Source organism: Streptomyces sp. B1I3, from assembly GCF_030816615.1.
Lineage (GTDB): Bacteria > Actinomycetota > Actinomycetes > Streptomycetales > Streptomycetaceae > Streptomyces.
Window position 1 is genome coordinate 615,728 of sequence record NZ_JAUSYD010000001.1, and the last position, 56,775, is coordinate 672,502.

Below are 56,775 nucleotides of genomic sequence, written 5' to 3' on the forward strand. Positions count from 1 at the left end.
CGGGGCCGCGGGAGCGGCCGGGACCGCACGGACCAGGACCGGCAAGGCGACGACGGCCGGCACCACCGCCGGCACGGGCCGGCACCGCGACACGGAGGCCTCCTCCACGTCGCGTCCGCTCGCCGGTGCCGGAGCGGAACGGTCCGCCGCGGGGAGCCGGGACGAGATGGTCCGTTCCGAGGAACAACTCCTCATCGGCACCGAGGAGTACGAGAGCGGAAAGGCACACCTGCACAAGTACGTCGTGACGGAGAACGTCACCCGCACCGTACCCGTGTCCCATGAGGAAGTGCGCGTGGTCCGTGAGCCCCTGCAGCCCGGCGAGAAGTCGGCGGGGCGGGCGGACATCGGCGAACAGGATGTCGAAGTCACCCTGCACGCGGAACGCGCCACCGTCCGTAAGGACACGGTCCCCGTGGAACGGGTCCGTCTCGAAACCAACAGGGTCACCGAACAGAAGGAAGTCTCCGCCGAACTCCGCAAGGAGAAGATCGACTACGGGGACGGCAAGGACACGGGCAGCGGCAAGGACATGGGCGGCGAGTTCGGCCAGGGCCGGCGCCGCTGACCCCTCACACAGCGGTGACAGGCCGCGCCACGGAAGCGAGGGGCGGACCCGGACGACTTTGCGGGCCCGCCCCTTCGCCACTCCTCACGGTTCGCGCACGCACGGAGGTGAACCGCCCGGGCACGCACGCGGGTCGCGGGCACGGCGGGGCGCCCGGGTCGCGGGCACGGGCACGGACACCCACGCCGAAGTAGGGCACACCGCTGCACGGGACGCCGGCAGGGACCCCGCGCAGACGTTCACGCCGGTCGCGGGACATGGGCGGCGGGCCCCGGCAGGAAGCGCACCGACGGCCGCCCGCCGGGCCCGTCCGCCGTCACCACCGCCCGCACGCGGTAGACCTCACGGATGAGCTCCTCGGTGATCACTTCCGAGGGAGTGCCCGCGGCCACCACGCGGCCCTCGGCCAGGACGGTGATCCGGTCACAGAACATCGCGGCCAGGTTGAGGTCGTGCAGCGCTATCACGGCGGTGACGGGAAGCGCGGCGACCAGGGCGAGCAGCTCCAGCTGGTGCTGGATGTCCAGGTGGTTCGTCGGTTCGTCCAGCAGGAGTTCGCGCGGCTGCTGGGCGAGGGCGCGGGCGATCTGCACGCGTTGGCGCTCACCGCCCGACAGGGTGTGCCAGGACTGTCCGGCCCGGTCGGTGAGTCCGGTGCGCGCCAGCGCGTCGCGTACGGCCTCCTCGTCCTCCCGGCCCGGCGGGGACCAGGCACTGCGGTGCGGGATGCGGCCGAGGCGTACGACGTCCAGCACGCTGAGCTCGACCTGGGTGACCGCGTGCTGGTCGACGACGGCCACGCGCCGGGCGACCGTGCGGCGGCCGGTGTCGGCGAGGGTCCGGCCGTCGAGCGTGACCACGCCGGCGCCCGGGGAGAGGACGCCGGCCAACACGCGCAGCAGCGTCGACTTGCCCGAGCCGTTGGGGCCCAGGAGCCCGACCGTGGCACCGGGCGCCGGAGCCATGCTCACGCCGTCCAGGACGATCCGGCCGCCCGCCTCCCGGCTCACCCGTGCCGCGCGCAGACCCTGGCCGGCGGTGGCCGTCATGTGCTCTTCCGGGTGCGGTGGAGGACGAGGACGAAGGCCGGCACCCCGATGAGGGCGGTGACCACGCCGACCGGTACCTCCTGCGGGTCCAGGACGGTCCGGGCCAGCGTGTCGACCCAGACGAGGAAGACTGCCCCGGCGAGCGCGGTGACGGGCAGCAGCCGCCGGTGACCCGAACCGGTCAGTGCCCGGGCGGCGTGCGGCAGGACCAGGCCCACGAACCCGACGGCCCCCGCGGAGCTGACGAGCGCGGCGGTGAGCAGCGCGGTCGTGCACAGCAGCACGATCCGGGTGCGGGCGACATGGACCCCCAGGGCCGCCGCCGCGTCCTGGCCGAACGCGAAGGCGTCGAGCGTACGGGCGTGCCCGAGGCAGATCAGAAGTGTCACGGCCAGGACCGCGGAACAGAGCCACACATCTGTCCACCCCACCCCGCTGAGGGAGCCGAGCAGCCAGAACAGCACGCCCCGGGTCTGCTCGGCGTCGGCGGCGGTCATGACGACGAAGGAGGTGAGGGCGGAGAAGAGCTGCATGGCCGCCACACCGGAGAGGACGACCCGGTCGGTCGTCCCGCCGAGTGTGTGGCTGAGCAACAGCACGAGGGCGAACGAGCACAGTGCTCCGGCGAAGGCTCCCGCCGAGATCGGCACCGCGCCGCCGCCGACGCCGAGGACCACCACCGCGACGGCGCCGGTGGACGCCCCGGAGGAGACGCCGAGGACGAAGGGGTCGGCGAGCGGGTTGCGCAGCAGGGACTGCATCACGGTGCCGCAGACGGCGAGGCCCCCTCCGCACACCGCTGCGAGCAGGGTGCGGGGCATGCGCAGGTTCCAGATGATGCCGTCCCGGATCGGGGAGAGCCGTGAGTCGCCGGGACCGAGGTGGGCGGCCACCGCGGACCAGACGTCCGGGACGGAGATACGGGCGGGCCCGATCGTGACGGCGACCGCGACCGACAGGAGCAGCAGGGCTGCCCCGCCGCTCCACAGGAGGCCGCCCCGCAGGACTCGGGCACCCGTCGCACGAAGGGCCGGAACAGCACGGAGGGCCGGAACCACAGGGCGGTCCGGAACAGCACGGCGGGCGGGGCCGGTCACGGTGTCCGCGGGGCGGCGCCCGGCCTCGGTCGCGCGGTGGCCGGGGGCCGGTTCCCCGCGCGGTCCCGTGCCCGGGACGCGTTCGGTGTCCGTCACCCCGCGAGCCCGAAGGAGCGCAGTCCGGCGGCGACGCGCTCCACGCCCTCGACGGTCCGGACGGTCGGGTTCATGGCCTGGCCGCTGAGCAGCACGTACCGCTTGTGCCGGACGGCGTCCATGTTCTTCGTGGCGGGGTTGGACTCCAGGAACTCGATCTTCTTCTCGGCGCTTTCGGCGGTCTGCGACTGCCGGGTGAGGTCACCGATGACCAGGACGTCGGGGTTGCGGTCCGCGACGGTCTCCCAGTTGATCTGGGGCCACTCCTCGTGGGTGTCGTCGAAGACGTTCTTCGCCCCGAGTTCTCCGGTGATGATGCCGGGGGCTCCGCAGCATCCCGCCATGTACGGCGCCTCGGAGTTGGCGAACCAGTAGAGCAGCGTGGCGTGGGAGGCGTCGATGCCCGCGGTCGCCCTGCCGACACGGTCCCGGAGGCCGGCGACGAGCTCGTCGCCCTTCTCCTTCACTCCGAACACCCGGGCGAGGTCGTGCACTTCGGCGTAGACGCTGTCCATGGTCAGGGGTCTCGTACGGGAGCCGTCACCGCTGCCCGTGTTGTCCTTCGCCGCACAGTCGGCGGGCGACACGTAGGTCGGCACTCCGAGCCCCTCGAACTGCTCGCGGGGCGCGACGCCGCCTTTGCCGAGCGTCGATTCGAACGAGGCACTGACAAAATCGGGTTCCTTGTCGAGGACCTTCTCGAAGGAGGGGCGGTTCTCCGCGATGCGGGGGACCTTCGCGCCGGCCTTCTCCAGACCCTTCATCACCGGGTCGGTCCAGGTGGCGGTGCCGGCCAACCGGTCGCCGAGGCCCAGGGAGAGCAGGATCTCCGTCGATCCCTGGTCCAGGGAGACCGCGCGGTCCGGGGCCCTCTCGACCGTCACCGTCCGGCCGCAGTTCTCCAGCTCCACCGGGTAGCCGGCGCCGCCGTCCCGGCCGGCTCCGGCCGACGGTCCGCCGCTGCCCGGCCCGCACGCGGTCAGCAGGGCGAGCCCGGCGGTGAACAGGGCGGTTCGGCGTACGGTGCTGGCTATGGGCGGCACGGAGTCCCTTTGCGTCTCAGGGCTCATGCGCGGAGCCCGGTACGGAGTCCGCCCCCCGGCGGGGGAACGGGTGCCAGCAGGTCTTCGGACTCGGGTTCGTCCGGACGGAGCGCCTTCCCGGGGCACCCGAGGGTGTCCCAGTGGCCGTGGCCCCGCCCGTCCCCCTCACCGCTGCGCGTCAGCTCCGGATTCTCACCGGATTCCCTGACTCCACGTGGAGTGTGACTGGCGTCTGCAAGCTATCACGCAGTCCGGCGAGGGCTTGCGGGCCTGAGGCCGGTACGGCGGGGAGGGCATCCCCCGCCGCACCGGCCGTCCGGCCGGTCAGCGCTTGCGGTGAACCGATTCGCCGACCTCGGCCTGCGGTGTGCGGCGCCGGCGGGCGAGCAAGGAGACCGTGCCCCAGTACACCGTCAGGACCGCCCGCAGTGCGAGGACTTCGAGGGCCTCGCGTACACCGGCACGGCACGTTCCGCGTCTCTCGGTGCCCGGAACGGGATTCCTGGTGCCCTGTACGCGGCCCCCGGTGCCCGGGACGGGTTTCTCGGCGCCCGGTACGGGTCCCTCTGTGCCCGGGTCCGCTCGGTTCGGGCCTCCGCCTGTACGCGCGTACCGTCCGCCGTTCACCGCGCGTCCTGCGGGGAGCCTGCGGGGCGGCCGTGCCAGGGGGCGTCGGGGTCGTCGTAGGCGTCGGCGTAGCCGGGCCCCGCGATCGGCCAGTCGGCGAGCAGTTCATGGGGCAGGGCGAAGGAGTCGGCCAGTTCGCGGGCGTGCGCGGCGACCGCCGCGATCAGCTCCTCGGTGGCCTCGGGCAGGGCGTCGACCTGATCGCGGGTCAGCAGGCCGGCGGCCAGCAGATCGCCACTGTTGCGGGCCACCCACTCGACGGCGAACAGCCGCTCCAGCTCCGCCAGCCGTTCGCGCGCGGCCCCTTCGGGCAGCGCGGCGCGGGCCTGGGCGTACGCCTCGGCCGCTTCCCGGTAGGCGTGCGCCTCGACCGCGCGCAGGGCGGGCCCGGCGGCCGCGTTCCACCGCCCGAGTGTGTCCTTGTCAGCGGCCCGCAGCATGCGCTGCCGGGCCCGCTCGAACCAGATGCCCTGCACGGCGGTGAGCAGTGCGCCGAGGAAGCCCGGGTCGGCCAGGTCCCCCGTGGCGGCGGGTGCAGCATCCGGCCCCGGCCCGGGCCGGGCACCCCGCGGACCGGCCGCGGTGGCGTCGATCCCGGCGAGGAGCATGTCGGCCGCGGCCTTGGCGTGCAGGGCGAGGTTGTCGCCCTCCGCCGTGATGGCGCCTTCCACCCCGGTGACCAGTTCCGTCATGCCGTTGTTCTCCAGCAACGCCTGGGCTCCGCAGCGTTCGCGGCACTGGACGATGACGGCGCGGGCCTGCCAGGTGATCCACCCCTTGGCGACCGCGACCAGCCGCTCCGCCTCTGCCCTGCTCTCCTCGCCACAGCCCTCCCACCGGTCGAGTACCCGGCGGTGGAGCAGGCTCATGGCGAAGACCGTCGCCATGGCCGAGGCGAGTGGCCCGTGGTGCGTGCGGTGGGCGTTGACCGGGACGGGACGCGTGCCCCGGGGCCCGGAGACCATCCGGTGACCGCCGTAGCGGACCGCGACCGCCAGTGTCGCGCGGGCCGTGCCCGCCGCGCATGCGCTCATGGAGATCCTGCCGGAGGTGACCCGGCCGATGGAGGTCAGGAAGCGGCGCCGGCGCCCGCCTGGAGTACTGGTGAACATCCCCGTGCCGGCGTCCTCCTCACGCGCTCCCAGCAGCGCGTCCCGCGCCACGAACAGCTGGTCGAACGACGTGAGGCAATGGTCCACCGGGCTGCCCATCCGGGCCGGCAGCCGGCGGACCCGGACACCGGGCAGGGCCTGTACGTCGTCGGTGAGCGGCACGAGGAAGAGCCGGATCCCGTGGTCCGTGCCGTCGGCCATCAGCCGCGCCGCGACCAGCCCGGACTTGGCCCCGCCCGCCGGGCTGGTGTTGGGCATGAACTTCTGCGCCCCCGCGTGCGGGGTGTGCAGGACGAAGCCGTCCCGTGCGGGGTGGTACGTCGCGGTGGTCTCCATGGCCGCCGCGTCGTTGCCGTGCGCCACCTCCGTACAGAGGAAGGTCCCGATCCGGCGCATCGCCAGGTAGTCCGACAGATCGCGGTGACCGACCACATCGTGGTCGAGGATGCTGCCGAGGAACAGGTTGTAGTGGATGCCCGCGACGGTGGTGAGCGCGGGGTCGACCGGCCCGAGCCATTCGTGCAGCGCGGCGAGGGCGCGCGGGTCGGCGGCGAGACGTGCTCCGTTGTCGAGCGAGCGGTTGAGGATCCGCAGTCGTTCATAGGCGAGATCCAGCCTCTCCTCGGGCGTTCCGCCGGCGGGGCGGCGGAACGGTTCTGTGCTGATCAGCCGCTGCCAGAACCCGTGCTCACGGGGGTGTGCCGGGCCGAGGAGGACGCCGGTCAGCAGATCGGCGGTGGACGCTGGGACAGCGTCGGTAAGGGTCACGGTCATAAAGAAGTGAACGACCGGGACACGGGCGAGGACACCTCACCATTTCGGGGCAGGTGCGCTGGTCAGCGCCACGGCGAGCTCCTCCTCGTCGGGAGGCAGGGCGCCGGCCCGTGCGACGGTCACCGCGGCCGACGCCACGGCGTGGCGCAGCACGTCCCCCAGGGTTTCGGCGTCGAGGGAGTGCAGACGTGCGCGGCCCTGCTCGCCGAGCAGTCCGTGCGAGTCCAGGGCGTGCAGCGCACCGGACATGAAGGCGTCACCCGCCCCCACGGTGTCCGCCACCGGGACCTGGGCCGCACCGACGGTCACGGCCGCGCCGGGAAGGAGGGCCGTCGCTCCGCCGGCTCCGCGCGTGACGAACACGGCCGCCGGACCCGAGCGCAGCCATCGCCCGGCGGCCACCTCCGGGGCCTCGTCCGGGTACAGCCACCGCAGGTCCTCGTCGCTGGCCTTGACGACGTCGCTGAGGGCGACGCAGCGCTCCGCCCTGCGTACGGCAAGGGCGTGGTCCCCCATCAGGTCGGGGCGGACGTTGGGGTCGTAGCTGACGGTCGCGGCCCGGCGGAGTTGCCCGACGGTCTCCAGTACGGTGCCGGCCCCCGGCTCCATGGCGGTGGCGATGGAACCCGTGTGGAGGTGCTGGTACGGCCCCCCGGTCGCCGTCGGGGCCAGCGTCCAGGTGATGTCGAAGGTGTACGTGGCCCCGCCGGCGTCGTCGAGGGCGACCGCGGCGGCCGGGGTGGGCGCGCCGGAGCCGTCGGTGCGCACCCGGACCCCGGCCGAGGCGAGGTGGTCCCTGATCAGCCGTCCGTTGGCGTCCGGGCCGAGCTGGGTGAGCAGGGTGGTGTCGCGGCCCAGCCGGGCCAGGCCGTAGGCGACGTTCGCGGGGCTCCCGCCGGGATGGGTCCGGTCGGCCGCGCCCGGCAGCCGGACGATGTCGGCGACGCATTCGCCGATGACCAGCAAGGGGTGTCTGTCGAGCATGGGGTGGGTCTCCTGGGAACGCCGGCGAAAGTGTCCGGCGGCACACGGCCGCCACGGAACACACTGCCGCCGATTCTGCCCCGTGCACAGGGAGTGCGGGTGAGAGTGCCGGGGTCACCTCGGATCCCGCCCCGGCGTCAGGGGGCGTCCTTGCGCCCTTCCTCCCCGTACCGCCGCTCGAACTTGGCGACCTGCCCCTCGGTGTCGACCACCCGTGCCTCGCCGGTGAAGAACGGGTGGCTCTCCGCGGAGATCTCCACGTCGACGACGGGGTAGGTGTTGCCGTCGTCCCAGTCGATCGTCCGCTCGCTCGACGCGGTGGACCGGGTCAGGAAGGCGTAGCCGGCGGAACGGTCGCGGAAGACCACGGGACGGTACGACGGGTGCTTGTCCTTCTGCATGGCTGCTCCTGGGGATACGGGGATCTCACGTCCCGGCTTCGGGCCAGCCTCGCGAACGCCGGGAGCCGACGCGATCCGGCACGTCCGTACGGAGCAGTGGGCGGCCGTGCCGTACCGCCGGTGGCCCGGCCGTGCCGGACTCGTCGTCGACGCGTGCACCGCGCTCCCCGGGCGCCCCGCCGGACGCCTCTTCGGTCCCGCCGCCGGGAGGCACGGCCCGAGACGCGTAGCCGGACCTCGTGGCGGGCCGGGGCGTCCCCTGGCGGAGTTTCCGTCAGCGGACGACGTCGAAGACGTTCTTCTGCAGGCCGTTGGCGTAGGCCTCGTGCTCGACGAGCTTCAGCTTCTGCGTGTCCTTGTCCGTGGCGCTGAAGAGCCGCTTGCCCGCGCCGAGCAGCAGCGGGAAGACGATGAGGTGGTAACGGTCGATCAGGCCGGCGTCGGACAGTGCCTGGTTCAGCGAGGCGCTGCCGTGGACGATGATCGGCCCGCCCTCCGTCTCCTTCAGTGCGGCGACCTCGTCGAGGGACCGCAGAATCGTCGTCTCGCCCCAGTTCGGCACCAGGCCGTCCTCGGTGAGCGTGGTGGAGACGACGTACTTCGGCATCGCCTTGTAGCCGGCGAAGTCCTCCATGTCGGGCCAGACGGGGCTGAACGCCTCGTAGCTGGTGCGGCCCATCAGCATCGCGGTGGCTTCCTCCTGCTCCCGGCCCTTGAGTTCGAAGGCCTCGGGGAGGAACTCGACGTCCTTGAAGGTCCACCCCGAGTTCCGGTAACCGGGCTCGCCGCCCGGGGCCTCAACGACACCGTCGAGCGACATGAAGGCGGTGCTGATCAGGGTACGCATTTCAGGTTCCTCGGTATCTCGTGTCCGGATCTCAGCGGGTTCGGCCGGTGCGCCCTCCGCCACCTCGCGGCCGCGGTGCACCAACTCATGATCTATGACTGCGGAGCACACAGGAACTCATCGGCTGTCGTCCGCCCGTTCACTCAAGAGCCGAGCAGGGTCAGGGACCGGCGGCTGTGCGGGCCCGGGCGTCGGGACACCCCGGGGCGGCACGCACCACCGCACGCACGCCGGCCGCCCTACGCCACGGGGGCAGGGACAGGCGGGGTGCGGCGGGTCCACAGAGCCGCTCCCGCCAGCAGGGCCGCCGCGCCGAGCAGCCACGGCAGGGGGCCCGCGGGCAGCGCGCCGATGACGAGTCCGCCGGTCGCCGCGACGAGTTGCAGGGCGAGGGACTGCACGGACAGCGCGGTCGCGCGTCCCGCCGAGCCGACACGGCGGTGCAGCAGGTCGCTCTCGCTGGGCCCGGCGGCCCCGAGACCCAGGTGCACCAGGGCGTACCCGGTGGCCGCCAACGTGAGCGCGAGTGCCCCGGTGGAGAGCACGGTGCCGGCGATGAGCAGGAGGCCGGTACCGCCGGCCGCGAGGCTCACGAGGACGGCGCGCTCGCTGCCTCCCGCCAGTCGGGCGACGAGCGGCGCCGCGTGGCTGCCGAGTGCCGAACAGACGAACCCGGCGGTGGCCAGACCGGCGAACAGCACCGCACCGGCCTCGGCCGTTCCGGCGAGCTCCGCGGCGCGTCCGGGGGTGAGCAGTTCGAGGGCCGCCAGCGCCGTGCCCGCGGCACTCGCGGTCATCAGGATGCGGCGGACGGTTGCGTCCCTGGCACCGAGCCGCATCCCCCCGGCAACGGCCGCAGGGACGCCCCGCAGTACACCCCGCAGGGTGGCGGGAGGGCGGGGAGGTTCGCGCAGGGCCACCAGCACGTGGGCCACGAAGGCGATCTCGACGAGCACTCCCAGGAGGGCGGGAACGGAGAGGGGCAGGACGAGGCCCGAGGTGTACGCGCGCAGCCGGGATGCCAGGTCCGGGCCCAGGCCCAGCAGCCACGGCAGCGCGCCGCCGGCCAGCGTGCCGAGTGCGAGGGCCGCCGACGAGGCGGTGCTGCCGCGTGCCAGTCCTGTCCGGAGATCGGCGTCCGGGCCGGAGTGCGCGTGCACGGTGTCGACGTACCAGGCCTCGGCCGGTCCGCTGGAGAGCGCGCGGGCCGCGCCCATGAACGCCATGCCGAGGGCGATGGCCCATCCGGTCGTGCCGAGGCCTATGAGGAGGAGGGCGCCCACGTCGAGTACGCCGGCGCCGGCCAGGACGGGGCGGCGGCCGATGACGTCGCACAGGCCGCCGGTGGGGAGTTCCAGGGCGGCGGCCGTGAGCGAATGCGCGGCCATGACCGCGGCGACCGCGGTGAGGCCGAGGCCTCGTTCGGTGAAGAGCAGCACCATGGGCGCCAGGGCCAGGCCCATGGGAAGCCAGAAGAGGAAGGATGCGGCGACGAACCGGCGGCGCGCGGTGCGTTCGTCGAGCCGGCCGGGGAATGCGACGGCCTGCGGCGGCGTGGTCACCGGCCGCCTGCGTCCGGGTCCGTGGGGGCGTGGGCCGCGGAGTCCGGGACTGCGGAGGCCGGGGCGGGGCCCTCGGGTACGGCGGAATCGGGTGGGGCGGCGTCGAGTGCGTCGGGTGCAGGGGTCCGGCCCGCGGCCAGGGGGAGGCCACGGCGAGCACGGCCGCGACGAGCGCCCACACCGCGTAGACGGTCCACGCTCCGCCGGTGGTCCACGGGAAGACGGTCGGGGCGTGGCCGACCGCTGTGAGTCGGAGCCACGCCTGGAAGGGCATGGCGTGGTCGGCGACCGCCGACCAGTGGCGGCCGTCGGTGAAGACCAGCGGCAACACAAGGATGACCGCGACCGAGACGATCATGGTGGCCGCGGTCTGCCGGACGAGGGCGCCGAGTGCGAGGCCGGCGAGTACGCACACCGGCGCGAGGAGCGCGGACGCCAGGACGACGCGCAGGGCGCCCGGGTCGCTGATCGAGACGCCCACCTCCCGGCGGTCGAGGATCGCCTGGGTCGGAGCAAGCCGACGAGAGTGTGATCGCGGGCGAGGTCATCGAGCACAAGACCGAAGTTGCCGTGGATACCGCCTCCGGCGCCGTGGGCGAGCAGCAGCGCGGGGCCGCTGCCCTTCACGACGACATCGAGGCGGGGAACGGGAAGTGCTTGTTCGGTGGTCATGCCGACGACGCTGAACTCTGACGTCAGTGTCAGAGTCAAGCCGCACACATCGGAGACGAACCACGTGCGCATGCAGGAGATGGTCCGGCGCACCGGAGTCAATGAGCGGCTGCTGCGCTATTACGAACAGCAGGGATTGCTGGCACCGGACCGACTGTCGAGCGGCTATCGGATCCACAGCGATACGGATGTGGAAACGGTGCGCCCTATCCGGTGCTTGCTGGCGGCGGGGCTCCCGACGTCCCTGATCGCCCAGGTCCTGCCCTGCATCACGGTTGACGACGATCGCATCATGCCCACCTGCCCGGACCTGGTCGCCCAGTTGCAGCAGGAACACGAGAGGATCAGCCGCGCCATCGAGGAGTTGCAGGCATCCCGCGCGATGCTCGGCACCATCATCACCGAGGCACCGCCCCAGAACGGCGAGGAGGCACCGCGAAAGCTCCGGGCCAGGCAGCGCCGATCTCCGACAGCCACGGCCACAGTGAATACCGCGTGGCCTGAGGCGATCAGGGGAGGGCACCACTCTCCTTGTGCCCGGGTACAGCAGGCGCCGACATCTGTCGAACCGGTGCGGAAGCGGTGACGGATCACTGGGGGTGGCGCACGATCAGCAGAGCCTCGACGTCTCCGGACGGTGCTTCGTAGACATGCGGAACGTCGGCGGCCCAACTGCCGTGCATGCCCGGACCGATCAGGGCGGGAGCGGAGAGTCCACCGACGCGTGCGGTGCCGTCGAGGACGATGATGTGCTCTGTCGTGCCGGGGGCGTGGCCGGCGGACTCCTGCGTCGTTCCGGCGCGGATGCGCACCCGGTAGGTCTCCGTGACCGCAGCGGCAGCCTCGAAGCGCTCGGTGAGAACAGCGTCCACGGCATGACCGGAGACTTCGGCGGGAAACGCAAGGTTGTGCAGCGCCGTGCTGAGGGGCACTTTGAGGGCCGTCGTCAGGGCGTAGAGCGTTTCCAGAGTGGGATTGCGCCGACCGCTCTCCAACTCGGACAGCGTCCCCTTGCCGATCTTGGACCTACGGGCAAGCTCGGACAGCGACATGCCCTGCGCCTCGCGCAAGTCCCGCAGGCGCAACCCGACGCGGGCGGCCAGGTCCATGGTGCCCACCTTTTTTGCCGAGGCCGGTTGATTCATTGCCACAGGAACCCCTATCGTTCCACATACAGAACGTTCTGTATGTGGAACACGTCATGATGCGACCTCTATCAAGGAGTTCCCATGGTGCCTCGGCAAAGCACGTCACTGCCTGTTCGCAGCATCCAGGTGGCCCGCGTCCTCGCTGCGGCCGGCGTCGCTGGTCAGGTACGCGAACTTGCGGATGCGACGCGCACGGCCGCCGAGGCCGCCTCGGCTCTGGGATGCGACGTGGGCGCTATCGCCAACAGCCTCGTATTCATCTCCGACGATGAAGCCGTTATGGTTCTGACCAGCGGTCGGCACAAAGTGGACACCACTGCCCTCGCCGCCCGGTGGGGCCGTGGCGAACTCCGCCGCGCCTCCCCGGAACAGGTACGTCAGGCAACCGGACAGGCGATCGGCGGCGTGGCTCCCGTCGGTCACCCGCGCGCCCTTCCCACCGTGGTCGACACAGCACTGGCCGACTACGCGCAGGTCTGGGCTGCGGCCGGCACTCCCCGCACAGTCTTCCCTACCACCACCAGCGAGCTTGTCCGGCTCACAGGTGGACTCCTGCTCCCTGTCAGCTCGTGACGGGGTCCCCGGGCGCGGCGTCGGATCTGTCCGGGCGGGTGGCGCTGGTCACCGGAGGCTCGAGCGGGCTCGGCCGAGCCATCGCGCTGGGCCTGGCGTCCGCAGGATGCACGACGGTGGTGGCCGGCCGGCGGCTGGAGGCATGCCGTCAGACGGCGGCCGAGATCACCGCTCGGACGGGCGGTGCCTCCCTGGGACTCGCCTGCGATGTCACCGAGGAGAACGAGGTCCGCCATCTCGTGGACAAGGTCCTCACAAAGTATGGCCGTGTGGACGTGCTCGTGACCAGCGCCGGAGTTCAGGCCCGAGGCGAGCTCGGCGCGCTCGATGCCGCCACGTTGCGTCGCTGCCTGGATGTCAATGTCGTCGGAACCTACCTCGCCTGCCAGGCGGTCGTGCCTGCGATGCGGAGGGCCGGGTACGGCCGCATCGTCACCATGGCCAGCGCACTCGGGCTCGTCGGCGCCGCAGGCCGGGCAGGCTACGCAGCCAGCAAAGGCGCGGTCGTCCAACTCACCCGTAGCCTCGGCGTCGAACTCGCCGGCACCGGCATCTGTGTCAACGCGCTGGCCCCGGGCCCCTTTCGCACCCCACTGAACGACAGCGTCGATGACGACCTGCGGGTACGGGACTTCCTCGATCACCAGGTCCCCATGGGGCGTTGGGCCGACCCGGAAGAACTCGTCGGCGCGGCAGTCCTTCTGGCCGGCCCAGCGGCTTCATACCTCACGGGCACCATACTTCCGGTCGACGGCGGCTGGACAGCCCACTGACACGCACGGCGCCGTCACAGCGATACAGGTGGGCCCAACGGAAGACTGCCCTGCCCTGTCCCTTTCATGCGGCGTCGTACACCCTTCGTGCATGTGTGGCTCTTGGGTCACTGCTCATTCCGACTGCCCAGCCCCGTGATCCCACGCGCTGAGCGAAACGAACCACCCGCGAAACCTCTCTCAACCGCTGCACGGCCGCACAAGCCGGCCGAGCAGCCCTCGCCTCGCTGCCCGGCCCCCGCGCCGGCGGCGCCCCCCGCCCCGTCGGCCTCACAGCAGCCGCCCCCGAACGCCTGGCCGTCTACGACCGACGAGCCGGCTGCCCTCGGGACCGGCCAGATCACGCCACGGGCGATGTGCGGCATCGGGATGCCCGACCGGCGCAGCGCGTGGGCGTGAAGAATCGCGGAGGAACCGACTGCCACGACAGCCAAGTGGTCGAACCTATGTGGTCAGAGCACTGGTACGACAACGGGGCCAGGGCCCTCACCGTCATGAGCTTCCTGTCTCATCGATGATGCCGGCGGCGGGTTCCAGGGGTGCTCGTTCGGCCTCACGGCGTGGCGTGCACAATGTTGCGTCAGCTGATCACGCTTCACTGCTCATGGTCTGCCGGAGTTTGAGGCCCCCTCACGATTGCGAAGCCGTTCTTGTCTGCACATCCGTTCAACCTGGTCGCCCCGCCGTCTGGCGCGGCCCCTTCCTCCCCCCACCCGTCTCCCGCGCGAGCCCCAGTTCTTTTCCGTCTGCCGTCGGACGGTGACTGGAGATGATGCCGATACCGCCCACGAGCCGGGAGGTCTCCTTGGTGCGCTCCAGCCTGACGGTGGTCGCACCGCAGGCCACGGAGCTGACGGTGTACTTCTACGCCATCCTCTTCGCCCGTTATCCCGAGGTCCGCAGCCTGTTTCCCGACAACATGGACGTCCAGCGTGATCGACTGCTGCGTGGGCTGCTGCGCATCATCGACCTGGTCGACGACGTTGACAACCTTGTCAAATTCTGTTCCCGGCTGGGGCGCGACCACCGCAAGTTCGGGACCATGGACGCCCACTACCCCGCGGTGGGGGAATGTCTGCTGGCCGCCGTGGCCCGCTATGCGGGGCCGGCCTGGAACGACGAGGTCGCCGCCGCCTGGACCCGCTCGTACTCCCTCGCTGCCCACGTGATGATTGCGGCCGCGGCCGATGACATGCGCCTGCGCCCGGCCACCTGGGAGGCGCAGATCATCCACCATGCGTACCGCGGGCACGGGATCGCCGAGATCACCGTGCGCCCCGATCTGCCTTACCCCTTCGTGGCCGGGCAGTACGTGAGCATGGAAACCCCGTGGCATCCTCGTGCCTGGCGGCACTACTCCCCCTGCCACCCGCCGCGTTCGGATGGCACCCTCACCTTCCATGTGCGGGCTGTACCCGATGGGCTGGTGAGCAGTGCGTTGGTGTATCACGGAACGCCCGGTCATGTCGTGCGACTGGGGCCGCCGCAGGGCGACATGACGCTCGCTTCGGCAGGCGACCGTGATCTGGTGTGTGTGGCGGGCGGTACCGGCCTCGCACCGATTCGCGCCTTGCTGGAGGAAGCAGCCACTCACGAAATGCGCCGATACGTCGACCTCTTCGTCGGGGCCCGCACCGCCGAGGAGCTCTACGGCCTCGATGACATGCTGCGCATGGCCCAGCGCCACTACTGGTTGACTGTCCGCGCCTGCGTTTCCCACCAGGAGATTCCCGGCCAGCAGGGCACGCTCCCGCAGGTCCTGCGCGAGTTCGGGCCCTGGGACCGGCACGAGGCCTTTCTCTGCGGCCCGCCCGTCATGGTCACCACAGCCGTTGACACCCTCCTGCGCCAGGGCACACCACGGGCTCACATCCATCACGACCCGCTCGACACCCCTGTGCTCACCGCCCCCCTCACTCCCCCACGACCCGGTCTGGAGAACGACCCCCTGTGACGCATCACGATGCCACCCCCTCGCACGGAGAGCGCCAGCTGCAGGCCCACCTGGGTAGCCGGGAGCGGGCCGACGCCTTCTACGACCGGCAGGTTCACGCGCACCTCACTGCGGCCATGCGCGACTTCATCCACCGCCAGTCCATGGTTTTCCTCTCCACCGCGGACGCCCGCGGGCAGTGCGATGCCACCTTCCGCGCCGGTCCGCCCGGCTTCGTCGTCGTTCTGGACGACCGGACCCTTGCCTACCCCGAGTACCGTGGCAACGGCGTCCTCGCCAGCGCGGGCAACATCACCGAGAATCCGCACATCGGACTGCTGTTCATGGATTTCACCCAGGATCACATCGGACTGCACGTCAACGGCTCCGCGGGGCTCGTCGGTGATCACGACCTGCGTGGCGCCCACCCCTGGATACCGGCCGACACCGCCCCTGGCCGCAGGCCCGTGCTGTGGACCCTGATCAGCGTCCACGAGGCTTATGTGCACTGCTCCAAACACATCCCGCACCTCGAACCCGCGCCCCGCGCGTTGTCCGCGCGCACACGCCCCAAGGACGCCGACTACTTCACCGAGAGCACCGCCCCCACCGTCGTCTCCGAGCCCGACCACGGCAGGCCTCTCGAGCACCCTCACGCCGGGAAGGCCGATTACTGAGCAGGAGCCGACCGCTGCGGCCGAAGTCGGCCGGTTTCCCGCGCCTGCTGGGTGGTCCACGCGTTCGGGCAGGGCGCCGCGTGCATGGCTGCGCGCACCAAAGTTCCCGGTCGTTACGCGCATTGCGCTCCGGGCCGTCTCCACCGGACCGGCGACAGCCCCTGACGGGCCGCCCACACGGTACGGAAGCCGGCCCACGCCGTGCTGCGTAACAGGTCCGGGGCCGGTCCAGTGACAACGCCTACCGGCAGGTCGCGCGGCACCGCCCGGACTCCGGCCCGGCACGGCAAGGTGGACAGCGGTTGCGCGCTCGGCCCTGCCCGGCCGCTGGACAGCGCCAACCCTCCTGTGGCTTCCGGGACGGCACCCCCACACCTCCCGGAAGCCACAGCACCACAACCCGCCCAGCCCGAGGTGCTGTACGCGATGTCTCCTGGCGCGCCCGTGCAGCGTGGGAGAAGGCGAGTCAGCTGCTCGACCGCTGATCGGCGTCAGCGTTTCGCACGTACGGGACGGCGCTGCGACACCGTCTCCCGGGTGCCGCAGCCCCACACGCTTCCCAGCGTGGAGTGCCTCAGCGGTGGTTGATGGTCTTGCGCAGGCCGTGGACGGCGGCGCCGAGGGCGAGGACCACCGCGCCGGAGGCGGCTGCTGTCGGTGGCAGGGCGAAGGCCAGAGCAGTGCAGCCGATGAGGCCGACGACGGGTACCGCACGCGGCGGGCGGCCCTCGGCGGGGGTGAGGGTGAAAGCTGCGGCATTGGCGATGGCGTAGTACGCCAGTACGCCGAAGGAGGAGAAGCCGATCGTTCCGCGCACGTCCACGGTCGCGGCGAGCACGGCAACGATGGCCCCGACGGCGAGTACGGCACGGTAGGGGACGTGGAAGCGGGGGTGAACGGCGGCCAGGGTGTGCGGCAGGTGCCGGTCGCGGGCCATGGCCAGGGTGGTGCGCGAGACGCCGAGGATCAACGCCAGCAGGGAGCCCAGCGCGGCGACGGCGGCCCCGACGCGTACCACCGGCGCCAGGGAGGGGACACCGGCGGCGCGGACGGCGTCGACGAGCGGAGCGGTGGCATGCCCCAGTCTTTCCGGCCCGAGCACGGCCAAGACGGTGACGGCAACGGCGGCGTACACCATGAGGGTGATGCCCAGGGCGATCGGGATGGCGCGCGGGATGGTGCGGGCGGGGTCGCGGACTTCCTCGCCGAGGGTCGCGATGCGTGCGTACCCGGCGAAGGCGAAGAACAGCAGCCCGGCGGCCTGGAGTACCCCACCCACGGTCACGTCCGAACCGATGTCGAGTCGCGCGGTGTCGGCCGTCCCGCCGGCCAGGCAGGCGGTCACCACCGCGGCGAGCACCGCCAGCACGATCGCGACGATGCCCCGGGTCAGGAGCGCGGACTTCTGCGTCCCCCGGTAACTGACCGCCGTCAGCGCCACCACCGTGGCGACCGCCACCGCGTGCGCCTGGCCCGGCCACACGTAGGAGCCCACCGTCAGAGCCATCGCCGCACAGGATGCGGTCTTGCCCACCACGAACGCCCATCCGGCCAGGTAGCCCCAGAAGTCGCCGAGGCGCTCACGGCCGTAGACGTAGGTACCGCCCGAGGCCGGGTAGCGGGCGGCGAGCCGGGCGGAGGACGTCGCGTTGCAGTACGCCACCACCGCCGCCAGCGCCAGGCCGAGCAGCAGCCCGGGCCCCGCCGCGCCGGCGGCCGGGGCGAGCACGGCGAAGACGCCCGCCCCGATCATGGAACCGAGGCCGATCACCACAGCGTCGAGGACTCCCAGCCGACGCTTCAGCTCGGGGCCTTCCGCCGGGGGCGCTGGCGTGTTCACCGTTCACTCCTTGAGCGGGGGCCTGTCTCGCTTCTCCCGCGTCTGTCCGGCTTCTTGATACCGGCGCACGGTATCGAGCCAAGGTGTCGTGCAGGGGGCGCTGAAGGGCTAGCCGGCGCGTACACCTGATCGCTGCTGACGGTGGGGCGCCGGCCAGGACCACATCGGTCGTTCTCGCAGGGGAGGTGTCAATGGAGTGGGAGGTCGGCGAGCAGGCTGCGGACGCGCTGTTCGACCTCGTCCCGAATCGGGCGGACGGCTTCGACGCCGTGGCCGGCGGGGTCGTCGAGTGTCCAGTCGAGGTAGGTCTTGCCGGGGAAGACGGGGCACGTGTCGCCACAGCCCATGGTGACAACCACGTCGGACGCCTGCACGGCTTCGGTGGTCAGGAACTTCGGCGTTCGGGTGGACAGGTCGATACCGACCTCCGCCATCGCCTGTACGGCGGCGGGGTTGACTGTGTCGGTCGGTGCGGACCCGGCGGAGCGGACCTCGACCTGACCCTTGGAGAGGTGGGTGAGGAAGGCGGCGGCCATCTGCGAGCGGCCGGCGTTGTGGACGCACACGAACAGCACGGACGGCTTGGTCTCAGACACGGGCGGAACCTTCCGGGGCGACGGCCTCTCCGGCCGCCGGGGTGGGCTGGGGGAAGAAGCGGCGGGCGGCGAGGGCGACGTAGACCAGGCCGATCAGGACCGGTACCTCGATGAGGGGCCCGACGACTCCGGCGAGGGCCTGGCCGGAGGTGGCGCCGAAGGTAGCGATGGCGACCGCGATGGCCAGCTCGAAGTTGTTGCCCGCGGCGGTGAACGCCAGGGTGGCCGCCTTGGGGTAGTCCAGTCCGACCGCGCGGCCGGCGGCCATGGAGCCGGCCCACATCACGGCGAAGTACACCAGGAGCGGCAGTGCGATCCGTACGACGTCGAGCGGCTGGGAGGTGATGGCGTCACCCTGGAGGGCGAAGAGCACCACGATGGTGAAGAGCAGTCCGTACAGGGCGAACGGCCCGATGCGCGGGATCAGCTTCGTCTCGTACCAGGTGCGTCCCCTGGCCTTCTCACCCAGGCGGCGGGTCAGGAACCCGGCCAGGAGCGGGATGCCCAGAAAAACCAGTACGGAGCGGGCGATCTCCCATACGGACACGTCGAGGACAGTCTGTTCCAGGCCCAGCCAACCCGGCAGCACGGAGAGGTAGAACCAGCCGAGCAGGCTGAACGCGACGACCTGGAAGACGGAGTTGACGGCGACGAGGACAGCGGCGGCCTCGCGGTCGCCACAGGCCAGGTCGTTCCAGATGATGACCATGGCGATGCAGCGGGCCAGGCCGACGATGATCAGCCCGGTGCGGTACTCGGGCAGGTCGGGCAGGAAGATCCAGGCGAGGGTGAACATCAAGGCCGGGCCGACAAGCCAGTTCAGGATCAGGGACGGGATGAGCAGGCGCCGGTCGCGGGTGACGGTGTCCAGCCGGTCGTAGCGGACCTTGGCGAGCACCGGGTACATCATCACGAGCAGACCGAGCGCGATCGGCAAGGACACCCCGGTGACGGTGACCTTCGCAAGCGTGTCCCCGAGGCCGGGGACGAGGCGGCCCAGGCCGAGGCCGACGGCCATCGCGATCAGGATCCACACGGCGAGGAAGCGGTCGAGGAACGACAGCCGCCCGGCGACCGGCCCCGCGGGCGTCGCGGTGGTGGTGGCTTCTGCGCTCATGAGGTGGCTCCGGCAGGGGCGGGTTCGGCCGGCGGCCGGCCGGCGGGCCGGGTGAGGAGCGCGGCGAGGCGGTCGGTCATCTGCGGCAGCAGCCGGTAGTACACCCACGTTCCGCGCCGTTCGGAGTCGATGAGTCCGGCCTGTTTGAGCAGCTTGAGATGGTGGGAGATCGTCGGCTGGGACAGGTCGAAGGCCGGGGTGAGATCGCAGACGCAGACCTCACCGCCGGCACGCGAGGCGATCATCGACAGCAGCCGCAGCCGGACCGGGTCGCCCAGGGCCTTGAACACCTTCGCCAGCGTTTCGGCCTGGTCCTCGTCCAGCGGAGCGGTCAGCAACCCCGGGCAACACCCGTCGGCGCCGTCCTGGCCGAGTATCACAAGCTCTTGATTCGACATGCTTCTATGTTGACGTTTTTCGATCCACGGCGCAAGCTTGAATCGACAGACATCAATACAACCCGATCGGGGAGACCGTCATGTCACGTGCCCAGCTCGCGCTCAACGTCGCCGACCTCGAAGCGTCGGTCGACTTCTACTCCAAGCTGTTCGGTGTCGAGCCCGCCAAGCGTCGCCCCGGCTATGCGAACTTCGCGATCACCACGCCGCCGCTCAAGCTCGTCCTCATCGAGGGCGAACCGGGACAGGAGACCCGCCTGGACCACCTCGGCGTCGAGGTCGACACCACCGACGAGGTCACCGCCGCCACGACCCGGCTCAAGGACGCGGGGCTCGCAACGTTCGAGGAGAACGACACGTCCTGCTGCTACGCCCTCCAGGACAAGGTGTGGGTGCACGGCCCCGGCAAGGAGCCGTGGGAGGTCTACGTCGTCAAGGCTGATGCCGACCAGCTGGGCAAGAACGCCGCGCTCGGCGGCGACGCCTGCTGCGCCGGTGAGCAGGAAGCGGCCGAGGCCGCGCCGGTGACTGCCGGCTGCGCCTGCGGCAGCAGGTGAGCCACTCCGCATTCAGCGCCGGACCGGCGAGCCTGACCGCCAGTTCGGCGCGGGGATCATCGATGCCCCTGTAGGAGTAGGGCGGGCGCGGCGCGGGAGGCCCCGGCTCGGAGCCCCTGAGGTCGGAGGTGTGGTTGTGCCGCGTTCCGGCGGACACGCCCAGGAGCTCGGCGATCGTCTCGAGGCTGTCCTCCGGAACGGGGGACGGCACGACGCCGGGCCGGTCACTGTCATCGACGACCAACGCGTCGAGCGCGTCCTCGAGGCGAAAGCCCTGGAGTTCGGCGTCGGCGCTACTGCTGTTCTCCGACCCGGGCAACGCACACTCGTCGCTCCGAAGGAGTTCCAGACCACAGATCTGCCCCGCCTCGCAGCCCAGCACGACGAGATCACCGCACTACGGAAGGAGCTGAGGCCCACCCCACACGCCAAGGTCCGCACGCTCCCCTCGTCTCTGAGAAGTTGACCCTGCCGCTGGCGGCAGGGTTGCACGATGACCGGCATGAACAGCACCGCAGCGCAGGACACCAGGATCGTCGTTGTCACCGGAGCAGGTACCGGCATCGGCCGGGCTACCGCCCGCGCCTTTGCCGCCGAGGGCGCCCATGTGGTCGCGATCGGACGGCGAGGCGAACCCCTCAAGGAGACCGCGGCCGGGCACGACCGGATCACACCGCTGCCCGCCGACATCACCGCCGAGGATGAGCCCGAGCGGATCGTCCAGGCCGTGTCGGAAACGCACGGTCGATTGGACGTGCTGGTCAACAATGCCGGCATCGTGCGCAGCGGCGCCCTTGGCACACTGACGCCGGAGATGATCACGGTTCAGCTTGCCACCAATCTCGTCGCCCCCATCCTGCTGGCGCAGGCGGCGCTGCCGCTTCTGGAGGCGTCGGGCGGAGTGATCGTCAATGTCAGCACGTCGGTGGGGCAGCGGGCTTGGCCCGGCAGCTCGGTCTACGCGGCGACCAAGACCGCACTGGAACTGCTGACCCGTAGTTGGGCGGTCGAGCTGGCACCCCACGGGGTCCGGGTGGTGGCGGTCGCCCCCGGGGCGATCGACACCCCCATAGGCGAGCACCAGGGGCTGACGCCGGAGAGAATGGCCGCAGTGCGGAAGTGGCAGCTGGCGCACACCCCGCTGGCTCGAATCGGCCGCCCCGAGGAGGTGGCCTGGGCGATCACCCAGCTTGCCGCACCGGTCGCATCGTTCGTCACCGGAGTGGTGCTCCCGGTCGACGGCGGAGCGGTCGTGGCGTGATAGGAGTGGTCTGGGAGGTGGGGCGGGTGCGGATCGGTGAGCTGGCCAGGGCGACCGGGACGACTGCTCGTGCACTGCGGCACTACGAACAGGCCGGGTTGATCTCATCCGAGCGGGCGTCCAACGGCTACCGCGTCTACGAAGAGCAGGCCACGGTGCGGGTCCGCAACATCCGCTACCTGCTGGCCGCCGGACTCACCCTGGACGACGTGAGCGTGTTCCTGCCATGCCTGGACGGCGATGTGGCTGCCTCACCGCCCTCGGGCAAGGGCCTGCGTGTCGCGCTGGAACGGCTGGAGGTCCTGAACGAACGGATCGCCGCCCAGACCGAGGCCCGCGATCGGCTGGAAGCAGCGCTCCGGGAGAAGACCGGCGATCGGATCCGTCCGGTGGCCTGACCCGAGGTCTCCGGCAGAGCCCGGAATGGCCCGGTCCCGGTCAATGGCCGGGGCCGGGTGATATGGGACTGGTGCAGTCGGCCGCCGCCCGCACCCAGGCTTGAGATCACATCACTTGGTGGCCGGCCGCATCGTCGCCCGGGCCGTCGGCAAGAACGACGGCCGCCCTGATGCGTTTGCCGCCCGGTTCGCGATGCGCCTCGAAGCTGCGGCACACCGCCTTGACGATCTCCAGCCCGTGCTGGCCGATCCGGGCCGGATCCGGCGCCGGAATCGACGGCAGTGTCATGTCGCTGTCCCACACCGTCACCTCCACCGCGCCCCCGCGCACCTCCAACGTCAGCTGACACGCGCCTGGGGCGTACTTGCGGGCGTTGGTCACCAGCTCGCTCACCACCAGCTGGACCGTGTCCATCGCCCGCTGTGACACCGACAGCCCGTGTTCAGCCTGCAGAGACATCAAAAACTCACAGGCCATGTCCCGAGCCACAGCAATCTTCTCGCTGCCCTCGAACGTGGCGGAGACCGACAGCGTACGTCCCTCCAGCGGCTGCCGGCCCTCGTCCTGCCCAGCCAGATCCATACACCTACTTCCCTGAAACGCCGTTGCGGGATCGTCCTCCGTACCCCTGAAACATCCGCACACTCCCGCACAGCGGAGACACGCACACACTCGGTGCCCGACCTTCACAAACAGCTGTAGGGACACCGGCCGCCCTCGTCTCGCTGCGGCCACCCTGGCCCCCGCAGCCCTCTCCGGGCCGGCGCAGCGCCGCCCGACGCCGAGCGGATGCGGGACGGTGAGGCCCGCCGCGGATCGTCCGGGCAGGGCCCTGACCTGCCGTGGCGAGGGGAGGCATGGTCGCGAAGGCAGGCTGTGCGGCCCGTCGAGCAGGCCGATCCCGTTGGACACCATCACTGCGGTCGGGACGGCTCCGACGACCCACATCAGCGGATGGTGCCCTGTGCGCCGACGAGCGGTGGGACGGGCGGTGGCGGTGACACGCTCCAGCAGCGCCTGCCAGCCGTCCGCGGTCGGGACCCCGGAACGTCGGTTTCATCCCGGGCCGTCCCTGTTCCCGGGGGCCGGAGCAGGGCGATGCCGCCCCAGAGCTCCTATTCCGTCAATTGTTTCCGGTCACGCCTCTGCCATCTGGCTGATTCCGGTGCCATGCTGAATCCCGCGTGGAACCCCGGACCACCCCCGAGATCGGGTTCCTGCGACGGCCCCGCCTGCCCGTCCTGGGAGAGGCGGGGTCTGCAGCCCCTCCCGGCCTCCCCACGGGAGGGTCGCTGCATGATGTCTCCCGCGAGCCATGCTCCCGCAGGCAGTCGAAGGATGCTCCATCCGCACCGGCCGGTGACGCAGAACCTGCGCCTGGACGCACCGTGGATGAACCCGCCAGTCTCCGTCCACCACCTCGGCCAGGGCGGTGGTCGCCGCGTGTCCGTACGTAGCCCCGCCGACACGCACATCCTTGGCATCACCTACGACGACCACGACGTCACCGCGTTCCTGCGCCACGCCGGACTCGGAAGCCCCGACCTCTTGCCCGATGACCCGGCCTGGGTCTGGTGGCACGAGGGCAGGCCGCACGAGTGGGCCGCAACATGGAGGACACCGCCGATCTCGAGGTGCACCGCCAGGGAGAATTCTCGGGCGGTGAATGCAGGTCCGCGGTGGCCGAACGCACGGACATCCTCGTGCCTGAGCGCGGCACTTGGCCCGGATGGACGAATCAGATGCTCGAACTCGACCCGTCGGCCGACCCCGAGCGAGGCTGCCGGAGCTGTGCGACGACGTCACCGGCCTGGTGGTCGGACAAGTCGGCGATGCCCTCGATGCTCACGGACATGTGGCATCGGGCGCGTGGGTGGCGAGCAGCGCGAGTGAGCGAGCGGCGTATCCGCGGAGGTTGCCGTCGTTGAAGTCGACGCCCGGTGCGGACATCGGCGCCGCGGCGGCTCGCGTCAGCTCCGCGACCACCTGGGACACCAGGCCGTCCTCGCCGAGGGTCGTGGCTGGGCCGGCCGTCACCAGGCGGGCCGGTGCGGTGGCGGCGCCCCATCGCACCAGCGGAGCCGAGGCGGTGAGCCAGGGCCGCAGGCGGTCCACGAGGGCGTGATCGCCGACGAGCCCGGCCGCCACCAAGGCAGTGGCGGCGGCCCGGGGATCGGTTTCGCGGTCCAGCTGGACGAGGAGCTCGGGGATGCTGCGGACGCCTTCCTCAGGGAACCAGGCCAGCAGGTAAGCGGCCCGGCTACGGATTTCGGGGCCCAGGTCATGGAGGAGACAGAACAGGGGGGCCGGAGCGATCAGCCAGGTGATCGTCCACGACGCCGAGTACCGGGAGCTCACCGCCCCGGGTGGTGGGTTCGCGGGCGGCCTGTGCCCTGCTGTCGAGAACCAGATCGCTGGAAGCTGCCTCGTGAGGGTGAACAGAGGCCGTTGGACGGAAAACGATGGTGAGTTGGCTGAAGACTGTGTGCGGACACTTCGGAGACTCGGGCAGAGGCGGACGACATGACCGACGGGGTAATCCTTCTGGCAATGCGCGAAGACCCGCTCGGCGGCGGTGCCGACGGTGAGCAACTGCGGCGGATCGGGAAGGAGTTGGAGAATCGGGGCCTTGCGCTGCGGTGGGCTCGCGACGTGCGAGAGGCGCGCGCGGTCATGCACACCGAAACCGGACTCTCAGCGGCTGTGGTCGCCTGGGACCTTCGAGGTGATGCGGGCACCGAGGGAGGCGGAGCCGCGGTACTGCGGCAGATCGAGCGGCGTTTCAAGGATCTTCCGGTCTTCCTGGTGATGGCGGACGAGTCGGACCACGCCCTCGACGGACTGCCCCTGTGGGTGTCGGAGACGGTCATCGGCTACATCTGGGCCTTGGAGGACACGCCCGCCTTCATCGCCGGTCGCGTTGCAGCCGCCGCACGCGCCTACCGCAAGGACGTGCTGCCGCCGTTCTTCAAAGCGCTGCAGCAGTTCGAGGACGCGCACGAGTACTCCTGGCACACGCCCGCCCACGCGGGCGGTGTGGCGTTCTTGAAGTCCGCGGCCGGACGAGCGTTCTTCGACTACTACGGCGAGCGGCTCTTCCGCAGCGATCTGTCGATTTCCGTAGGAGAGCTCGGTTCGCTCTTCGAGCACAGCGGTCCCATCGGCGAGGCGGAGCGCAATGCGGCTCGGGTTTTCGGCGCCGATCGTACGTACTTCGTCCTGCACGGTGATTCCACCGCTGACCGGATGGTGGGCCACTACAGCGTGGCCCGCGACGAGATCGCCCTGGTGGACCGCAACTGTCACAAGTCGGTCCTGCACGGCCTGGTCATCTCCGGTGCCCGGCCGGTGTACCTGGTGCCGACTCGCAACGGCTACGGCCTGGCCGGACCGCTGCCACCGGCCGAGATCAGCTCCTCGGCGGTAGCGGCCCGGATCGCGGGCCACCCGCTGTCGGAGGGAGCCGTGTCCTGCGAGGCGACGTACGCCGTGCTGACGAATTCGACCTATGACGGTCTGTGCTACGACGCTGTGCAGGTGGCCCGCGCGATGGCGCCCAGCACCCCTCGTCTGCACTTCGACGAGGCGTGGTTCGCCTACGCCCGCTTCCATCCCCTCTACGCCGGCCGCTACGGGATGGCCGTGGGGCCTGACACCTTCGACGGGCCACTGCGCCCCACGGTCTTCGCGACGCAGTCGACGCACAAGCTCCTGGCGGCCCTGTCGCAAACGGCGATGGTGCATGTGAAGTCCGCACCGAGGGCCCCGGTGGAACACGAGCGGTTCAACGAGACCTTCATGATGCACGGCACGACCTCGCCGCTCTATCCGGCGATCGCGTCACTGGACGTGGCGACCGCCATGATGGACGGCCCGCAGGGAGAGTGGCTGATCGAGGAGGCCATCACCGAAGCGGTCCGCTTCCGCCAGGCGGTCGTGCGTACCGGCCGGCGTATCGCGGCCGCCGATGACCGTCCGGCCTGGTTCTTCGGGATCTGGCAACCCGACTCCGTCACCGACCCTGCCACCGGCGAACGCAGCGCGTTCGCCGACGCCTCTCCCGCGCTGCTGACGCGCGAGCCCAGTTGCTGGTACCTCGAACCGGACGCCCAGTGGCACGGCTTCTCCGGCCTCAGCGAGGGCCACTGCATGCTGGACCCGGTCAAGGTGACGGTCACCTGCCCGGGCGTCAGTGCCACCGGCGAGACGGGCGAGTGGGGCATCCCCGCCCGCATCCTGACCGCCTACCTGGCCACCCGCGGCATCGTCGTGGAGAAGACCGACACCTACAGCACCCTCGTGCTGTTCTCCATGGGCATCACCAAGGGTAAATGGGGCACCCTCATGGACGCACTCATGGACTTCAAAGTCCTGTACGACAGTGACGCTCCACTCCACCGCGTCCTGCCCGAACTCACCGGGCAGTTCCACCGCCGCTATGCCGGTACCACGCTTCGCGCCCTGTGCCAGGACATGCACGAGCACCTCACCCGCGCTGAACTCATCACCGCACTCGACGCCGCCTTCCAGCAGCTTCCGCGACCGGTCGCCCCGCCGCAGCACTGCTACCAGCAGCTCATCCGCCAGGGCACGCAGCGCCTGCGTCTCGCGGACGCCGCCGGCCACGTCGCCGCCGCGATGGTCACCGTCACTCCCCCGGGGATCCCGGTACTCATGCCCGGCGAAGCCATCGGCACCCCGGACGGGCCCCTCCTTCGCTACCTGCAGGCCCTGGAAGCCTTCGACCGGTCCTTCCCCGGCTTCCACAGCGAAGCCCACGGCGTCACCATCGACCCCGAGACCGGCGACTACCTCATTGAATGCATCCGCTCGGATTCGGAATAGAACCGGGAGCCCGTCGCAAAGCTCCCGGAGGCGTGCCCGATGGCGATCACGCCCGAGAAGCGCGAATCGGTGACCATGGCCGGCGCCCGTGGTGGGGCGTGGTGATCTGCCCGGCCTGACCCTGGCCGAGCACCGGCCACTCCCCGGCTCGCGGCAGCCACCCGGACCGCCACAGCCCCCTCTCAGCCAGCGCAGCACCGCCCGACACCGAACGAAGGCCGGGACGACGAGGACGCCGCGGATCGTCCGGGTACGCAAGGCATGCCGTCTCGGACCCGCTGCCACCGGCGCACCAGCCTCGTGCCGCAGGGCCGGCGCGAAGATCAACGGCTACAGAGCGGGACAGGACAGAAGTTGAGCCGGAGCCCGAGTGCGGGCAGCACGCGGAAGCTCTGCATGAATCGAGCAGTTCATGACCGCAGGCACCACGAGCCCCTGCCGGGAGTTCAGCAGGGGCCCACGGTGTAGAGAGCTGCGGAGGGCCGGAACCTGTCCTCGATGAGCGGCATGCCGACCGACATCAGCTACCGTCTGCTGCCGGTCTGACGGTCTGGTCTCACTTCAGATGTCGGGTGAAGAACTGGGCCGCGGCGTCCCCCGCGAACTGCGGGACGCCGGTGTGCCCGCCGAGATGGGCGTGCAGGGACTTCTCCTCGGAGCCGAAGGCGTCGAACAGGTCCAGAGCCGCCTGCCGGTCGTTGCCTTCGTCGTCCCACTGCAGCAGGACGTGCAGTGGAATGGTGACCTGCCGGGCCTCCTCGAAGATGGTGCGAGGCAAGAAACTCCCGGCGAACAGAACGGCGGCCGAGATACGCGGCTCGACCACCGCCAGCCGGATACCGATGGAGATCACTCCTCCCGAGTACCCGACCGGGCCGCCGATCTCGGGGAGCGAAAGGACGGCGTCCAGGGCGGCCTGCCATTCCGGGACGGCCCTTTCCACCAACGGGAGGACGAGGGCGTCGACGATCTCGTCGCTGACCGGCTCGCCGGCCTCCATCGCCCGGCGTAGGTCGGCTCGGGCCTGCTCGGCGGCGGGCCAGCGGGGCCGGTCGCCGCTTCCGGGGAGCTCGATGGTGGCCGTGGCGAAGCCGTCCGCCGCGGAGTGTCGGGCCCGGGCCACCAGTCGGGGGTACATCTTGCGCAAGCCGAGGGGAGGGTGGCCGAGCAGGATCAGCGGCGCCGGTGCGGTTGCGGATGCCGATGCGGGTGTCCACAGGATGCCGGGGACCTCACCGAGGGTGAATTCGCGTTCGGTGACGCCGTCGTCGAGGCGGTGCCCGGAAGTGAAATGCATGGTCGTGCCTTTCGGGAGTGCACTGGAACGGCGCTCCCGGACGACCTGTCTATCGCCCGACCGTGGCCCCGGAGGGGAGCACCCATGTCGATACTGCGTTCACGGGTACCACCTCCTCGATCTCTCCTACGGCCTCCGGCAATGTAGCAGTGGCCGCCCTCGCCCGCCTAACGGGTTTTCGCGGAGTCTGCGTGACCGGATGCCACGCAGGCAGGCACCACGCAGACAGGTATGGGTGCAGACCGGAGCGGACGAGAACCGGTGCCTGCTGATCCACCGCAACCGGTGACCAGCACCGGTGAACCACTGGCCCTCCAGGCACCGCCGCATCACGCGCATCACCCTGGCCATGCTCGCGCTGGCCTTCCTCGCCGCCGTCGCCGTCAGCACGAAGCCCGAGCGGAGCACCGGCCCCTGTCGGTCTGCAGCAGCGACCCGACCGCCCCGGAGGTCTGCCATCGCATCGCCAGACCCTTCAGACCACCGACCACGCCATGTCGATGGTTATGTCGGTGTTGTTGTCCTGCCCGAGCCCGGACGCTCGCCCGGGGCGGAAGCCCCTGCCGGCCTATGGCCCAGGACAGCGGGCCGACAGATACGGCATGAGAGGCCGCCAGAGCAGCCGCCTGGCTCAACCGGGCGGCGTGAGCGCGGGGTACACGCCGAACCACTGCTCGGCGCTGTACTCCTCGAACCGATTGGACGGCGAGTGGTTCGCAAGTCCGAAGGTACGTCACCAGCCGTAGCTTATCGAGAGGTTGAAAGATGGCATCAAGCGATCTGTCGCACCCTGGCGTTGACGACCTCGAAGCGGGGCCGGTGCTCCTTGCACTTGCTGATGAGAACCGGCGTCGAGTCATCGCTGAACTCGCTGTGTGGCCGGAGGAGGAAGGACTCTGCGCCTCCTTCGGCCTACCAGTCAGCAAATCGAGCCGCACCCACCACTGGCGGGTGCTGCGCGAAGCCGGCCTGGTGTATCAGCGCGACGCCGGGAACAGGCTGTACATGCGCCTTCGAAAGGAAGACCTGGACCACAGATTCCCCGGGCTCATCGAGGCGGTTGTAACCGCAGACCGGGGCACAGGCTGAAAAACTGCACCCCTGGCGAGACGGCGTTGGCAGTTGAGAGCTGTGGCTATGCCGACGAAAGCGAGGAGGCCGCGCGACTGGACGCGGTCGATGACGCCTGCCGGACGGGCGTGACGTGCTGCGATGGATACATCCGCCCACACGGCGCGCCTCCCCTCACTGCCAGCGGCTGTGGGCCTCATCTAGGGAGGTGACCAAGGACGTCACTTCCGCAGGTCCGGGTACCCGATGGACCACATCCTTCTTCGAGCGCTGTCGCGCGTTCGGGGTGGTCGGACGGGGCGCTGTACACGAGGAGGGCGGTGGCCATGCCGTGGCAGTGTCGCTCGCTGAGTATCCGGAAGGCGGACACCTCGCCCCGGTCGTCGCCCGCGTACAGAACGCCCCGCAGCCCCGGCCCGTCGCCTCGCTTGCGGGACCTACCCGCCATGCCGGCTCGTCACGGGGGAGCGCAAGTGCCCGTCCTGTGTCAGGTTCACTGGGGCCGAGCTCGATCACCAGGCAGCCGCCCTCCGGGGTGAGGCGCTTCCACAGGGCGAAATCCGTCAGAGGCGTGAGCGGGCGGCGGTATGCCTCGCACGATTGCGGGCCTGGCGGAAACCGTGACCCTGGTGGCAACGCCCGTGGCGGGCGCGGATCCCAGTTCGGTCCGTGTGCGGGCATGAGCGCTCTCGGTCCCCCAGCATGGGCGGCGGGTTCGGTACTCCGGGGCACGTCGTCGCCCCTCCTGGACGGTAACGCCCGAGGTCACGACGTGGTGGCGAGCCTGCCTTTCGCGGTGCGACTTTGAGACGTCGACACTCCCGAACCTGACACGGGCACGGTAAGTGGCGAAGGGGGCTGAATAGGCCAACTCTCCTTCTGCTCGCTTGTGACCTGACACGCCACGGGAAAATATCCCCCCACGACGGTTTAGTACGCCAGACCTCGAAGGGACATCGTGGTCAAGCAAGACAGAGCGCGCCGGACGCACAAGTTGTTGCTGGACGCGGCAGCGAAGGAGTTCGTGCGGCACGGGTACACCGGTGCCAATCTCCAACGGGTCGCGAGTGAGGCCAGTATGACGAGGGGGCCCTCTCTGGATCGCGTCCAGTAGGGGTGTCAACTGGGTGACGTCGTGCCTGTTTCCGCCGGTCAGGGTGACGGCGAGAGGGGTGCCGTGCCGGTCGACGATCAGGTGGCGTTCGCTGCCCGGCCGTGCGCGGTCGACCGGCGAAGGCCCGGTGTGAGCCCCCTTTGAGGGCTCGAACGTGTGAGCCGTCGATCGCAGCGTCGTCCATGTCCAGCAGTCCTGCCTTGCGCAGCTCGGCCAGGAGCACTTTGTGCAGGCGGGACCACACCCCGGCCTCGGTCCAGTCCCGCAACCGCCGCCACGCTGTCACGCCGCTGCACCCGGTCTGCTCGGCGGGTACATCTCTCCAGCTCACGTTCTTACGCAGTACCTAAAACGATGCCTCGCAGGGCCGCGCGGTCGTCCGCCGGCAGGCGTCCGGGATACCGATGACGGCGCGGCGGCCGGGGCGGCAGCAGCGGAGCGATACGTTCCCACAGATCATCAGGCACAAGATCATCCGGCACCTGGATCACTCTGCCGCCACCGGATCCGATCGCCAAGCCCTCACACCGAACTCATCCCGAAACAATCAGCTTCACAGGGTTGGAGGCGGCCCGTACGGTCGTTCGACCCGAATTACCAAACGGACCGTACGGACAACTTCTGCACTCCACCCGCGCAGGGCGATTCGTTACGAATGTCGGACGAGGTTCGCGCGCAGCACCTTTTCGAGGTTCAGCTCCACCTCGCGCGTGTGAACCCCGGCCGCGAGCGCTGCCCGGGCAAGCTCTCCAGACGCGGGAGTGAACGTCTCGCCGAGCAGGCGGTTTTCTGCGCGCAGTGCGTCCTCAAGCGTGCCGTCGGCCGCGTCGATTGCTTCGATAGCCGCGGCGCGGACACCGTCGGGCAGAGACGCGATGGCCAGTGCGACCCACTCAACATATTCATCCAGTTCTGCGGCGGGCAGAGCTCGGTTCACCCAACCCCACCGCTCGGCAGTCGCCGCGTCGACGAGCCCGCCTGTCAACACGATCTCGAGAGCGCGAGCGCGACCCACGAGGCGGGGCAGGTGGGCAGTTGCACCGGCTCCAGGGACGATGCCGATCAGTGCCTCGAACTGGCCGAACGCCGCAGTCTCGAGGGCCGCGAAGCGCAGATCCAGGCTGGAGACCAGCTCGGCTCCACCGCCACGGGCGAGTCCCGCGACCTTGGCGATGGTGGTCTGAGGCAGACGCCGCCAGCGTTCATGAAGCCGCATCATCGGGCCCGTCCCGACAAGCGTCTCCTCCGCGACCGGGAGGGCGGCGTAGGTCGCGGGGTCCTCCACGAATGACAGGTCGCCGTGCGCCAGGAAGAACTCCGGATTAGCGCTCTGGACCACGATGACGTGCAGATCGGGATCATTCTCGGCCGATGCAGCGACGGCGTCCAGGTCGAGCATGAGCTGCGCCGTCATCAGGTTGACGGGCGGAACATCAATCGAGACCCATAGCACTCCGTCCCGGCGCTTGAGATTGAGGCTGGGCAGGGACTGTTCGGTCATGGGATTCCTTTGGGTTGCCGGTATCTCTGGTATACCTGGTACATGGCAGGTACTTCAAAGAAACCTGGTATCCGCGAAGATCGGGCCGGTCACGAGACCATCGTTGGCCCGCAGCGCGAGCTCCTGGATCAGCTGCTGGACAAGTGGGGTCATCTGCTGCTGGCCGCGTTGTGCCGGCAGCCGCGACGCTTCAACGAGCTCAAGAGAGAGCTCGATGGGGTCACTCAAAAATCGCTGACGCAGGCACTGCGACGGTTGGAACGCAACGGCCTCGTCGAGCGCCGGGTACTGACGCAACGCCCCGTTGCTGTGGAGTACCGGATCACACCGCTGGGCCGCACGCTTGAGGAGCCCTTTTCGATCCTGCGCTCCTGGACCGCCGACCACCTGCCCGAAGTCGAACGACACAGGGAGGCATTTGACAAAGGCGCGGACACCCTTCACTGATTTTTTCGGGATGAGTTCGGTGTGAGGGCTTGGCGATCGGATCCGGTGGCGGCAGAGTGGTCCAGGTGTCGGATGATCTTGTGCCTGATGATCTGTGGGAACGTGTCGCGCCGCTGCTCCCTCCTCGTCCGCCGCGGCGTCGGCGGTATCCGGGCCGCCTGCCGGTGGATGACCGTGCGGCTCTGCGCGGGATCGTCTACGCCTTGCGCACGGGTGTGACCTGGGTGGATGTGCCGACCGAGACGATCGGCTGCAGCGGGGTGACGTGCTGGCGGCGCCTGCGACAAGCACCGACGACTCCTCCGCGCTCGCGGCATCACGCCGAAGATCGCCCGCAGGGCACCGCCCACGGAACCGGCCTGGGCAAGACCAGGTGGGTCGTCGAGCGCACCTTCGCCTGGCTCCACCAGTTCAAACGCCTGCGGACCCGCTACGAGATACGCGCCGACCTCCACCTCGGACTGCTCCGACTCGCCTGCAGCATCATCTGCTTGCGACGACTCCGAACCTCATTCTGAAATGATCAATATGACCATTTCCCCTCCAAGGAGGCGCTGGCGGCTGCGCTGACAGCACCCTTCGAACGGACCTGGGGCGAGTTGCTCCAAGGGGCGGAAACGGCCGGTCCGGCAGCGGAGGGAGCACTCTCCGACCTCATCCTCGCCCTGGTGAGCCGCTTGCGGGCAGATCTGCGGTTCCGGGCCGGCTTCCACCTGATGGCGGAATACGCGCGTGCCGAGCAGCGACTCCCCCCGGTGGTCGAGGACTTGAGCCGGGCTCTGCCGGGCCTGATCCGCCAGGCGCAGGAGCGTGGGGACCTGAGTCGCTCCCGGTCTCCCGAAGTTCTGAGCCGCCTGCTGCTCACGCTGATCTGCAGCGTCTACTACACGACCGCGGAATGCGAGCTCGATGCGCACCCGGACGAGTGGACGGACATCTGGCAGTTGGTGCCACGGTCGTCCGTCGACGCGGTTGCGCTCCAGGACGAGGACTCCGAAGCCACGTCGAGGGAAGGTTCTGCGCGGCGGGCATGCGAAGGGGCGCCACTCAGTGCACCGGAATAGTGCGCGCCCCGGGCAGAGCGGCGAGGAGTTGCGCGTCGCCTCCCATAACAGTGGCGTGTCCCACCTGCGCCAGCATCGGCAGGTCGGAGACATGGTCGCCGTAACCCTGGCAGTTGGCCGGCCTGATGTGCGGATAGCGGCGCAACATGGCTTGCACCGCAGCCCGTTTGCCTTCGGCGATGACCGGACTACCGACGATGCGCCCGCTGAGGATCCCGCGCGCACCTCGGGACGGGTGCACAGCAGGTGCTGCGCGCCGATATCGGCGGCGATCGGTGCACTCGCACTCGCCGTCACCACCGAGTTCTACGAGCGGTTGCCCGCCATCGCCCGAGACGTGGAGGAACTCGGGCTCTCGCCCCTCGCCTCCGTGGCCGAGCTACTGACCCGAACCGCGCTCGCATTGCGGGACGACACCGTGATGCAGGCGGCGCCCGACTTCAGATCGAACGCGCACTGATCGGGGTCGAACTCCCCGTGCCCTTCCAGAACTACACGAAATTGACGTGCGCGTGGCTGGAGGAGGCCGACGAGCAGGGGGAGCTGCAGCACCCCACTCCCCCCGAGCCCTCGCCCGGGTCATCGTCTCCGCCATTTTCGGCACCCAGCACATCTCCTGGGTCCTGCACGACCGCAGCGACATCGCCGAACGCACTCTGGAAGTGATCGAGGCAGTTCTGCCCTCCTGCCACGAGGCGTTGCAGACCTGCCCCTCCGCGCAACAACACCGCCGCACAAGCTGACTGACACTCTCCTGCCGAGACACAGCTCGACCTCGAGAAGGACCCCCACCAGCTGATCGAGGCAATGCGGTCCGGGTTCGAACGGGGTTCCACTGCACTGCGCCTGACTGTCGAGCAGGCCAGAAGTCCGTGTCGACCGCGGTGACGGCCAGGCGGTGCGGGGACTCGCCGCAGTTCGAGTGCTCGAGCGGGAGGCAGTTCGGCCTGGAAGGCGCGGCCGTCCAGGGCGACCGGGGGATCGCCAGAACCTGCCTGAGTACGGGTCATGGAGTGCACGAGTTGGGGGGTCACGTGAGGGGACTGCAGTGACCGAACCGCTCGCCAGCCGAGAAGTACCAACAGCTCCGGCAGATCGGAGTTCGGCGGTCCGCCTGATCCCAGCCTGTGGGCAGGGTGGAGTGTCGGCGGGCCGCTGACGCTTGAGGCGCTGGGGCTCAGTCTCGCCGGCCCCAGTCCAGGCGGTCGGCAAGACCGGCGGCGCTGAAGGCGGCTACCAGCGCGTCGCGGCCTTCGGTGAAGTGAGCCCAGCTGTCGTAGTGGACGGGGACCACGCGGCGGGCGCCGAGGAGTTGGGTGGCCTCAGCAGCCTGGGCACTGTCCAGGACGATGAGCTGGTTGTCGAAGAGTTCGGGGAAGCGGGGGGCGCCGGCAAAGAGTAGGGCTGTGTCGATGGGGGCGAAGCGTTCGGCGATTTCCCTGACCGCGTCGAGGGAAGCGTTGTCGCCGCTTACGTAGACGGTCGGCAGCCCCTCTCCGGTCAGAACGAAGCCGACAACCTGGCCGGTGACCGGCTCGACCTCCTCACGCGGGCCGGGGCCGTGGACGGCGGGGACGCCGGTCACGGTGATCGAGCCGCCCTCGGGGCGGTTCAGCTCGATGGACTCCCAGTCGGCCAGGCCCTTGGCTGACGCCTTGAGGCGCTGTCCGCCACCGGGGGTGGTGAGGGTGAGCGGGATGTCGGCGAGCAGGGCCCGGCCGGAGGTGTCGAGGTTGTCGGGGTGCTCGTCGTGTGAGAGCAGAACCACGTCGATGGAGCCGAGATCGGCGGGCGCTCCGCCGGAGGGGGCGGTCTTGGTCAGGAACCGGCCGTCGGGGCGGGCGTAGTCGCCGGGGGTGTCGAAGGTCGGGTCGGTCAGGAAGCGCAGGCCGCCGTACTCGAAGAGGGCGGTCGGGCCGCCGAAGACGCGGACGGGAAACGAGTGGGGCGTAGCGGGAAGAGAAGACATCAAACACCTCACGGATGAGCGATATTTAACCGTGAGAGGATCGTACTCCCGTCTCACGGATAAGCGCAAGATGTACCATGAGGAACATGAAGGAGCCCTTGATCGAACAGCCCGGCCTGCCACCCGCGCAGGGCGAGGAAGAGCACCTCTCGCTCGCCCTTGCAAACAGCGCGATCACGCTGACGGGCGGGCACACGCTCGATCTTCTGGGCACTCCCGAACAGGCGAACCACTGGCTGACAGAACGCGGTCTCGCCCCCGTCGACGCCGGCATGCGGGAGATGTGCGCGACACAGCTGCGCTCGTTGCGCGAACAGGTCAGGTCGCTGTTCGCCTCCCGCGCCGAAGGTCTGCCCGCCCTCCCCGCCGCGGTCGGCGCCGTCAACGACGCGATGACCCGCGTCCCCACCGCTGCGTTGCTGCAGTGGGACGACAGAACCGGTCCCTACCGCGCCACCCCCCACCCCACCACCGCAATCGTGGAACACGCCCTGGCCACCCTCGCCACCGAGGCCTCCGACTTGCTCACAGGGCCCGACGCGGACCGCCTCACCGCCTGCGGCTCCGCCCCCTGCAACCGCTATCTGCTTCGCTACGGCCGCCGTCACTGGTGCTCCACCCGCTGCGGCGACCGCGCGCGCGCCGCCCGCGCCTACGCCCGTCGCACCGCCTCCCCATGACACTGCAACCGCCCAGCGGCCACCGGCGCTGAATCGAGCAACGCCCGGGCTCGCTGCTGCTCGAACCGGTTGCACATCTGCTGCCCGCTCGTGAACGGAGCCGTACGCGCCGCCGGCGAACGACTGCTCGGACCCCACCGCCCCTCGATGTCCGCAGGAGGAACGAGCGGGTCGGCCGGCCGCCAAGTGTTCTCCGACAAGCCGGAAAACCGGGGCGCGATGGGATCCCCTGCCATGTGATGATCATTCCGGTGCGCCGGGACTGCCTGCGCACCAGTCGCGGCACCACACCCTTGGGGGGTAGCAATGAGACTGTTCTCTGCTGGACGCCCGGTACGTCTCAGATCCGGCGCCGCCGTGGCGGTGGCGGCCGGTCTGCTGACTGCCGGCCTCGCAGCGCCCGCGTTCGCCGACGACGGCCCGCCGCAGACCGACCAGTTGTGGATCAACGAGCCGTATGAGCAAACGCTGCCGCTCGCCACCGACGGCGGCCAGCCGCAGTCCCGCACCCTCGGCGTCGGCATCTACCACGACAACGACAACTTCACGGTGACCGACGGCAGGCTCACCGTTGACGTCTCCGACCTCGCCGGGGTCGCCGAGGTGACCTGGCCTGACAACTGCACGCCGAGCGGCACAAGCGCGGTGTGCGACATCCCCGTGGTGCCCGCGATCGGGGGCGATTACGAGGACCAGGTGCTCCTGACGGTGCACGCGGCCGACGGCGCCGCAGCCGGCGTGCAGGGCAGTATCACCTACGAGGCGACGGCCACCGGTGGGCCCGACGGTGCGCTCACCGCACCGCACGAGAGCTTCCGCACCACGCTCACCGTCGGCGCCGGGCCCGACCTCGCCATCGCCCCCGTCGCCGACATCGAGGACGGTCGGCCCGGTGACGAGCGGACGATTCCGTTCAGGGTCACCAACAACGGCAACGAGAGCGCGAACGGGTTCACCGTCAAGCTGTACGCCTCCTACGGCCTCACGGATCTGACCCGGTACGACGCCTGCACCTACACCACGACGGACGGCACCGACTACGCCCCGTCGCACACGGCGGTCTGCACGTTCGAACAGGTGCTGGCGCCGGGCGACTCCTTCGAGCTGCCCGAACCGCTGACGGTGCGACTTGCTCCGCACGCCCTCAACGAGCGGCTCGACATCGACCTCGAGCCGAGCGACGGCGCCCAGGACCTCGACTCCCAAAACGACTACACGGTCCTCCAGATCAGCGCGGAGAGCACTGCGGACTTCTCCGTGACCGGTGACGCCATCTCCGGCGTGGCGGGCGAGACACGCACGGTCGAGCTCACGTTCAAGAACAACGGCCCGGCATGGTTCGGCAACCTCGGCTCCGGAGACCCGGTCGCCGAGGTCCGCCTGATCGTGCCCGAGGGCACCAAGGTGACCGGAGTGCCGTCCGGCTGCTACCCGCGTACCCTCGGCGGCGGCTACTACCCGAAGCAGACGGGTGCCCCGCGCTACGACTGCGACCTGCGGTACTGGGTACTGGAGGACGCCCGGCGCACGTTCGCGTTCTCCGTACGCGTCGACACCGTGGTGCCCGGCGCGACCGGTGCCGTGAGCATCCACCCCGCGTTCGGCGAGTTCGGTGAGTACCCCTTCGACTTCGACCCGGACCTCACGAACAACACGGCGGTCCTGGCCGTCAACTGATCAGCCCCCGGGTTCGGAGCAAGCCGTCCGCGCGGCTGCTCCGAACCCACCAAGCAGACAGCATCACTCACAGGCCGAACGACCGTACAAGGCGCGTGTCTGCGCACCGCTTCGTACGGCGGACCGGCCCGGAGTGTCGACGACGTCCAGGACCGTCCGGTCGGCGTGTCGGGGTACCCGGAGGGCACTTGGCTGGGACGGATATCGTCCTGGTATGAGACAAGGATTTGATCTTGCCGCGTCGCTCGCCAGAGGCGTCGAAGGCCGCAGTGGTGCGTGGACCTTCATCCAGGGCTTCGCCGCTCACTGGGCCGGCGCCGCCCTGAGAAGCAACGACGGATGGACGGAAGCCGATCTCGACGCTGCCGAGGAGAGGCTGGGTGTCCGGCTGCCCACGGTGTTGCGCGAGGCATATCTGCTGTTCGGACGTCGGCGGGATCTCACCAGCAACCACGATCTGCTCCTCGGCCCTGCGGAGCTGTATGTCGATGATGCCAAGGAGTCCCTGGTCTTCCGTCATGAGAATCAGGGAGCCGCGTCCTGGGGAGTCCTCCTCGACACTCTCCAGGATGACGATCCTGCGGTACTCATCCGGCTCGACCTTGCCGACAAGAGCGCGGAGCGGTGGGAGAGTTGGCTGGAGCGTCTTTCCCTTTGCTTCGTCGAGATCATCTTGTCGGAGTCTCTGCAGGCCGGTGAGGAGCTCTGCGACTTCCTCGACCCGGATGGCGACAGCCTCGAACTGCTGGAGACGCATTTCGTCCGACTGCCGTTCCCGGCGTACCCCCTCGGCGAGGAGACCCGCTGGTTCCTGGGCCAGGACGTCCTTCTGCGCGATGACGACGGGGCGGCCATCCTGGCGCGCGGCCGGACGACAGAAGACCTCGAGCGCGTTCGTGACCTGATCTCGGGCGATTGGCTCAATGACGGACGCTGACCCCGCCCTCCCCCACTCCTGCCGACCGATTCGGCCACGTAGGAGTCAGCCGAGCCCTGCTGGGGGCTCGGGTGACGGCGAGGCGGTAGGAGTCGGTGCAGTCTTCGCCGCACTCCCCCGACCTGCGGGGGCCAGTCTCGAAGCCTGCGCCACCAAGGCCCGGTCCTGCGCCGAGTCCTCGACGCAAGGGGGGCCCACAAAGCCCGCTTTCGGCTGACGAGGACTTTATCCGTCTGAGCACCGGCCGGAACATCGAGCAGTGCCTGACCGTCATGGCCGGCCAGCAGAAGATCGTCACCGGCACCGGGGAACGGCGCACGGCTTTCCTGTCCGCCCGCCCCACGGCCATCGTGACGGCGGAACAGCGCCTGTTCCCCGTCTCTGCGACGTAGGTATTGAAATCCGCCGGACGAGGGCCTGGTACTCCACCCATAGATCGTGATCTTGCTGGTGGGCGTGACTGGGCGCACTGGTTGGCCACCTAGGGCGTGTTTCGAAAGTAGCGTCGTCTGCCCGAAGGCAGGCCCGGGGGCGTCTGGTGCGTGCGATCGCAAGGCGGAGGGTCGCCTCGATACCGGGTGTATCGGGGTGATCCCGACAACGCAGCGAGCGTGCGTGCCAGACGCCCCCGGGCAGGCGGGACTTTCGAAACACGCCCTAGGGTCTCAGCTGGCCGATGTGCGTATTCTGCCGAGGGGTCTGGGGCGTCGGGCCGTTCCTGTGCCCGTCGGGACGGCAGTACAGGTCCCCGCGACCCAGATGTCGGCGGCTGCACGTACGGTCTGTGCATGACTGATCAGCGGTGGGTGGGTGTACGTCAGCGGGTCGAGGCGGCGGGTGCAGGGCCTGGGGGCGGCGAGGTGTTCGGGGCTTTGGGGCACAAGTGGGTCGTGGAGGAGCCGCTCACCCGGGGCGAGCTTGCCGAACTCGAGGCTCAGATAGGCGTACGGCTACCGGAGGAGTACAGGGCCTTCCTGCTCCACGTGGGCGCGGGCGGCTCCGGCCCGGCGTACGGCCTGTTCCCGGTTCGGCGCATGCAAGGCCGCTGGCGTTGGGAAGGCGACGGCGCGGACCTGGCCGACCTGTCCAGGCTTGCCGAGCCGTTCCCCGACCAGGGCCCGGACCCGAAGCTGCTCGACGACCTCCTTGCCCAACGCCCCGAGGAAGAGGGCTTCGACGACATTGAGGACTTCGACGACGCCATCGAGGCATGGGACGAGCGGTGGGAGACCGTCATGTTCTCCCCTGAGCGCACCGCCGGCGCCATCGTGATCTCCCACCTGGGCTGCGCCCAGAGGGAGTGGCTGATCATCAGCGGCAGCCACCGCGGCACGATCTGGTCCGACTGCCGGGTGGACGACGTCGACCTCGCGCCACTCCTCGACGACGACGCCATGCCGGTGAGGTTCGCCCGCTGGTACACCGACTGGCTGGAGGAAGCCGAGCGCACAGCCCTGTCGGCGTAGGCAAGTCGCCCTGTGCTGTTGAGCCTGTCCGGGCCGCTTTCCTTCGGACGGGCGGCCTGGGTCAACGCGAGCCGGCTACACCTCGCCGGTGGCGAACAGCTCGAGGTGCCCGCACTTGGGGCAGCGGAACGCCTCTATCTGCCGCCGGGGCCGGCCCATCCGCTTGGCGCCCCCGAAGACCCCCCGTTCCAACGCGCCCTCGATCCAGCGCGCGTACCCGCGCGAGTGCTCGCCGGCGTCCTCGATGAACCCATCCATCAGGCCGACGGTGCCGCAATCGGTGCAGGTGTAGTTGTTCATCCCGCGAGTGTAGGAAACGGTGCGTCCGAATACCGTCTGACTCTTCGGCTGCTGCCCGTCGCAGCGCTCTCGACTGTTCACCGGACACCTCAGCGACAGCCAGAACTCGAGGCGGTAAGGTCAGCGGCGAGGCACAGCCGAATTGATTGACGCCAACAGGGTGGCCCATAGGGGCAGTTCGCGCCTGTCATCCATCAGGCGCTGGTGGACGTCGATCAGTTCGCGGTACGTGAGCTGCGGCTCGGCGGCGGGTGTGGGTGGCCTCGTCGGCCGCTTCCTTCTGCAGCTACCGGGCGCGGATGAGCGCCGCGTACGTCCGGATGCGGCACCGACAGTCATCCATCGCCCCTCTCCCGGCCGACGGCCGGCGGGCCACCGTCAGGGGGCAGATCGCCGGACTCGCGCGTGACGACAGGGACGTCGTGGAGGTCCTGCACCCGGGCCGGCCCGCCCGACGCCGAGTACCCGGGCCGGCCCGACACCGAGCAACTGCTGGACGACCGTCCTCGCAGTGGCCGACCTCGTCGCGCTGGAGTGATTACTCAAAGACACTGTCCTCGGATGCCGGACGGACTCCCTGGTGCTCGCCGGATCCTTGGGGGCCGTACGTAGGATTACGGCACAGTCGAAGTACAGGGGCAGGTCAGGTGGCAGGGCGGCGCAAGGACAGCAAGGGCGGCAGGGGCAGCAGGGGCAACAGGGGCAACAGGGGCAACAGGGGCAACAACCGTAAGGAGAACTGTGGCGACGCGTGCGCCGACAGCTGCTTCTGGAGCCGTACGTGTTGCCCCGACATGTGGGTCGCCCTCCTCCTCGCCGCTGTCCTGTCTCGAGGAGCCGACCCTTCGCAGTCCGGGGGTGAGGATCGGGCGGCCCCCCGCCCGGACGGCCGGGCGGCGGGCGCGCTGTACGAGGTGGTCCGGCGCTACCGGACGAGGGTCAGTCCACTGCTGCCCGCGTGCTGTCCGTACACGCCGAGCTGCTCCACCTGCGCCGTCAAGGCGCTGCACCGGCATGGTGCGCTCCGTGGTGGCCGGCTGGTCCTGGCGCGTCTTCTGCGGTGCCGGCCGGGAGCCGCCCGGCGGCGGGGCTTCCACGATCCGGTTCCCGCCTGACGGACGGTCCCAAGACCAGGTGCCATGACCTCGTGTCATGACGAGTAGCGCGACGATTCTCGCGCTCCTCCGGACCACGGCCAGTCCCCCCACGAGCCACAGCACGGAGAGCCCGCCGAGCGCCCGCCAGGACCACGTCCGGCCGGTCCGTCCCATGCGATGCTCCCGGTGGCTACATCCGTCCGGGACGCCCTACCCAGCAGCCGGGCCACACAACCGCACGGGCTTGCGAAATATCCTGGCAGGCCGGCTCCCGGCGCCTGCACCGGGAGCGCTCCCGCGGTGCAGCCGATCGGCGGCCGCACCGAGCAGCACGCCCGCCGGTCACGACGCCACCGGCCCCGTCGCGACCGGATCGCCGCACGCGCGTCGAACCATGCACGTGTCACTTTCCGTCAACACCGGGACGCGTGCAGGCAAGGCGCGCCGCCTTCCGGCTCCGGGCCCGCGCACACCGCCGACTCCACGCACGCCATCGCACTTCGCCATGACCACTCCCCCTCCCCCATCTTCCCTGCCAGGCGCTTCATCCCCTTACCGACTCACGCCACTGTCCGGCGACGGCACCGGTCACGATCCGTGCGGGCTTACCCACGGAGGTGGACCGCACCGGTGCGCCGTCTCACACAGGGCGCCTTCTGTGTCACCGAACGTAAGAACTCAGGATGTGGCGGGCCGGCGCGGCAGCAGCCACCGACGCGCGCACGCGAACGGTCCGGGACCGCTGCCGCGCACCCCCGCAGGGCGTTCATGCCGTGGCCGCGAAGGCATCGCTCCACCGCCCGGAACCGCCGCTCCGACGTGCGCAACCCACCCCTTCGACATCGGCAACTGCAGTCGTCCGGGCCCTCGTTCAACGTGTGGCCGCGTTAACGCGCTCGTAAGGCAGTTGTGATGCAAGTCTTGACAGGTGCCTATCATCACGTCACCTTGGGAGCGCTCCCATAGCCACGACTTACAGAGTCCAGCCACTCCATGACCCCCTTCTCCCCCAGCACCGGGTGGAGAAGAGCGTTACGGGGCGCAGAAGCGCTCCCCGTCACGCTCCACGCTGCCCGGCAGAGGAAGGCGTTTGCCATGAGCTCGGTGAAGCGCTGCAGAAGCAGCCGCGCCAGAGGGATCCCGGCCCTTTTGGTCGGAGCCCTCGCCCTCGCCCTGACGGGTGGATCGGCGACCGCGGCCCAGCAGGGCACATTGCATGTACTCGCCGCCGCACACGGCAAGTATTTCGGCTCCGCCACCGACAACCCCGAACTGCCCGATGCCGCCTACTCGGCCACCCTGGGTTCCGAGTTCGGGCAGATCACCCCCGGCAACTCCATGAAGTGGGATGCCACCGAGCCCGCCCAGGGCCGGTTCGACTTCGCCAAGGGCGATGCGATCACCGACTTCGCCGCACAGCACGGCCAGACCGTGCGCGGCCACACCCTCGTCTGGCACAGCCAGTTGCCGAACTGGGTCGGCGCTCTGCCGTCGGCGCAGGTCGAGGCGGCGATGACTCACCACGTCACCGAGGTGGTCACGCATTACCGCGGCGCGGTCACCGCGTGGGACGTGGTGAACGAGCCGTTCAACGAGGACGGGACCTTCCGCACAAGTCCCTTCCACACCGCCATGGGAACCGACTACATCGCCACCGCCCTGCGCGCCGCCCACGCCGCGGACCCGGACGCCAAGCTGTACCTCAACGACTACAACATCGAGGGGCTCGGTGCGAAGAGCGACGCCATGTACGAGCTGGTGAGCGAGCTGCTCGACGAGGGCGTGCCGCTCGACGGAGTCGGGATGCAGGCACATCTGGCCGTCCAGTACGGCTTCCCGTACCAGATGCAGGCGAACATGCAGCGGTTCGCCGACCTCGGCCTCGACGTCGCCATCACGGAACTCGACGTGCGCATGCAACTGCCCGCCGACGCCGCCAAGACCGCCACGCAGGCCACGTACTACCGGCAAGTGGTCGAGGCCTGCCTGGCGGTCGAGCACTGCGTCGGCATCACGGTCTGGGACTACACCGACAAGTACTCCTGGGTTCCGAGCACGTTCCCCGGTCAGGGCGCGGCCAACCTGTACGACGAGAACCTGCTGCCGAAGCCCGCCTACTCCGCCGTGCGCACCGCTCTGGGCGGCGGGGACGACGCCGGGGAGGGCGGAGACCCGGGCGCGCTCAGGGCGCAGTACCGCAACAGCGACTCTTCGGCGGGCGACAACCAGATCAAGCCCAGCCTCCAACTCGTGAACACCGGCGGCACGACGATCAGCCTCTCGGACGTGACGGTCCGGTACTGGTTCACCTCCGACGACGGGGCTTCCACATACAGCACGTGGTGCGACTGGTCGTCGATCGGCTGTTCCGACGTCACCCACCGGGTGGCCGCCCCGAGCACGCCGAAGGCCGGAGCAGACCACTACCTCGAAGTCGGCTTCGGCGGCGGCAATCTGGCCCCGGGCGCCGCAACCGGCGAGATTCAGCTGCGCCTGAACAAGACTGACTGGTCCGCCTTCGACGAGTCGGACGACTACAGCCACGGTAGCGGCACCTCGTACGCGGATGCCTCGAAGATCACCGTCTACCTGGGCGGCGAGCCGGTCTGGGGCATCGAGCCCTGACCGGCCGGCCAGACCGGCCGCACCGCCTTCCGCTCGCCGCCACGCTTTCCCCCTCGACCTCCGCCCCCTTCTTCACCCCCTCCTTCCCCCAACGACCCCGCCAATGGAGGATTTGTGTCGATATCACGTAGAACTTTCAGTAGCGCGCTGGGCGGCAGCCTGCTCGCCGTGGGTATGGCGCAGGGCACCGCCGTCGCCAAGCCCGCGTCGCCTGCGGCCGGCACCGGTGCCCGCGCGGCCGCGGCCGACGACCCGTACACCCAGGCCTTCCTCACCCAGTACGGCAAGATCAAAGCGTCCGCCAACGGCTACTTCAGTCCGGAGGGTCTGCCCTACCACTCGGTCGAGACCCTGATGGTCGAGGCCCCCGACCACGGCCACCAGACCACATCGGAGGCCGTCAGCTTCTGGATGTGGCTGGAGGCCGCGTACGGCAGGGTGACCGGGAACTGGGCGCCCTTCAACGCTGCCTGGGCTGTCGCTGAGAAGACCATCATTCCCCAGCACGCGGACCAGTCGACCGCCGGCTCCTACAACCCGTCGGCTCCCGCGACCTACGCCCCGGAGCATCCGCTGCCCAGCGGCTACCCCTCCGCCCTGGACGGCACGGTCAAGGTCGGCACGGACCCGCTCGCCACCGAACTCGCCGCGTCCTACGGGACGATGGACGTCTACGGCATGCACTGGTTGATGGACCTGGACAACGTCTACGGCTACGGCAACAAGCCGGGCACCGGTGGCGAGTCAGGGCCGGGCGCCGGGGCCTCTTTCATCAACTCCTACCAGCGCGGTGCGCAGGAATCGGTGTGGGAGACGGTCCCGCAGCCCACCACGGACCTGTTCAAGTACGGCGGTCCCAACGGATATCTGGATCTGTTCGTCGACGACGCCAGTTACGCCAAGCAGTGGAAGTACACCAACGCGCCGGACGCCGATGCCCGCGCGGTGCAGGCTGCCTACTGGGCGTACCGCTGGGCCTCCGCCCAGGGCAAGGCCGGCGAGGTCGCGGCCTCGGTCGCGAAGGCCGCCAAGATGGGCGACTACCTCCGCTATGCCATGTTCGACAAGTACTTCAAGCGGGTCGGCGACTGCACCGACCCCGCCTCCTGCCCGGCCGCCACGGGCCGTGACTCCCAGCACTACCTGCTGTCCTGGTACTACGCCTGGGGCGGCGCCGCAGCGGGCAGCGGCGGCGGCTGGGCCTGGCGCATCGGTGACGGTGCCTCCCACCAGGGCTACCAGAACCCGCTGTCGGCCTGGGCGCTTTCCAACGTGCCGGCGCTGACCCCCAAGTCGGCGACGGCCAGGGGCGACTGGTCCAAGAGCCTGACCCGGCAGCTGGAGTTCCTGACCTGGCTGCAGTCCAGCGAGGGTGCCTTCGCGGGCGGCTGCACCAACAGCTGGGAGGGCAGGTACAGCAAGCCTCCGGCCGGAACGCCCACCTTCTACGGCATGGCCTACGACTGGCAGCCGGTCTACCACGACCCGCCGAGCAACAACTGGTTCGGCTTCCAGGCCTGGGGCATGGAGCGCCTCGCCGCGTACTACCACGAAACAGGCAACGCGACCGCCAAGGCGGTGCTGTCCAAGTGGGTCGCCTGGGCCTCGTCCGAGACGACGGTGGGCGCCGACGGCAGCTTCCGCTTCCCGTCCACGCTCAACTGGACGGGGAAACCCGACACCTGGAACCCGGCGTCCCCCGGTGGCAACGCGGGTCTGCACGTCACGGTCGTGGACTACGCCAACGACGTCGGTGTGGGCGCCGCGTACGTCAAGACGCTCACCTACTACGCCGCCAAGTCGGGTGACGAGGATGCCGCGGCGCTGGCCAAGGCGCTGCTGGACGCGATGGCGCTGAACGCCACCGACAAGGGCATCTCGGTGCCGGAGACCAGGAGGGACTACAACCGCTTCAACGACGAGGTGTACATCCCGGCCGGGTGGTCGGGGACGATGCCGAACGGCGACAGCATCGCGCCGGGTTCGACGTTCATCGACATCCGCAGCTGGTACAAGGACGACCCGGACTGGCCGAAGGTGCAGGCCTACCTGGACGGCGGCGCGGCCCCCACGTTCACGTACCACCGGTTCTGGGCGCAGGCCGCCCTCGCGCTGGCCTTCGCCATCTACGCGGAGCTGCTGGTGGAGGGCGGCGGGGGCCCGGGTGGGGACACCGAGGCGCCGACGGCCCCGGCCGGCCTCACCGTGACCGCGACGACCAGCAGCAGCGTGTCGCTCTCCTGGTCGGCCGCCACCGACAACGTCGCCGTGACCGGCTACGACGTCTACCGCAACGGGGTGCTGGCGGGGAACGCCACCACCCGGACGTTCACCGACACGAACCTCGCGGCGGCGACCGGGTACAGCTACGCGGTCGCGGCACGGGACGCGAGCGGCAACACCTCGGCGCTTTCGGCCGCGGTCACCGCCACCACGAAGAGCGGTGGCTCCACGGGCACCGGCGCGGTGAAGGTCCGGTACAGGAACAGCGACTCGTCCCCCGGTGACAACCAGATCAGGCTGGGCCTGCAGGTGCTGAACACGGGCAGCGCCCCGATCGACCTGTCGACGGTCAAGGTGCGGTACTGGTTCACCTCCGACGGCGGCCCGAGCACCTTCAGCACCTACTGCGACTACGCCGCACTCGGTTCGTCCACCATCACCCATTCGGTGTCGGCCGTCTCCAGCCCGAAGACGGGTGCCGACCGCTATCTGGAGGTCGGCTTCACCGGCGGTGCCGGCACCTTGGCCGGCGGCGCGTCGACGGGTGAGATCCAGCTGCGGCTGAACAAGAGCAACTGGTCCAACTTCAACGAGAGCGACGACTACAGCCGCGCCACCAACACCGCGTACGCCGACGCCTCCAAGATCGGGGCCTACGTCGCCGGCACCCTCGCCTGGGGGATCGAGCCGTGACCCGCATGAGGTTCCCGGCGCCGACCGGAGCTGCTGCGGTGCTCGCACTCCGGCGCCCTGTCCGCGGGCACCGCCCCGTGACCTGCCGCTGACCGGCCGGCCACCCATCCCACTCCCGATGGCGGGGTACCCATCCGCCCCGCGGTACCCGCCATCGGGGCAAGACCACCGTCCTCACCGACGCACCGCAGGTCCCGTCCCCACCGACGGCGGCCTGACGGGAGCAGTGAGCCCCGACCGGGCCGCCCGCTCCCGGGACACACCCCCACGAACCGTCTGCGGGGAGCACTCGCAGGCGTACGAGAGGAGCACGGAGCCGCAATGAGTACCAGAGGCACCATCATGCACGGGCTGCGCCGGAGGCTGGCCGCAGTCTCCGCCCTGGCCATGGGCGCGGCGCTGGCCGTCGCCATCCCCACACCCGCCTCGGCGGCGGCACGGGTCGACAACCCCTACGTGGGCGCCAAGGCATACGTGAATACTGACTGGTCCGCCAAGGCGGCGGCCGAACCGGGCGGCGCCGCCATCGCCGACACGCCGTCCTTCGTCTGGATGGACCGCATCGCGGCCATCGAGGGCTCGGCCACGGCGAAGAGCCTGCGGCAGCACCTCGACACGGCACTGGACCAGGGTGCGAACCTGTTCCAGGTCGTCATCTACGACCTGCCGGGACGGGACTGCGCCGCACTGGCGTCCAACGGTGAGCTCGGCCCCACCGAGCTCGGCCGCTACAAGAGCGAGTACATCGACCCGATCTCCGACATCCTCGCCGACCCGGCGTACGCGAGCCTGCGCATCGTCACGATCATCGAGCCCGACTCGCTGCCCAACATAGTCACCAACGCGGGCGGCACAGCAGGTTCGACCGACGCCTGCGCGACGATGAAGGCGAATGGCAACTACGAGAAGGGTATCGGCTACGCGCTGCACACTCTCGGCGCCATTCCCAACGTCTACAACTACATCGACGCCGCCCACCACGGCTGGCTGGGCTGGGACACCAACATGGGCCCGGCCGCAACGGAGTTCAAGAAGGCGGCCACGTCCGAGGGCGCGACGGTCGCCGACGTCTCGGGCTTCATCGTGAACACGGCCAACTACTCGGCGCTCAAGGAGCCGAACTTCAAGATCACCGACTCCGTGAACGGCACCACGGTGCGCCAGTCCAAGTGGATCGACTGGAACTACTACGCCGATGAGCTGTCGTTCGCCCAGGCGCTGCGCACCAAGCTGGTGGCCGAAGGGTTCAACTCCAACATCGGCATGCTGATCGACACGGCCCGCAACGGCTGGGGCGGCTCCCAGCGGCCCACCGCCGCCGGTCCGCTGACCAGCGTGGACACCTACGTGAACGGCGGCCGGGTCGACCGGCGCATCCACGCGGGCAACTGGTGCAACCAGAGCGGCGCCGGCATCGGCGAGCGTCCCACCACCGCCCCGGAGCCCGGTATCGACGCGTACGTCTGGGCCAAGCCCCCGGGTGAGTCGGACGGCAACAGCGCCCCCGTCGAGAACGACGAGGGCAAGGGCTTCGACCGGATGTGCGACCCGACGTACACCGGTAACGGCCGGAACGGCAACAGCATGACCGGCGCACTGCCGAACTCCCCGCTCGCGGGTCACTGGTTCTCCGCGCAGTTCCAGGAGCTGGTGCGCAACGCCTACCCGGCGATCGACGGCAACGGCGGCGGTGGCAACGGCGACACCCAGGCGCCGTCCGCCCCGACCGGCGTGACCACGACGGCGAAGACCAGCAGCAGCGTCTCGCTGTCCTGGACGGCGTCGACCGACAACACCGGCGTGACCGGCTATGACGTGTTCCGCAACGGAGTGAAGGTGGGCTCCTCCGCCACGACCTCGTACACCGACTCGGGCCTGACGGCCTCGACCGCCTACAGCTACACGGTCAAGGCCAAGGACGCCGCCGGTAACGTCTCGGCGGCCTCCAGCGCCCTCTCGGTCACCACGTCCGCGGGCGGCGGCACCGGAACGGGCACGCTCAAGGTCCAGTACAAGAACACCGACTCCTCCGCGACCGACAACCAGATCCGGATGGGTCTGCAGCTGGTCAACACCGGCAGCACCGCGGTGAACCTGTCCACCGTGAAGCTGCGCTACTGGTTCACCCCTGAGGCCGGGGCCTCCACCTTCGGCACCGCGTGCGACTGGGCGGTCGTCGGCTGCGGGACCCTGACGCACGGGGTGAAGACCGCCGGTTCGGCAGCCGGTGCCAGCCACTACCTCGAGGTCGGCTTCGGCAGCGGCACCCTCGCCGCCGGCGCCTCCACCGGTGAGATGCAGCTCCGGGTGAACAAGAGCGACTGGTCCAACTTCAACGAGGCGGACGACTACAGCCGTTCGACCGGCACGTCGTACGCCGACGCGGCGAAGATCGGCGTGTACGTGGCAGGCGCGCTCTCCTGGGGCACCGCCCCTTGATCCTGCCGCCCCCGCCCCCACCGCCGTACTGACGCGGTGACGGGCCCGGGCCCGGGATCTCATGCGACCCGCCCCCTGCCGGACAGCCGGCAGGGGGCGGTGTCATGTTCACGAAGCCGGACCCCCGATCCTCTGCTGCTGTGTCGTCATGGCGGAGACGCTGGATGCTGGAGCGCGCTCCCGGTCAAGGGCGGTCAGGCAATGCGCGGGTCTTGCCATAACGGGTGGTGACAGCCCGCTACCGTTCAATGTGTCGCGGCAGCGCCCGACAACAATGCGCTGCTTGTAGCGTGTTCGCGTTCCCCGGGTGTTCTCGATGGAGGGGTGCGGTCGCTGCGGCAAGCGACGACTCCGCCGTGAACGGCGGTCGCTTGCACCCTCCGCACAGGGCGAGCTGCGTCACCTATGGCCCCTCGAAACTCCGTTGATGAACGAGGAATCGAAGGTTCGCGCCTGGGCCGGGCAAGTTTGTCAGACAGGCGCGAGATTTCCTTACATAATCCTTGAATATGGGAAAGACTCACGAACGAATCGACGGCCGGTTGCGCACCTTCATAGAGCAGCAGCCGATATTCTTCACCGCGACCGCCCCGCTGGACGGCGACGGCACGGTCAACCTCTCCCCCAAGGGCCTCAAGGGCTCCTTCGCGGTGCTCGACGAGGAGCGGGTCGCCTATCTCGACTTCGCCGGCAGCACTGCCGAGACCATTGCGCACCTGAGGGAGAACGGCCGGATCACGGTGATGTGGTGCGCCTTCCAGGGGCCGCCCAACATCGTTCGGGTACACGGCCGGGGCGAGCCCGTCTTCCGTGACGACCCGCGCTTCAAGACACTGCTCGCACACTTCCCGGGCATCGACCCGGCCCTGCACGGGCTGCGCGCGATCATCGTGGTGACGGCCGAACTCGTCCGTGACTCCTGCGGATACGCGGTGCCCTTCATGGCGTACGACGAAGATCGCGACCTGCACGGCAAGCGCTTCTCGCGAGAGGACGACGCCTCGCTGAGCGCCTACTTCACCAAGAAGGAGCACATCGCACAGAGCATCGACGGCCTGCCCGGGCTGCCTCTTCCGCTGCCGCCCGGTGACTTCTGAGCAACGGCACCTCCTCCTGCGGCGGCTGCCCTGGCCGTCGTACCTGCCGTTGGCGCGCTCCCTACCTTCCTGCCGGCCATGCCACTGGACGGTAACGGCCCGCCGAGCCGGACCGGATGGCCACCACCGGCGGGGCGTCCTCCATCCCGCCCAGACGGCTCCCGCACAGCCCACCCGCCCCTTTGCTTCTTGTCCTGCCCTGCAGCAACACCCCCTCGTGGCAGCCCTGTTCGCGATCACCGGATCCGCGAAGTCGGCCGAAGAGGCCGAGGCGGAGCTGAAGGCGTACAGCGAGACCATCGGCTAGGACTCGTCCGGGCGATACGGCGTCGCCTGATGATGAGGGATGAGACATCGTGATGCGGCACGCCCGGGCGGGCCGCATCAGCGAGGAAGCCGATGTCGACGCGGAGGCTGGGGCGATACCTCCGCGTCGGAGCGGTCGTCTCAGCGGTCGACGAGCGTGCGAAGGAGTTCCCGGCCGACCTGCCAGTCGCCGAGGTCGCTGTCTGAATTGATATGTCCGTGGCTTCCGATGAGGGGCTGTTGTGCCTGCCATCCGTGCGCGATTGAGGCGGACGTCGTCGGGTCGCAGTAGGGGTCGTCGTCGCTGGCGACCATCAGGCTCCGGCATGGCAGGGGGCGAACGGCCAACTCCAGGAACGTTGATGCGGCCTCGCGCGGGAACGCCGGTCCATGGAGATCGGGCGGCGCGACCAGGAACGCGGTAACCCCGTCGGGTTCCGCCTGGTTCAACCAGTGCGCAGCCGCCCAGCAGCCCAGACTGTGAGCCACCAGAACCACCTCACTGTCACGCCGGGAAGCGATCTCGTAGGCCGCCTGGACCGCGGCGACCCAGTCCTGCAGGTCCGGCCTGCTCCACGAGGTGGGTACGATCCGGACCGCTGAGGCTCCCCACTGGTTCTCCCACAGGCTCTGCCAGTGCCTGTCATCCGAACCATCGATGCCGGGGATGATGACGTACGCGGCCACCGCGCACCGCCCTTCCGCTCGTGGCCCCCACACTTCGTGGACACCTCCTGGGGGGATTCTCGATGGGCCGGCCGCAACAAGCGAGCCCAGCAGATGAGAAGGACAGTCGCTGAGATGGTCGGATCACGTTCGGGTGCGACGCTGCCGAGTCGCCCGGCAAGAGCGAGCGTTGCCAACCGCGGGATCGAGCGTGGTGTGATGTATACGACCTGGTGCGAGCCACCTGCACCGCGCTGTCTTCGAGGTTCACGAGATGCGACAGGCCCCGTCCGCGCCGGCGCGGCTCCAGGAGCCGGCCCGCCGAGGCTCGACGTCCCGCTAACGCTCCTGGCGCTGATCTCCGGCGGCACGCGTGGTGAGGTCCTCGTCCGTGATGGAGCGAACCACCCGGCAGGGGGTGCCGACCGCGACGGTCATCGCGGGAATGCTGCGGCTGACAACACTGCCGGCGCCGACGACCGCCCCGTATCCGATACGAACGCCGGGCAGGACCACGACGTTGCTGCCGATCCAGACCTTGTCCTCGATCGTGATCGGTTCCGAGAACCGTCCGAAGTCAGCCCGTCGCGAGGGATGCACCGGGTGTCCGGTCGTGGACAGTGTCACGCTGGGCGCGATCATGACCCCGTTGCCTATGCGGATGTCCACGTCGTCGACGAACGTGAGGTTCACGTTTCCGAAGAAGTCGTCGCCGATGTGGACGTTGCTGCCGAACCCGGCGTGGAACGGCGGCAGCAACACCGTGCGCTCACCGACTGATCCGAAGATCGCTACGAGCAGCGATCGGCGCTTCTCCGCTTCACCCGGTGGCGTGTGGTTGTACTCGAAGATCTGATCGGTTCGGCGCTGCGGGGCCTGGAAGGCCGCTTCCGACTCGGTGTAGACCAGCCCCTTGGCTATCCGCGCCCGGACTTCTCCCTCGCGCGCATGCGTCACAGCGCAATGCTCCCCTCGACCAACCGTCGGGCACTGGCCCGGCGCGCGCTCCGGTCGACCACGCGCATCGAGAGCCTACGTGCACAGCGGAGACCCTGTGATCTCTTTGGGATCACAGGATCGGCATGACCACGCGCCCCACGCCCTTCTGCGAACTACCGGTTCAACGTGTCGGGTTCGCGGGAGGCAAGCGAGGCCACCTTTCGCGTCCGGCCACCGGCGACTAGGGTTCAGGCGCGGCAAGTCACCTACGAGGAGCTGAGACATGGTCGGTCTCCCGAGCGCGCGCTGACGTTCCAGGCCGATCGGCCTGTCATCGCGTGCTGCCCTTGATGGCGCGGCACAGCGAGCCTCTCTCCGCCTGAACTGCCGGACTCCCGTTGCGTGCCGGACGGCGGGGCCCGTTGTCGGCGACCCAAGGGATCCGCGTGCCATCCGCTTCCTCCGTAGGATCCGACTCCGGTCACCGTGTTCCGTCAAGCCTGTGGCGGGACGCCGACTTCCGCCGGCTCTGGGTGGGCCAGACGGCCTCCCAACTCGGTGAACACGCAAGTCTGGTGGTCCTTCCGCTCTTTGCCGTCCTGACACTCAGCGCCAGCGCCGGCCAGTTGGGCGTCCTCCGCGCGGTGGGGCAGGCGCCGGTCCTGTTGCTCTCGCTCTTCGTCGGCGCGTGGGTGGACCGGTGGCGGACCCGCACGACGATGGTCCTCACGGACGTCGGTCGGGCCCTGGCCCTGGGCGCCGCCGCAGTAGCCGGCCTCTTCGGCTGGCTCGGCTTGCCCGGCCTGCTTCTGCTCGCCTTCGTCACCGGGGCCTTGTCCGTGTTCTTCGACGTGGCGTACCAGGTGTCTCTCGTACGACTGGTGGAACGGGACCAACTGGTGCAGGGGAACAGTGCGCTGGAGGGCAGCCGGTCCGCAGCGCAGATCGGCGGTCCCGCTCTGGGTGGTGCGTTGGTGTCCCTGTTGTCGATGCCGGTCGCTGCCGTCTCCAGCGCGCTGTTTTTCGCACTGTCGTTCCTGTCGATCCGGCAGATCCGCCGGTCCGAATCGATCCCGGAGCGCGCGGACCACCGCCCTCGGGTCTGGCGACGGATTCACGAGGGTTTACGTTTCGTCGCCGGCAATACCGCGCTGCGGACCGTGTGTCTGGCCGCGGCCGCCTTCCAGTTCTCCTTCGCGGCCATGATGACCGGCTATCTGCTCTTCCTGCCACGGGAACTGCACCTGTCCGGCACCGCCACCGGGCTGGCACTCGCGGCAACAGGACCGGGGGCGTTGCTGGGCTCCATGCTGGCCGCCCGCCTGCCTAACCGGTTCGGGTACGGCCCTGTACTCGTGTCCGCGGCTGTACTCGGCGACGGCGTGTTCCTGTGTGTACCCGCGCTGCGTGGCTCCTCTGCGATGACGATCCCCGTGCTCCTAGCGATCAACTTCGTGTTCGGCATTTTCAGCCAGTTGGTGAATGTCACGATCATGGCCGTCCGGCAGGCCTCGACTCCGGACTGGATACAGGGCCGTGCGGCTGCCACGATCACGTTCGTCGGCATGGGTATGGCCCCGATCGGGTCTCTGATCGGCGGATTACTCGCGGAGCAGTGGGGGTTGCGCACCAGCCTCCTCGTAACGGCCGCATGCATGATGCTGTCCCCAGTGGTGATGGCTCTGTCCTCGCTCGCACGCCTGGGACGGGTGCTTCCGTCATCGCGCGACGCTCCGCTGAAGGCCGCCCACCCCAAGGCCCACGTACTGGCCCGGCGCGATACTGATACAGATCATGACAGATCTGCTGAAACCCATACGTGAGTCGGGAGTCGGACCGCCAGCCTGCCATGTGGCACTGCTGCGCCCTTCGGGCCGATTGTCGGTGGCTGGTGATACCCATAGGGCGTGAAGGATGCGATTCTCGGTGCGATAGCCGTCCTGCATGAAGCCTTGCCGACAGCAATCCGAATCGCTCGCCTGGGTTGGGACGAGTTTCGGGCGTGGGAGCGAACGCAGGGGGTGGTGCTGCCTGAGCCGTATCGCACCTTCGTGGCTGAGATCGCGCATGGAACCGACGACGGTCCGCCTGATAAGGGTGGTCTCCTGCCCGTGGGCAAGAAGCCGGAAAGCTGGGCTGTCTGGGAAGCGGACCGTCGGATGGGCCCGAAGTCGTTCGCCGGCACCGCCGCACGCGTGCTCGATCGCCAGGTGGCCTGGGTGAGGGCCCCGTCGGAAGCCACCCGATGTCCCCTTAGGATCGGCTCGGCAGGGAGATCGGCAACAGGTGGGGTGGGAGATGGCCGGCCGGATCACGGCAGTGAGCCGCAACGGGACGTACTCGTTCAGCAAACCGAATCGCGAGTCCGTCACCCTGCTCGTCGGCCTCGGGGTCGAGGGGGATGTCCACGCGGGTGAGACGATCCGCCATCAGTTCCGCATGAGCTACGAGCCGGACCTGCCCAACCTGCGCCAGGTCCACCTGATGCATGAGGAACTCTTCGACGAGCTCGCGCTCAAGGGCTTCGCGGTCTCCGCGGGCCAGCTCGGGGAGAACATCACCACGCGTGGCGTGGACCTGCTCGGCCTCCCCACCGGTGCCCTGCTGCACCTCGGCGAGGAGGCGGTGCTCGAGGTGACGGGGCTGCGCAACCCGTGCGCGAAGATCAACGACTTCCGCAAGGGTCTGCTCGGCGAGGTCTTCGCCCTGGATCCCGTCTCGGGAGACTTCACCTTCAAGTCCGGGATCATGGCCGTGGTCCGCCGTGGTGGACCCGTTCGCCCGCGCGACCCCATCGAGATCGAACTTCCGCCCACCCCCCACCGCCCGCTGGAGCGCGTCTGAAGGGTGTTGCAGAACCGAGACAGCGCTGCGAATCGGCCATCATTCGCGAGCGCCTCGCAATGCCCCATTTTCAACTGGGGCCACGTGGCTGGCACGACGAAACGATGTACCACTTTCGGTGGAGGACCGGGAGAGCGGAGTGCTGGTGTCATCCGTCAATGTGCACCGTCACGCTGACACATGGGGAATCGGGTACTGGTGGCGGAGCACCGACGCCGGGGCTATGCGACGGAGGCGGTGCTCGCCCTGGCCACATGGTCCTTCACCGAACGAGGGGTTCAGCGCCTGGAATGAAAAGCGGAGGCGGGGAACAGGGCCTCCTGGGCCGTGGCGGAGAAGGCCGGCTTCGTCAGGGAAGGCACCTTGCGGGCGGCGCTGGCCGGCAGGAACGGTCTGAGGGACACCTGGGTCGGCGCTCTGCTGCCCGCCGACCTCGGTCTGCCCTTCGCTCTCCCCTGCTGCCCCGCACAGAGCGATCTTCCGGAGTGACGCGCACAGCCTGGGTCGGCCCGAAGCTGGGGGCGCGGCCTCCCTTTGTGTGCGGGTGGGCGGTGATGCGGCCCGCCCGGACCGGAACTCCACGGGCGCACGTCTTGCCTCGGCCTCCAACTCGAGTCGCCCAGCCGTGCAGTGCCCGGCAGAGAGAATCGGCGGGGTCGACAGCTTGCGGAAGCGTCTGCTCCCTCGGAGCCGGGGGTACGCGGACCCCATGACACTGGCCCGCTCCTTACCCGACACCGCGACCGAGTGGTGGCTCTACCTCGGCGTACTGGCTCTCTACCTGCTCACCCGATGGTTCCTCGCTTGGCACCAGGCGAGGAAAGAGGGTGTTGAGCACCCCGTACGCGCAGCCTTCGACGACGAGGAGCCTGGGGAGAACGCCGGGCCGGCGGCTGCCATGGGAGCATTCCGCTCCTACCGGCAGCTCCTGGGTTTCCTGGCGGGCGGGATATTGATCGTGCTGGTCGCCACCCTGACCGAGGGCGGGCTGCAACTGGCCCTTATGTGCGCCCTCATCCCTGTCGTCGTCACCCTGCTGGCTTACGTCGATTTCCGTCGCGCGCGGACGCACAGGCGGGCACACGCGCACAGCTGATGCGCCCCGGCAGCCGGGACGCGCGACGACTACGGCCCCGTGCCCCGCATGAGCAACAAGTCGCATGCGGCACCTGGCCGTGGCGCTGGGACACGTCGGCGCACAGCAGTCAGATGCGCCAGCGTCGGATGCGCTCGGCAGCCTGGTAGACGTTTGCCTTGTCAGCCTGGATGTCCCGGACGAGATCGACCATGGCGCCGTACGGGGGGTCGATGCCGTCGCCGGAGGCGTGCATGTAGGCAGCGGCCACCTGGCACGCGTAGAGGCTGTTGCGATAG

General features: G+C 69.6%; 52 protein-coding genes, 3 pseudogenes and 1 riboswitch (2 of these 56 only partly in view). Of the genes and pseudogenes, 31 read left to right on the forward strand and 24 right to left on the reverse strand.

The window, feature by feature from the left end; all coding sequences use genetic code 11:
• Positions 1-568 carry the 3' portion of a PRC and DUF2382 domain-containing protein gene (locus tag QFZ58_RS03110; RefSeq protein WP_307123344.1) on the forward strand. The gene continues 413 nt to the left of window position 1, outside the view, so 568 of the gene's 981 nt are visible here — the last part of the coding sequence; the start codon falls outside the window, past its left edge; the stop codon is at positions 566-568.
• A 239-nt stretch (positions 569-807) separates the two neighbouring features.
• On the opposite strand, the gene QFZ58_RS03115 is transcribed toward QFZ58_RS03110, so the two are convergent.
• The 8 genes from QFZ58_RS03115 to QFZ58_RS03150 form a co-directional block, all read right to left on the reverse strand.
• Positions 808-1,617: an ABC transporter ATP-binding protein gene (locus QFZ58_RS03115; RefSeq protein WP_307123345.1), complete on the reverse strand. Its 810-nt coding sequence runs from the start codon at positions 1,615-1,617 to the stop codon at positions 808-810.
• On the reverse strand, positions 1,614-2,621 hold the full coding sequence (locus tag QFZ58_RS03120) for an iron ABC transporter permease (protein ID WP_307128752.1): 1,008 nt from the start codon (positions 2,619-2,621) through the stop codon (positions 1,614-1,616). Before QFZ58_RS03120 ends, QFZ58_RS03115 begins: the two co-directional genes overlap by 4 nt.
• Before the next feature lie 185 nt (positions 2,622-2,806).
• Entirely contained in the window at positions 2,807-3,880 is a 1,074-nt protein-coding gene (locus QFZ58_RS03125; RefSeq protein ID WP_373428508.1) for an ABC transporter substrate-binding protein, read from the reverse strand.
• 30 nt (positions 3,881-3,910) lie between these two features.
• A riboswitch (cobalamin riboswitch) is annotated at positions 3,911-4,098 on the reverse strand.
• Positions 4,099-4,476: 378 nt separating this feature from the next.
• Positions 4,477-6,366 carry an acyl-CoA dehydrogenase gene (locus QFZ58_RS03130; protein ID WP_307123347.1) on the reverse strand — a complete coding sequence of 630 codons (1,890 nt, stop codon included), beginning with the start codon at positions 6,364-6,366 and terminating at the stop codon, positions 4,477-4,479.
• A 36-nt stretch (positions 6,367-6,402) separates the two neighbouring features.
• Positions 6,403-7,350, reverse strand: coding sequence for a carbohydrate kinase (locus QFZ58_RS03135; RefSeq protein ID WP_307123348.1), 948 nt, complete (start codon positions 7,348-7,350; stop codon positions 6,403-6,405).
• 137 nt (positions 7,351-7,487) lie between these two features.
• Complete coding sequence (locus QFZ58_RS03140) at positions 7,488-7,751, reverse strand: type B 50S ribosomal protein L31 (RefSeq protein WP_307123349.1); 264 nt, start codon at positions 7,749-7,751, stop codon at positions 7,488-7,490.
• 274 nt (positions 7,752-8,025) lie between these two features.
• Complete coding sequence (locus QFZ58_RS03145; RefSeq protein ID WP_307123350.1) at positions 8,026-8,598, reverse strand: dihydrofolate reductase family protein; 573 nt, start codon at positions 8,596-8,598, stop codon at positions 8,026-8,028.
• A 239-nt stretch (positions 8,599-8,837) separates the two neighbouring features.
• Positions 8,838-10,160 carry an MFS transporter gene (locus QFZ58_RS03150; protein WP_307123351.1) on the reverse strand — a complete coding sequence of 441 codons (1,323 nt, stop codon included), beginning with the start codon at positions 10,158-10,160 and terminating at the stop codon, positions 8,838-8,840.
• A 528-nt stretch (positions 10,161-10,688) separates the two neighbouring features.
• Between QFZ58_RS03150 and QFZ58_RS03155 the strand changes: the two genes are divergently transcribed.
• Positions 10,689-10,853, forward strand: coding sequence for a hypothetical protein (locus QFZ58_RS03155; RefSeq protein ID WP_307123352.1), 165 nt, complete (start codon positions 10,689-10,691; stop codon positions 10,851-10,853).
• A gap of 43 nt (positions 10,854-10,896) precedes the next feature.
• A pseudogene (locus QFZ58_RS03160) lies at positions 10,897-11,244 on the forward strand (MerR family transcriptional regulator); the annotation flags it as partial.
• A 178-nt stretch (positions 11,245-11,422) separates the two neighbouring features.
• Here the strand turns inward: QFZ58_RS03160 and QFZ58_RS03165 are convergent.
• On the reverse strand, positions 11,423-11,941 hold the full coding sequence (locus tag QFZ58_RS03165) for a helix-turn-helix transcriptional regulator (RefSeq protein WP_307123353.1): 519 nt from the start codon (positions 11,939-11,941) through the stop codon (positions 11,423-11,425).
• A 120-nt stretch (positions 11,942-12,061) separates the two neighbouring features.
• Between QFZ58_RS03165 and QFZ58_RS03170 the strand changes: the two genes are divergently transcribed.
• The 4 genes from QFZ58_RS03170 to QFZ58_RS03185 all read left to right on the forward strand — a co-directional run bounded on the left by QFZ58_RS03170 (position 12,062) and on the right by QFZ58_RS03185 (position 15,936).
• Entirely contained in the window at positions 12,062-12,553 is a 492-nt protein-coding gene (locus QFZ58_RS03170; protein WP_307123354.1) for a YbaK/EbsC family protein, read from the forward strand.
• 38 nt (positions 12,554-12,591) lie between these two features.
• Entirely contained in the window at positions 12,592-13,326 is a 735-nt protein-coding gene (locus QFZ58_RS03175) for an SDR family NAD(P)-dependent oxidoreductase (RefSeq protein WP_307123355.1), read from the forward strand.
• 808 nt (positions 13,327-14,134) lie between these two features.
• Positions 14,135-15,280: a globin domain-containing protein gene (locus QFZ58_RS03180; RefSeq protein WP_307123356.1), complete on the forward strand. Its 1,146-nt coding sequence runs from the start codon at positions 14,135-14,137 to the stop codon at positions 15,278-15,280.
• Entirely contained in the window at positions 15,277-15,936 is a 660-nt protein-coding gene (locus QFZ58_RS03185; protein WP_307123357.1) for a pyridoxamine 5'-phosphate oxidase family protein, read from the forward strand. The genes QFZ58_RS03180 and QFZ58_RS03185 overlap by 4 nt, the downstream gene beginning before the upstream one ends.
• A gap of 574 nt (positions 15,937-16,510) precedes the next feature.
• On the opposite strand, the gene QFZ58_RS03190 is transcribed toward QFZ58_RS03185, so the two are convergent.
• The 4 genes from QFZ58_RS03190 to QFZ58_RS03205 form a co-directional block, all read right to left on the reverse strand.
• Entirely contained in the window at positions 16,511-17,776 is a 1,266-nt protein-coding gene (locus QFZ58_RS03190; protein ID WP_307123358.1) for an APC family permease, read from the reverse strand.
• A gap of 188 nt (positions 17,777-17,964) precedes the next feature.
• The gene (locus tag QFZ58_RS03195; RefSeq protein WP_307123359.1) at positions 17,965-18,372 is read right to left on the reverse strand and encodes an arsenate reductase ArsC; all 408 of its coding nucleotides are present in this window, start codon (positions 18,370-18,372) and stop codon (positions 17,965-17,967) included.
• Complete coding sequence (arsB, locus tag QFZ58_RS03200) at positions 18,365-19,489, reverse strand: ACR3 family arsenite efflux transporter (protein WP_307123360.1); 1,125 nt, start codon at positions 19,487-19,489, stop codon at positions 18,365-18,367. Before arsB ends, QFZ58_RS03195 begins: the two co-directional genes overlap by 8 nt.
• Positions 19,486-19,887 carry a helix-turn-helix transcriptional regulator gene (locus QFZ58_RS03205; RefSeq protein WP_307123361.1) on the reverse strand — a complete coding sequence of 134 codons (402 nt, stop codon included), beginning with the start codon at positions 19,885-19,887 and terminating at the stop codon, positions 19,486-19,488. Before QFZ58_RS03205 ends, arsB begins: the two co-directional genes overlap by 4 nt.
• 80 nt (positions 19,888-19,967) lie before the next feature.
• Here QFZ58_RS03205 and QFZ58_RS03210 point away from each other — a divergent pair, with 80 nt between their 5' ends.
• From QFZ58_RS03210 to QFZ58_RS03225, 4 genes are all read left to right on the forward strand, one after another.
• The gene (locus tag QFZ58_RS03210; RefSeq protein WP_307123362.1) at positions 19,968-20,444 is read left to right on the forward strand and encodes an ArsI/CadI family heavy metal resistance metalloenzyme; all 477 of its coding nucleotides are present in this window, start codon (positions 19,968-19,970) and stop codon (positions 20,442-20,444) included.
• Positions 20,445-20,574: 130 nt separating this feature from the next.
• The gene (locus tag QFZ58_RS03215) at positions 20,575-20,910 is read left to right on the forward strand and encodes a hypothetical protein (protein ID WP_307123363.1); all 336 of its coding nucleotides are present in this window, start codon (positions 20,575-20,577) and stop codon (positions 20,908-20,910) included.
• 27 nt (positions 20,911-20,937) lie between these two features.
• On the forward strand, positions 20,938-21,705 hold the full coding sequence (locus QFZ58_RS03220; RefSeq protein WP_307123364.1) for an SDR family NAD(P)-dependent oxidoreductase: 768 nt from the start codon (positions 20,938-20,940) through the stop codon (positions 21,703-21,705).
• 26 nt (positions 21,706-21,731) lie between these two features.
• Entirely contained in the window at positions 21,732-22,103 is a 372-nt protein-coding gene (locus tag QFZ58_RS03225) for a MerR family transcriptional regulator (RefSeq protein WP_307123365.1), read from the forward strand.
• 106 nt (positions 22,104-22,209) lie between these two features.
• On the opposite strand, the gene QFZ58_RS03230 is transcribed toward QFZ58_RS03225, so the two are convergent.
• Both QFZ58_RS03230 and QFZ58_RS03235 read right to left on the reverse strand, forming a co-directional pair.
• Positions 22,210-22,686 (reverse strand): ATP-binding protein, encoded by a 477-nt coding sequence (locus QFZ58_RS03230; RefSeq protein WP_307123366.1) that lies wholly within the window; start codon positions 22,684-22,686, stop codon positions 22,210-22,212.
• 1,263 nt (positions 22,687-23,949) lie between these two features.
• Positions 23,950-24,462 (reverse strand): hypothetical protein, encoded by a 513-nt coding sequence (locus QFZ58_RS03235; RefSeq protein ID WP_307123367.1) that lies wholly within the window; start codon positions 24,460-24,462, stop codon positions 23,950-23,952.
• 165 nt (positions 24,463-24,627) lie between these two features.
• Here QFZ58_RS03235 and QFZ58_RS03240 point away from each other — a divergent pair, with 165 nt between their 5' ends.
• Positions 24,628-26,949 carry an Orn/Lys/Arg decarboxylase N-terminal domain-containing protein gene (locus QFZ58_RS03240; RefSeq protein WP_307123368.1) on the forward strand — a complete coding sequence of 774 codons (2,322 nt, stop codon included), beginning with the start codon at positions 24,628-24,630 and terminating at the stop codon, positions 26,947-26,949.
• A 556-nt stretch (positions 26,950-27,505) separates the two neighbouring features.
• Here QFZ58_RS03240 and QFZ58_RS03245 read toward each other — a convergent pair.
• Positions 27,506-28,246, reverse strand: a complete 741-nt coding sequence (locus tag QFZ58_RS03245; RefSeq protein ID WP_307123369.1) for an alpha/beta hydrolase — start codon at positions 28,244-28,246, stop codon at positions 27,506-27,508.
• A gap of 765 nt (positions 28,247-29,011) precedes the next feature.
• Here QFZ58_RS03245 and QFZ58_RS03250 point away from each other — a divergent pair.
• Both QFZ58_RS03250 and QFZ58_RS34395 read left to right on the forward strand, forming a co-directional pair.
• The gene (locus tag QFZ58_RS03250) at positions 29,012-29,335 is read left to right on the forward strand and encodes a helix-turn-helix transcriptional regulator (protein WP_307123370.1); all 324 of its coding nucleotides are present in this window, start codon (positions 29,012-29,014) and stop codon (positions 29,333-29,335) included.
• 1,006 nt (positions 29,336-30,341) lie between these two features.
• On the forward strand, positions 30,342-30,431 hold the full coding sequence (locus QFZ58_RS34395) for a hypothetical protein (protein ID WP_373428648.1): 90 nt from the start codon (positions 30,342-30,344) through the stop codon (positions 30,429-30,431).
• Positions 30,432-30,470: 39 nt separating this feature from the next.
• On the opposite strand, the pseudogene QFZ58_RS34400 reads toward QFZ58_RS34395, so the two are convergent.
• Positions 30,471-30,605, reverse strand: a pseudogene (locus tag QFZ58_RS34400) (IS5/IS1182 family transposase); the annotation flags it as partial.
• Between the two features lie 475 nt (positions 30,606-31,080).
• Positions 31,081-31,932: an enoyl-CoA hydratase/isomerase family protein gene (locus tag QFZ58_RS03265; protein WP_307123372.1), complete on the reverse strand. Its 852-nt coding sequence runs from the start codon at positions 31,930-31,932 to the stop codon at positions 31,081-31,083.
• 42 nt (positions 31,933-31,974) lie between these two features.
• Here QFZ58_RS03265 and QFZ58_RS03270 point away from each other — a divergent pair, with 42 nt between their 5' ends.
• The 3 genes and pseudogenes from QFZ58_RS03270 (at position 31,975) to QFZ58_RS03280 (ending at position 33,443) form a co-directional block, all read left to right on the forward strand.
• On the forward strand, positions 31,975-32,379 hold the full coding sequence (locus QFZ58_RS03270; RefSeq protein ID WP_307123373.1) for a helix-turn-helix domain-containing protein: 405 nt from the start codon (positions 31,975-31,977) through the stop codon (positions 32,377-32,379).
• 65 nt (positions 32,380-32,444) lie between these two features.
• Positions 32,445-32,897 (forward strand): annotated as a pseudogene (locus QFZ58_RS03275) (transposase).
• Between the two features lie 150 nt (positions 32,898-33,047).
• The gene (locus tag QFZ58_RS03280; RefSeq protein ID WP_307123374.1) at positions 33,048-33,443 is read left to right on the forward strand and encodes a hypothetical protein; all 396 of its coding nucleotides are present in this window, start codon (positions 33,048-33,050) and stop codon (positions 33,441-33,443) included.
• Here QFZ58_RS03280 and QFZ58_RS34405 read toward each other — a convergent pair.
• On the reverse strand, positions 33,427-33,684 hold the full coding sequence (locus tag QFZ58_RS34405; protein ID WP_373428509.1) for a haloacid dehalogenase-like hydrolase: 258 nt from the start codon (positions 33,682-33,684) through the stop codon (positions 33,427-33,429). The two genes, QFZ58_RS03280 and QFZ58_RS34405, sit on opposite strands and share 17 nt — an antisense overlap.
• Here QFZ58_RS34405 and QFZ58_RS34410 point away from each other — a divergent pair.
• On the forward strand, positions 33,679-33,903 hold the full coding sequence (locus tag QFZ58_RS34410) for a hypothetical protein (protein WP_373428510.1): 225 nt from the start codon (positions 33,679-33,681) through the stop codon (positions 33,901-33,903). The two genes, QFZ58_RS34405 and QFZ58_RS34410, sit on opposite strands and share 6 nt — an antisense overlap.
• Before the next feature lie 717 nt (positions 33,904-34,620).
• Here the strand turns inward: QFZ58_RS34410 and QFZ58_RS03290 are convergent.
• On the reverse strand, positions 34,621-35,412 hold the full coding sequence (locus QFZ58_RS03290; protein ID WP_307123376.1) for an MBL fold metallo-hydrolase: 792 nt from the start codon (positions 35,410-35,412) through the stop codon (positions 34,621-34,623).
• Between the two features lie 86 nt (positions 35,413-35,498).
• Here QFZ58_RS03290 and QFZ58_RS03295 point away from each other — a divergent pair, with 86 nt between their 5' ends.
• The 4 genes from QFZ58_RS03295 to QFZ58_RS03310 all read left to right on the forward strand — a co-directional run bounded on the left by QFZ58_RS03295 (position 35,499) and on the right by QFZ58_RS03310 (position 40,172).
• The gene (locus QFZ58_RS03295) at positions 35,499-36,092 is read left to right on the forward strand and encodes an ABATE domain-containing protein (RefSeq protein WP_373428511.1); all 594 of its coding nucleotides are present in this window, start codon (positions 35,499-35,501) and stop codon (positions 36,090-36,092) included.
• Between the two features lie 306 nt (positions 36,093-36,398).
• Positions 36,399-37,769 carry a hypothetical protein gene (locus QFZ58_RS03300; protein ID WP_307123378.1) on the forward strand — a complete coding sequence of 457 codons (1,371 nt, stop codon included), beginning with the start codon at positions 36,399-36,401 and terminating at the stop codon, positions 37,767-37,769.
• A gap of 214 nt (positions 37,770-37,983) precedes the next feature.
• Positions 37,984-38,706, forward strand: a complete 723-nt coding sequence (locus QFZ58_RS03305; protein ID WP_307123379.1) for an SMI1/KNR4 family protein — start codon at positions 37,984-37,986, stop codon at positions 38,704-38,706.
• 788 nt (positions 38,707-39,494) lie between these two features.
• The gene (locus QFZ58_RS03310; protein ID WP_307123380.1) at positions 39,495-40,172 is read left to right on the forward strand and encodes an SMI1/KNR4 family protein; all 678 of its coding nucleotides are present in this window, start codon (positions 39,495-39,497) and stop codon (positions 40,170-40,172) included.
• A 75-nt stretch (positions 40,173-40,247) separates the two neighbouring features.
• On the opposite strand, the gene QFZ58_RS03315 is transcribed toward QFZ58_RS03310, so the two are convergent.
• The gene (locus tag QFZ58_RS03315) at positions 40,248-40,472 is read right to left on the reverse strand and encodes a hypothetical protein (protein ID WP_307123381.1); all 225 of its coding nucleotides are present in this window, start codon (positions 40,470-40,472) and stop codon (positions 40,248-40,250) included.
• A 794-nt stretch (positions 40,473-41,266) separates the two neighbouring features.
• Between QFZ58_RS03315 and yidD the strand changes: the two genes are divergently transcribed.
• The 5 genes from yidD to QFZ58_RS03340 all read left to right on the forward strand — a co-directional run bounded on the left by yidD (position 41,267) and on the right by QFZ58_RS03340 (position 50,646).
• The gene (yidD, locus tag QFZ58_RS03320) at positions 41,267-41,587 is read left to right on the forward strand and encodes a membrane protein insertion efficiency factor YidD (protein WP_307128754.1); all 321 of its coding nucleotides are present in this window, start codon (positions 41,267-41,269) and stop codon (positions 41,585-41,587) included.
• A gap of 1,077 nt (positions 41,588-42,664) precedes the next feature.
• Positions 42,665-44,194, forward strand: a complete 1,530-nt coding sequence (locus QFZ58_RS03325; protein ID WP_307123382.1) for an endo-1,4-beta-xylanase — start codon at positions 42,665-42,667, stop codon at positions 44,192-44,194.
• 159 nt (positions 44,195-44,353) lie between these two features.
• Positions 44,354-47,110 carry a glycoside hydrolase family 48 protein gene (locus tag QFZ58_RS03330; protein ID WP_307128755.1) on the forward strand — a complete coding sequence of 919 codons (2,757 nt, stop codon included), beginning with the start codon at positions 44,354-44,356 and terminating at the stop codon, positions 47,108-47,110.
• A gap of 321 nt (positions 47,111-47,431) precedes the next feature.
• The gene (locus QFZ58_RS03335) at positions 47,432-49,549 is read left to right on the forward strand and encodes a glycoside hydrolase family 6 protein (RefSeq protein ID WP_307123383.1); all 2,118 of its coding nucleotides are present in this window, start codon (positions 47,432-47,434) and stop codon (positions 49,547-49,549) included.
• Positions 49,550-50,058: 509 nt separating this feature from the next.
• On the forward strand, positions 50,059-50,646 hold the full coding sequence (locus QFZ58_RS03340; RefSeq protein WP_307123384.1) for a pyridoxamine 5'-phosphate oxidase family protein: 588 nt from the start codon (positions 50,059-50,061) through the stop codon (positions 50,644-50,646).
• 447 nt (positions 50,647-51,093) lie between these two features.
• Here QFZ58_RS03340 and QFZ58_RS03345 read toward each other — a convergent pair whose 3' ends face one another.
• Both QFZ58_RS03345 and QFZ58_RS03350 read right to left on the reverse strand, forming a co-directional pair.
• Entirely contained in the window at positions 51,094-51,639 is a 546-nt protein-coding gene (locus QFZ58_RS03345; protein WP_307123385.1) for an alpha/beta hydrolase, read from the reverse strand.
• 318 nt (positions 51,640-51,957) lie between these two features.
• A complete protein-coding gene (locus tag QFZ58_RS03350; protein ID WP_307123386.1) occupies positions 51,958-52,575 on the reverse strand; it encodes a sugar O-acetyltransferase in 618 nt (205 codons plus the stop codon).
• 428 nt (positions 52,576-53,003) lie between these two features.
• On the opposite strand from QFZ58_RS03350, the gene QFZ58_RS03355 reads away from it, so the two are divergent.
• From QFZ58_RS03355 to QFZ58_RS03370, 4 genes are all read left to right on the forward strand, one after another.
• Positions 53,004-54,380, forward strand: coding sequence for an MFS transporter (locus QFZ58_RS03355; protein ID WP_307123387.1), 1,377 nt, complete (start codon positions 53,004-53,006; stop codon positions 54,378-54,380).
• Between the two features lie 475 nt (positions 54,381-54,855).
• Positions 54,856-55,401 carry an MOSC domain-containing protein gene (locus QFZ58_RS03360; protein WP_307123388.1) on the forward strand — a complete coding sequence of 182 codons (546 nt, stop codon included), beginning with the start codon at positions 54,856-54,858 and terminating at the stop codon, positions 55,399-55,401.
• A gap of 327 nt (positions 55,402-55,728) precedes the next feature.
• On the forward strand, positions 55,729-55,890 hold the full coding sequence (locus tag QFZ58_RS03365; protein ID WP_307123389.1) for a hypothetical protein: 162 nt from the start codon (positions 55,729-55,731) through the stop codon (positions 55,888-55,890).
• A 220-nt stretch (positions 55,891-56,110) separates the two neighbouring features.
• Positions 56,111-56,497: a hypothetical protein gene (locus QFZ58_RS03370; RefSeq protein ID WP_307123390.1), complete on the forward strand. Its 387-nt coding sequence runs from the start codon at positions 56,111-56,113 to the stop codon at positions 56,495-56,497.
• 109 nt (positions 56,498-56,606) lie between these two features.
• On the opposite strand, the gene QFZ58_RS03375 is transcribed toward QFZ58_RS03370, so the two are convergent.
• Positions 56,607-56,775, reverse strand: the 3' portion of a protein-coding gene (locus QFZ58_RS03375; RefSeq protein WP_307123391.1) for a toxin Doc. The gene runs 206 nt beyond the window's last position; 169 of the gene's 375 nt are visible here — the last part of the coding sequence; the start codon falls outside the window, past its right edge — the gene reads right to left on this strand; its stop codon occupies positions 56,607-56,609.

Coding starts and splice junctions, on each gene's coding strand:
- QFZ58_RS03230 (WP_307123366.1), bottom strand. CDS start 22,686: ATGGATCTGGCTGGGCAGGACGAGGGCCGGCAGCCGCTGGAGGGACGT.
- QFZ58_RS03140 (WP_307123349.1), bottom strand. CDS start 7,751: ATGCAGAAGGACAAGCACCCGTCGTACCGTCCCGTGGTCTTCCGCGAC.
- QFZ58_RS03250 (WP_307123370.1), top strand. CDS start 29,012: ATGGCATCAAGCGATCTGTCGCACCCTGGCGTTGACGACCTCGAAGCG.
- QFZ58_RS03290 (WP_307123376.1), bottom strand. CDS start 35,412: ATGTCTTCTCTTCCCGCTACGCCCCACTCGTTTCCCGTCCGCGTCTTC.
- QFZ58_RS03145 (WP_307123350.1), bottom strand. CDS start 8,598: ATGCGTACCCTGATCAGCACCGCCTTCATGTCGCTCGACGGTGTCGTT.
- QFZ58_RS03240 (WP_307123368.1), top strand. CDS start 24,628: ATGACCGACGGGGTAATCCTTCTGGCAATGCGCGAAGACCCGCTCGGC.
- QFZ58_RS03265 (WP_307123372.1), bottom strand. CDS start 31,932: ATGACCGAACAGTCCCTGCCCAGCCTCAATCTCAAGCGCCGGGACGGA.
- QFZ58_RS03135 (WP_307123348.1), bottom strand. CDS start 7,350: ATGCTCGACAGACACCCCTTGCTGGTCATCGGCGAATGCGTCGCCGAC.
- QFZ58_RS03300 (WP_307123378.1), top strand. CDS start 36,399: ATGAGACTGTTCTCTGCTGGACGCCCGGTACGTCTCAGATCCGGCGCC.
- QFZ58_RS03210 (WP_307123362.1), top strand. CDS start 19,968: ATGTCACGTGCCCAGCTCGCGCTCAACGTCGCCGACCTCGAAGCGTCG.
- QFZ58_RS03245 (WP_307123369.1), bottom strand. CDS start 28,246: ATGCATTTCACTTCCGGGCACCGCCTCGACGACGGCGTCACCGAACGC.
- QFZ58_RS03340 (WP_307123384.1), top strand. CDS start 50,059: ATGGGAAAGACTCACGAACGAATCGACGGCCGGTTGCGCACCTTCATA.
- QFZ58_RS03115 (WP_307123345.1), bottom strand. CDS start 1,617: ATGACGGCCACCGCCGGCCAGGGTCTGCGCGCGGCACGGGTGAGCCGG.
- QFZ58_RS03325 (WP_307123382.1), top strand. CDS start 42,665: ATGAGCTCGGTGAAGCGCTGCAGAAGCAGCCGCGCCAGAGGGATCCCG.
- QFZ58_RS03295 (WP_373428511.1), top strand. CDS start 35,499: ATGAAGGAGCCCTTGATCGAACAGCCCGGCCTGCCACCCGCGCAGGGC.
- QFZ58_RS03310 (WP_307123380.1), top strand. CDS start 39,495: ATGACTGATCAGCGGTGGGTGGGTGTACGTCAGCGGGTCGAGGCGGCG.
- QFZ58_RS03220 (WP_307123364.1), top strand. CDS start 20,938: ATGACCGGCATGAACAGCACCGCAGCGCAGGACACCAGGATCGTCGTT.
- QFZ58_RS03125 (WP_373428508.1), bottom strand. CDS start 3,880: ATGAGCCCTGAGACGCAAAGGGACTCCGTGCCGCCCATAGCCAGCACC.
- QFZ58_RS03205 (WP_307123361.1), bottom strand. CDS start 19,887: ATGTCGAATCAAGAGCTTGTGATACTCGGCCAGGACGGCGCCGACGGG.
- QFZ58_RS03335 (WP_307123383.1), top strand. CDS start 47,432: ATGAGTACCAGAGGCACCATCATGCACGGGCTGCGCCGGAGGCTGGCC.
- QFZ58_RS03360 (WP_307123388.1), top strand. CDS start 54,856: ATGGCCGGCCGGATCACGGCAGTGAGCCGCAACGGGACGTACTCGTTC.
- QFZ58_RS03170 (WP_307123354.1), top strand. CDS start 12,062: ATGGTGCCTCGGCAAAGCACGTCACTGCCTGTTCGCAGCATCCAGGTG.
- arsB (WP_307123360.1), bottom strand. CDS start 19,489: ATGAGCGCAGAAGCCACCACCACCGCGACGCCCGCGGGGCCGGTCGCC.
- QFZ58_RS03165 (WP_307123353.1), bottom strand. CDS start 11,941: ATGGACCTGGCCGCCCGCGTCGGGTTGCGCCTGCGGGACTTGCGCGAG.
- QFZ58_RS03305 (WP_307123379.1), top strand. CDS start 37,984: ATGAGACAAGGATTTGATCTTGCCGCGTCGCTCGCCAGAGGCGTCGAA.
- QFZ58_RS03270 (WP_307123373.1), top strand. CDS start 31,975: ATGGCAGGTACTTCAAAGAAACCTGGTATCCGCGAAGATCGGGCCGGT.
- QFZ58_RS03130 (WP_307123347.1), bottom strand. CDS start 6,366: ATGACCGTGACCCTTACCGACGCTGTCCCAGCGTCCACCGCCGATCTG.
- QFZ58_RS03370 (WP_307123390.1), top strand. CDS start 56,111: ATGACACTGGCCCGCTCCTTACCCGACACCGCGACCGAGTGGTGGCTC.
- yidD (WP_307128754.1), top strand. CDS start 41,267: ATGTGGGTCGCCCTCCTCCTCGCCGCTGTCCTGTCTCGAGGAGCCGAC.
- QFZ58_RS03315 (WP_307123381.1), bottom strand. CDS start 40,472: ATGAACAACTACACCTGCACCGATTGCGGCACCGTCGGCCTGATGGAT.